The following is a 52,517-nucleotide window of genomic DNA, read 5'->3' as shown; positions in this document are numbered from 1 at the left end:
TATCAGAAACTATTGAAATTGATAAGAGAAAATCCGCTTAAGTTTAATTGAGCCTAATTAAATTTCACCGCTTTCGTTAAATTTAAAATCTAATTCATATTTTAAAGTCAAATTTGACAGCATAAACATTTTAACAAATCCTTAATTTCGGCGTCTTAGAGTGCAGTCGCATAAAATTTAGTCCAAAGCCAAAAAGTATAAATTTAAAAATCAAAAATTTACAAAAAGCTATCTTAAGGCAAATTTTAAAATACAAAAAGTAAAATCAAAGTTTATTAAAACGTTAATTCGGCTTGAAAATGCCGCCAAATTTGCAACATCAAAATAAAAAACGAAAGAAGTAAAATGAAAAAAACCATACTTTTTGACCTAGACGGTACGCTTATCGACTCGACGCCTGCTATCCTTGACGGATTTGGCGCGGCATTTCTCGCTCACGGAGAACCCGCGCCAAACCCTGAGGCCGTCAAAGCTCTAGTCGGCCATCCGCTTGATTTTATGTTTGCGGGGCTCGGTGCGCCGACGCAGCTAGTGTCTGATTATATCGCAGCATACAAGGCTCGTTACGAGCAGATTTTTTTGGAGCAAACATCTCTGCTTGAGGGTGCGGCGGGTGCGTTGGCACTTGCTAGCGAGGTTGCGGACGTTGGCGTCGTGACGACGAAAACGTCGAAATTTTCAGTCATTTTACTTGAGCACTTGGGCGTCATGAGATTTATCAAAACCGTGATCGGCAGAGACGACGTAGTAAATCCAAAACCAGACCCCGAGCCCATAAACACGGCTCTTGAGCGCCTAGGCAAAACAAGCGCGCAAGATAAGGCGAGCGCCTTTATGATCGGTGATACGACGATGGATCTAGAGGCGGCGAAGTATGCTGGTATCACGGGTGTCGGGCTAGTTTGCGGCTACGGCAAGGAGGCTGACTTGCGCGAGCATTCAAATTTGATCTTTCAAAATGCATTTGAAGCGGTTAAATTTATAGCCGGCAGATGAGCTTGCCTGCTACCGTGCCAGTTAAATTTAGCAACCAAAGCACATATTTAGCTTGCTAAACGACCATTTTTAATGTTTTGCTGCGGTTATAAATTTATCCACTCGCGGGGCAGAAATTAAGTCAAATTTGCAGCAAGCTCGTAAGAAAAAGGCAAATTTGATTTAACTAGCGCGCCCTTTTTTAAAGTGCTCAAACGCATCAATTATGTCAAGATAAACTCCGTCAGAGCCCGCGTACAAGATTTTTTTTGATATGAGCCGTCGTTTTTCCGTAATTATTTTTTGCCAATCCGCATTCCAATATTTGATGACATAATTTCCTTTCCAGCACAGATTTTCCTCCATGAGTCAGGCGGGCTTTCTGGTTTTCCAGGCGTCACTTTAATAACACCGATAATCCTCTGCCTCGCCAGCAGATTACGAGCCGCTTTCCGCCGTTGCGTTTTGTTTTGAGTTCTCTTGCTTCGGACGCTGTGTAGGCTTTTTTGAAGTGAAACAGATCCATTATTATGATATCGTAATCCGTATTTTTGAGCGCATCGATAAACTGCCGTTTTGTAGAAAATTTTTCGCTATTGATCAGATACAAAAAGTTTTCGGCGTCTGCAACCGTGTTTATATCTTTACTGTTTACGTTGTGCGGAATGTTTGGACGCCTTGGAACGGTAGTCAGGTTGCGTTTATCCGCCGCAAAACAAATAAAACCGTTTTCTTTGCTGCGCCGATATGAGGTGTCTACATTGCTCGCAGCCTAGCAGTAGTCTGTAGCTAGCGCCCGCACGCTGTTTTGCGCGTAGAGGCGGCATAGCTTAAGCATGTATTCCTTGTGTCGGCGAGAGCGGGCTCGTCGTCGCCCGGGTAGCCGTAAAACAGCGACTCGGCGCCCACGGCCGAGACTGCGCATAGGTGGCTCTGCCGCAGCTCGCCGCTAGCTGAGCCGTCTTTGGTGATTAGCCCAAGTCTGTTTTGCGGGATGACGATGAAATTTTTATCAATTTTTTGCCGTATTGCGAGATGGTGATGACGAAGCGGCGCATATCCTCGCGGTAGTCTGTCGCGGGTTTTGCTTCGCCTGCGCGATTTTCATCCGCCGCGGTGCAAAAACATAAGACGAAAAACGCGGCTAGCGGATAAAATTTTACCCATACGTCTCTTTGCTGTAAATTTAGCGGCTAAATTTTAGCAAATTTATAAAAATCGGCCGTCAAATATTCTTTGATTGTAGCTCAAATTTGAGGCTTTAGATTATTAAATTTAATCCTTTTTGAAAATGTAAAGCGGCGGATTAATGATAGATTTTGGAATTTAGCTCTATAATAAAAGATTTTTAAAAAACATAAGAAAATTTAAGGCGGAAAATGGCTAAAATAATGAAAACTATGGACGGAAACGAGGCTGCGGCGCACGCATCGTACGCATTTACCGAGGTTGCGGGCATCTACCCGATCACTCCTAGCTCGCCTATGGCTGATTACACCGATATGTGGGCGGCTCAGGGCAAGAAAAATTTATTCGGTATGCCCGTTAAGGTCGTCGAAATGCAAAGCGAGGGCGGAGCTGCGGGCACTGTGCACGGCTCACTGCAAGTAGGCGCGCTAACTACGACATACACGGCTTCGCAAGGTCTACTTCTAAAAATCCCAAATATGTACAAAATCGCAGGTCAACTACTACCCGGCGTCATCCACGTGAGCGCGCGATCTATCGCGGCTCAGGCGCTTTCTATATTTGGCGATCATCAGGACATCTATGCCTGTCGGCAAACGGGATTTGCTATGCTGGCAAGCGGCTCCGTGCAAGAGGTCATGGATATCGCCGGCGTCGCGCACCTAGCGGCGATCAAGGGTCGCGTGCCGTTTTTGCACTTTTTCGACGGATTTCGCACGAGCCACGAGATACAAAAGGTCGAGGTGCTTGACTACGCGCACTTTGATAGGCTTCTTGACCGCGAGGCGCTGCAAAAATTTAGAGACGAAGCGCTAAGTCCCGAGAGTCCTAAAACTCGCGGTACAGCGCAAAACGACGATATTTATTTCCAAACTCGCGAGCTAGCTAACCGCTACTACGACGCGGTGCCTGATATCGTGGCCGAGTATCTAAAAGAAATTTCAAAAATCACTGGACGCGATTATCGTCCTTTTAATTATTACGGCGATCCGCATGCTACGCGCGTCGTGATCGCGATGGGCTCGGTCACGCAAACTCTAGAAGAGGTCGTCGATCACCTGCGCGCAAAAGGCGAAAAAGTAGGCGTGCTAAAGGTGCATCTATATCGTCCGTTTAGTCTAAAATACCTCTTTGACGTGATGCCTGAGACGGTAGAAAAGATCGCCGTACTAGACCGCACGAAAGAGCCTGGAAGCCTGGGTGAGCCGCTATATCTGGACGTCAAGGCGGCGTTTTACGGACGCAAAAATCAGCCCGTGATCGTGGGCGGCCGCTACGGCCTAAGCTCAAAAGACGTCGATCCTGCGCAAATGCTAGCCGTCTTTGAAAATTTAAATTTGAGTGAGCCTAAAAACGGCTTTACCGTCGGTATCGAAGACGACGTGACATTTACCTCACTAAAAGTCGGCGAGAAAATTTCGCTAAGCGACGCAAGCGTAAAAGAGTGCCTATTTTACGGACTTGGCGCGGACGGTACCGTAGGAGCGAATAAAAACTCAATCAAAATCATCGGCGATAAAACAGAGCTTTACGCGCAGGCATATTTTGCCTACGATAGTAAAAAATCAGGCGGCTATACGCGATCGCACCTGCGTTTTGGTAAAAACCCGATCCGCTCGACCTATCTCGTCTCAAATCCGCACTTCGTCGCCTGCTCGGTCGCGGCATATCTTGAAATTTACGACGTCATAGACGGCATCCGCGAGGGCGGGACGTTCCTACTAAACTCGATCTGGGACGCCGAGCAGACGGTTGCTAAACTGCCGAATAAAGTAAAGAAAATTTTAGCCACTAAAAAGGTAAATTTCTACATCATCAACGCCACCAAGCTAGCTCGCGAGATCGGGCTCAAAAACCGCACGAACACAATCATGCAGTCGGCGTTTTTTAAACTCGCTGACATCATCCCGTTTGCCGACGCGCAAAAATACATGAAAGAGTACGCACACAAAGCCTACGCCAAAAAGGGCGAGGCGATCGTGGAGATGAACTACAAGGCCATCGACATGGGCGCGGACGGGCTAGTTAAAGTCGCGGTCGATCCTAACTGGGCAAATTTGACCGATGACGCCGCAAATGAGGAAAAATACGTAGGCGATGAATTTATAGAAAAAATCGTTAAACCTATCAACGCCGCTAGGGGCGATAGCCTTCCTGTTTCGGCGTTTGTCGGGTACGAGGACGGACACTTTAAATCAGGTACGACGGCCTACGAAAAACGCGGCATCGGCGTGATGGTGCCTAAGTGGATCGAGGAAAATTGTATTCAGTGTAACCAGTGCGCCTTCGTCTGCCCACATGCTGTCATCAGGCCGTTTCTAATCGACGAAAACGAGCTTGCCGCCGCTCCGCAAACCGTGCAAGATCACGTCCTAGACGCCAAAGGCAAAGAGGTAAAAGGACTAAAATATAAAATCCAGGTTAGTCCGCTAGACTGCACCGGCTGCGAACTGTGCGCCCAGAACTGCCCGAGCAAGGAAAAATCGCTCGTCATGGTACCACTAGCCGAGGAGATGGACAAAAACGAGCAGGAAAACGCGGATTATTTATTTAAAAAGGTAACCTACAAAGACGACCTGATGAGTAAAGAAAGCGTCAAGGGCGTGGGTTTTGCGCAGCCGCTATTTGAGTTTCACGGCGCGTGCCCGGGTTGCGGCGAGACGCCTTATATTGGGCTTGTTACGAGACTGTTCGGCGACCGTATGATAGTAGCAAACGCGACTGGTTGTAGCTCGATCTACGGTGGTAGCGCGCCTTCGACGCCTTATACGACGAACAAAGACGGCAAGGGCGTAGCGTGGGCAAATTCGCTGTTTGAGGATAACGCGGAGTTTGGCATGGGTATGAACGTCGCGGTCGAGACGCTGCGCCACCGCATAGAAGACGTGATGCTACGCACTAAAGACACCGCACCAAACGCTCTAGCCGCACTATACTCCGACTGGATCGCACACAAAAACGACGGCGAGAAAACGACGCAAATCGCTAAAATTTTGACCCCTCTTTTGGAGCAAAATTTAAGCGTAGAGGGCGTAAAAGAAATTTTAGAGCTAAAAAGATATCTCGTCAAAAAATCTCAGTGGATCATCGGCGGCGACGGTTGGGCCTACGATATCGGCTTTGGCGGGCTTGATCACGTACTAGCTAGCGGCGAGAACGTAAACGTGCTCGTGCTAGATACCGAAGTCTACTCAAACACCGGCGGCCAGAGCTCAAAATCAAGCCGTGCAGGCTCCATAGCGCAGTTTACCGCTAGCGGCAAACCGATGCAGAAAAAAGATCTTGGCTACATCGCGATGACCTACGGAAATATCTTCGTCGCGCAGATCAACTCAAACGCAAGCCAAGCAAACACGATAAAAGCCATCGCCGCAGCCGAGGCCTACGATGGACCTAGCCTCGTGATCGCGTATTCGCCGTGTATCGCGCACGGTATCAAGGGCGGTATGGCGCTCTCTGGCGATCAGGGCGAGCTCGCGACCAAATGCGGCTACTGGCCGACCTACGTCTACGACCCGCGCCTAATCAAAGAGGGCAAGAATCCGCTCAAAATGACCTCAAAAGAGCCTGACTGGTCGCTTTACGAGGAGTTTTTGCTAAACGAGGTTCGCTACAACTCGCTTAAGAAAACCAACCCTGAGCACGCAGACGAGCTGCTGGCTAAAAATAAGGCCGACGCGCAAAGACGCTACCGCCAGCTAAAACGCTTATCTTTAGCCGATTTTAGCGATGAGGTCGAGTCTAGCTTGGAAGCCCAGGTTAACGAAAGTGCCGAGTAAGGAGCAAATTTTTCTCGCCCAAATTTGACGGGCGAGGGGAAATATCTGTAAATTTAGCCGCTCGTTTGGGTGGTTAAATTTGCTTTCAAATTTGAAATTTTAAATTTAACGCGGCAAATTTAAAAAGGCGCAAAATGAGCCAAACCCATCCTTTTCAACCGATTTTTGATAAAAACTCTAAAATTTTAATCCTCGGCTCCTTCCCCTCTGTCGTTTCTCGTAAATTTGGCTTTTACTACGCAAATCCGCAAAATCGCTTTTGGCTGGTGCTGGCCGGAATTTTAAACGCACCGCTACCTGAAAGTATAGACGAAAAGATAAAATTCCTACTCGCACACCGCATCGCTATCTACGACGCTGCGATCTCGTGCGAGATAAAGGGCTCGAGCGATGCTAAAATGACTGCCGTCGTGCCTGCAAATTTAGAGCCGATCTTTAGCGTAGCGCGCGTCGTGCAGGTGTTCGCCAACGGTGGCAAGGCGCATGAAATTTGCGAAAAATATCTAAAAACTCAAATTTTAAACGCAACCGGCAAACCGCCCGTCAAACTACCCTCGACCAGCCCGGCAAACGCAAATTTTAGCCTTGAAAGGCTTGTACGAGAGTGGACGGTCGTCGCTGAGGCGCTAAAAGACGGTTAAATTTGGCGCGACTTGTCAAATTTAACTCATCAAAAATAAAATAACCGCGTCTTCACCTTAAATTTAGTTTCAAATTTTAAAATTACCCAAATCAAACAAAGCAGGAAAAACCATGAAAATCCTAAAATTTCTATTTTTACTTCCGCTTCTAGCCATCGGTGCGCAAGCCTTGGAGCCAAAAATCGTAATGAAGCCCGAAGCGAGCCTAAAAAACGGGCTTTACTACGTAAAAGGTAAGCTCTACGACGGCACGCTTAAGATGCTTCGATACAGCGCCGAGGACCTATATGACGTAAATGCGATGGGCATGGTCTATCCGAGGCTAAAACCGCTGCCGCCCACGCTTATACGCGAGATAGACGTGCAGGGCGGCACGGCGGTGCGATATAGGGACTATTTTGACGGCAGGGACAAACCCTCAAACGAATACCCCCTAAAAAACGGTGTCCGCGAGGGTACGGCGAAGCACTACCATGCAGATAGCGGCGCTCTGATGGGCGAGAGCGAATACAAAAATGACGTCCGCGACGGGCGCTATCGCCGCTACTACTTTGACGGGGGCGGCGCGTTAAAGCAGGAGGGCACCTACAAGGCGGACAAGCGAGAGGGCGTATTTACCGATTATTACATTAGCGGCGAGGTTAGCGCACGCAGTCCCTACGCGGGCGGGCTACGAAACGGCGAGGACGTAGACTACTACAAAAGCGGCAAAATCCGCGGCAAGCGAACGTATAAAGAGGGCAAGCGAGAGGGCGCGGAGACGTGGTACTACGAAAGCGGCGCCGTGGAGGAGACGGGCGAATACAAAAACGACCGCAAAAACGGCGTTTGGAAGCGATTTTACGAAAATGGCAAAACGCGCGTGGTAGAAAACTATAAAAACGGCGAAAAGGACGGCGTCGCGCGCGAATACTACCCGGGCGGCAAGCTGCGAGGCGAATACGAGTACAAAGACGGCCGCCAAATAGGCGCGGGGCTGGACTACTACGAGAGCGGGGCGCCGGCGGCGAAAGTGATGTTTAAAAACGGGCGCTATCACGGACTATATGAGGAGTATCACGAAAACGGCGCGCTAAAGGCCAAAGTGACGTTTGAGGACGGGCTGGAGGTCGGCACGGCGAAACACTACTATGCAAACGGCAAACTCGAAGCCGAGGGCGAATTTGAGCGCGGCAGGCTCATCCGCGCCAAAAAATACGACGAATCGGGTAAGCTAATCAGCGATAAGTCTGATAAAAACGGACTGCCGAGGGAGTGAGCTTGGCTAAAATTTAAATTTGAGCGGAGCCAAATTTGATCTATGCGGCTTAAATTTGACGCTTTGGTCGAGTTTGGCATTTTTTAATTTTAAATGCATGCGAGGCGTTAATTTTGGTTCAAACCCTGCTTTATTAGTATAAAACTTTAATAAAAATCAAAGTTACATAAAATAATACCGTTCAAAAAAAATTAAAAAATAATTTTTATTTTAGCTTAATATATCAATATTTGTAGTAAAATTTGCTCTAGATTTAATACACAAAAACACTAAAAAGGAGCAAAATATGGCTGCTGCGGGTATTATTATCGGCACGGTAGTGCTGTTTATAGTGGGTTGGGCGATAGTGCGTGGCAAGTACGCACCGCTCGTGCTTTTTCTTTCGGGCGTTTTTATGTTGATCTGCTCGGTCGCGCTGGGGACGGGAAATTTTATGCCCAAACAGGCCGTAGCGACGGGCAACGCCTACCTAAACATCATCGAGTTTATTCGCTATATGTTCTCAAACAGGTTTGCAAATTTAGGTCTTATCATCATGTTTATGGTGGGTTTTGCGAGCTACATGACGCATATCGGCGCGAACCATGCTTTCGTCTCTATCGCTACGAAGCGCTTTGCTAGGATCAAAAACCCATACGTTATGGTATTCGTCGCATTTGCGGTGGCTAAGTTCATCAGCATGGTCATCACTAGCGCGGTGGGGCTTGGCGTGCTGTGTCTCGCGCTGCTAGGGCCCGTGCTCATCTCGCTTGGACTAAACAAGCTCACCGTGGGCTCGATCTGCGCGATGTCGGGAGCCGCCTCGATGGTTCTCATCGGCGCATCGACCGCCGCCGCGGCAAAGGCTACGCAGCTTAGTATCCTTGACTACGTTTTCATTTATAAAATTCCAGCCGCGCTTCCGACCTCGATCGTGATGGGTATCGCGCTCGTTTTTTGGAACAGATATCTCGATAAAAAAGAGGGCTGGGTGTGCAGCGAGCACGTGGGCGAAGTGATGGAATTTGACGGAGCGGTGCAAAATCCCGAGGCCGCCGCGCCTAAAATTTACGCGATACTACCGTTTTTACCGATGATTTTGGTGGTAGTATTTTCGCAGTACTGCATCGCCTCTATCAAGCTTGACATCTCGGCGATCATCATCCTTTCAGTCGTCATCGCGATGCTTTTTGAAGCGGTCAGGCATAGGTTTAAATTTGATCCGATCGCCGAAGGGGTCAAGGTATTTTTCCAAGCGATGGGCAAGAGCCTAAGCGGCGTCGTGATCCTTATCATCGCAGCGGGGATATTCGCCGAAGGCTTTAAGGCTCTAGGCATGCTCGATAGCATCGTAAAGCTCGCAAATTCACTAGGATTTGGCGGCTTTGGCATGTCGGTGCTTTTCGTCGTCATCACGACGCTAGTTACGATCATCTCGGGCTCAAACGGCGCGAGCTTCTATCCTCTCATCGAGATGGTGCCGCATATCGCCGCTAAGCTAAACGTGAGCTCGGTTATGCTCGTGCTACCGATGCACCAGGCCTCCACTATCGCTCGCCCTCTCTCGCCCGTAGCTGGCGTAGTCGTCGCGATAGCGGGTATGCTAAAGTGCAGTCCGCTCGATATCGTAAAGCGCTGCAGCGTGCCTGCGGTCTTGGGTCTGCTTAGCCACCATATTTTCGTATTTTTACTCTCGTTGTGAGGCGCGAAATGCAGCTTCCTAGATGGACGTTTGAGGACGCGTACGGCGACTTTGACGACGTGAGATTTACGGACGCGCTGTCAAATTTGGACGAAATTTTAGGCGAGATAGAGGGGCTGCTCGGCTCTGGCGGCGAGTTAAATTTGCTGATAAACGCATACGAGTACGGCTTTGAGGAGGCAAACTCCTTGCTCGCGTTTTGCCGCTGCAAATCAAGCGACGATACCAAAGACGAGCGAGCAGGTGTGGCCGAGGCGAAAATCAGAGAGAAGCTTTTGCGCCTTGAGCGGACGAAAGAGATTATTTTTAAAAAAATAGACGCGCTGGATCCTTCTGATACCGCGCGCCAAACACAGGAGTTTGCGCGGATAAAATTTCTTTACGACGAGCGCAAAAGTAGCTGGCGGGCAAAATTTGACGAAAAAGAACGTAAAATTTACGAAGACGCGGCGGCTAGTAGTTTCGCTCCGCTTTACGGCGTATTTAGGCATCTAAACAACCTCATCGCCGTGCAGGTTACGGATAAAAACGGTACAAAAAGCGTCTATAATCTCTCAAAATGCGCGGGCGTTTTAAAGGGCTCGCCCGACGCCGCGCTACGAAAGAGCGTATTTGAGGGGCTGGCGGAGCATTACGCTAGGCACGCGAGCCTGTACGCCGACGTTTTAAATTTGCTTCAGGGCTTTAGGCTAGGCGAATTTAAGGCGGCTGGAACGGATATTCTGACGCCTAGCCTGCAGCAAAATAAAATCAGCGAGCAAGCCGTAACGGCGATGTTTGCGGCGCTGGATCAAAGAGCGGATAAAATAAGAGAGTGCGTGAGCCTACGCGCGAAGTACTTTCCGCAGGGTAAAATTTACGCCTGCGATCTGCTAGCGCCGTCTCCGTTTGCTGGCACTGATGAGATCGCTTACGAGCGGGCGATAGAGACGATATGCGCTGCTCTGGGCGAGGTTAGCGATGAGATTCCAAAATTTATCAAAATGATGCTGCAGAAAAACTGGATCGAGGCGCAGGTGCGCGAAAACAAAGCAGGCGGCGCGTTTTATACGAGGTTTGATAAATTTCGGCAGCCGCGCGTGTTTTCTAGCTATATGGGCACGCAGGCGCATATGATCCAGCAGGCGCACGAGCTCGGACACGCGTGGCACTACTGGATCATGCGCGATCTGCCTGCGCTGCACACGCAGTTTCCTATGACGCTAGCGGAGGCTGCGAGCACCTTTAACGAAGCCGTGCTGCGAAACTATCTGCGAAAAAACAGCTCAGATAAAAATTTGCTCTTTGACATCTTGTGGCAGGAGCTAAAATCTGCGGCAAATTTCATGCTGCACATCGGCGTGCGATTTGATTTTGAGATCGCTTTTTTAAAGGCTAGGCAAAAGGGCGCGGTCGGCACGGCGCAAATAGAAGAGCTCATGCAAAAGGCGTGGCGAGGCCGTTACGGCGATACGACGCAGGACGCAGAGGGCTTTTTGCCGTATTTTAAACTGCACTTTTACAAAACCGATCAATATATCTACAACTACCCCTACGCGGTCGGCTACCTGCTCTCGCAGTTTTTGCTGGGCGAGTTTAGGCGCGTGGGCGATAAATTCATCGGCGCGTACAAGGCGTTTTTGCGGGAGTGCGGTGTGATGAGCGTCGAGGATTTGCTGCAAAAGCACTTCGGCAAAGACGCGCGAACGCAGGAGTTTTGGCTCGAATGCGTCGATAATGCGCTAATTTATGCGGATGAGTTTAAGCGGCTTGAGAAGCAGATGAAATTTGATAAGGCGGCAAATTTGGGCGGGCAAATTTGAACCCAAATTTGATTTATTTTTTGCCAAATTTAAAAGCAAAAACGTTGAGCTTTTTGCTCTTACCGCTTAAATGCCGTTTTTAGCCGTAAAAGGTAAATAGGCTAGCCAAATTTAAAACTACCTCGCAAAATTTACTATGCGTTACAAATTTGCACTTAACTGATAACAACTATCATAACTAAGCTATTTTTTAGCTAATCTATTTTATAATAATCACAATCAAATAAACAGGAGCCTAAAATGTCAGTTTTAGTTATCGGAGCCGACGAGATAACGCCCATAAAAGCAGTCCTAAAAGACCTCGGCGCAGAAGCGATCGAACACTGGGACGCGCGCAACGAAAACCGCGTAAATCGCAAACCGATCCCGCAAGATACCGAGTGCGTCGTGATGTTAACCAGTTTTTTAAACCACAACACGATGAAAACGATAAAAAACCAAGCCAAAAAGCGCAATATCCCAATCGTTTGCGCCAAAAGAAGCGTCAGCTGCGTGTTTAGCGAGTATTGCAAAGTCTTTGGGCTAGATAAGGAATTTGGATGCTGCAAGGTAAAAGACTAATAGATGAAATTCGGCTTTTTATCAGGTATTGGAGAAATAACTCCAAGTATTTTTTCAGGGCTTGACGCGGTAAATAAAGCCCGAATTTTTATAAATTTATACAACTGTTGCGCAGGTCGCGAGCTAAAAATTCCTCTTATTTATGCGTATTCGGGCTTAAATTTGGAGGGAATTTTTCTAAAACGCATCGATGATCTGTGCGCTTTCAAAAATCCTAGCCGAAGTAAAATTTCAAGCTTTTGTATCGCCTCAAACGCCGTCATCTGCGCCTACAAATCAGGTAAATTTGACGCCGTCCCGCCGCTAGCCGTCTCTCCCAAGCACCCGGCCGCAAAGCTAATCCTTATGCTAAAATCCCAAAACGGAATATGTTTTGACGCAGATATAATGTTTTCTCAGTTTGTTTATGATAAAATACGCGCCAAACATTTTGATAAAAACGTTTATTTTCAAGACGGGATTATCTTTGCAGAGCAGGGCGGGCGCAAGCTTTTTGGCGTTATGCCGTGCTTTAAGGAGATAACCAAAGAGCGGTTTCATCTGGCTAACTGCGAGATTGCTAGGGGCTTTGAGGCGCTTAGCGGCGGGGAGTTTGACAGGATGTTTATCGTAGCTCCGAGAAATGCGAATTTCTCGCGCTACATTGAGGTCAGACGGGAGTGCGGACGCGGCGGATCGTTGCGACTGGTGCCCTACACGATAAGTCATCATATTTTTTAAAGGAAATTTAAATGATAGGTATCATTTTTGGAAGCAGTATGGGAAATACTGAGGAGGCGGCGAGCTTTTTAGCCGAGAATTTGGGGCTAGAAAACGAGCTTTTAAACGTAGCAAACTGCGACGCAGCTAAGCTAAACGGCTTTGACAAGCTGATTTTGGGCGTTTCTACCTGGGGTACGGGCGACTTGCAAGACGACTGGGACGCGTTTGATTTTGGCGGACTAAAGCTTAGCGGCAAGACTGTTGCGATATTTGGCATGGGCGATGCCGAGAGCTATGCGGATAGCTTTTGCGGCGCGATGGGCAAGCTTTACGATGAGGTCGTAAAAGCCGGCGCAAACGTCGTGGGCGCAGTGTCCGTGGACGGATATAAATTTGACGAATCAGAAGCCGTAAGAGGCGGTAAATTTGTTGGTCTGCCGCTTGATGCCGATAACGAAAGCGAAAAAACCGAGCCTAGAATCAGCGCTTGGATAGAGCAGATCAAACCTCATTTTGCTTAAAATTTAATACTTCTAGTCGGGCTTTTTGCCCGATTTTTCAATCCTAACAAAAACCATTCCAGCTACTAAAATCCAATCTTTTAAATTTCAGTTTTCTTTAAAATCTTAAAGGTAGAATTAAATTTATTTTTTAAATTTAGGAGAAAGTATGGCGTATCAAGAGGAGTATTGGCAAAACTTTTATGAAAAAGCATGGGCGACAAGGGCTAAATTTATGGATGAGTGCCTAAAAAACGGACTCAATAGCTATCAAGCCGTAAAAATGCTAGAGAAAAAGGAGCGGCTACACGAGTTAAGTTTGGATAACGTTACAAACGAGATGGTTTGGGAGAAGCGAAAGCTTTTTAGTACGAATGTTTTAAGATTCGTCGAAATCCCGGTTGCTAGACTCACCACTAGACAAGGAGCTGAGCTAATCGTACCTTTTCACTCGTCGTTTAACTTCTATGATATGCTGATAGATATCATCGACGAGACGGGGCCATATGATAGTATCGTGGAGCTTGGCTGCGGATACGGTCGAAATTTGATTGAAATTTTTTATAGGGGCGGACCGACGGATGTGCGGTATTTTGGCGGAGAATTTACCCAAAGCGGCGTAGAAATCGCTAGCAAACTAGCCGCCGCAACGCCTAAAATGAATGCTAAGTTTTTCCATTTTAATCACCTAGAGCCTAGTCTTGAAGGGTTAGATTTGGGTAAAAAGGCCTTTGTTTTTACATGCCACTCTATCGAGCAGGTTAAGGAGATCCCGCCGCAATGGTTTGACGTAGTGGCAAATGCCGCCGACTTCGTGCGCTGCGCTCATTTAGAACCGTTTGGGTTTCAAATAGAAGGAGCAAACGACGCCGTTAGCGAAAGACAAAGAGGGTTTTTTAAAACTCAAGGTTGGAATATAAATTTTGCCGAGACCTTCTTTAACGCCGCCAGACGAAACGTTATCGCCATAGACGATGCGATCGCTGATATCGGACTCTCTCAAGATCCTATGAATCCGGGCTCAATAGCTTTTTGGCATACGAATAAATAGTCGGTCGTATAAATTTAGCTAAAGTAGCCACTTTTGCGGTTGCGTTTTTTGGCTATCGGCTTAGTAAATTTGCGTAAATGCAAATTTAAATCAAGCCGTGGCTAATAAAAATTTAGCTAAAATCACGCCGAATTTATGTTAAAAATAAGGAGAAAATATGCCTCTACTAGATAGTTTTTGCGTCGATCACGTGAGGATGAACGCGCCCGGCGTGCGTCTAGCAAAGACGATGAAAACGCCAAAAGGCGACGATATAAGCGTGTTTGATTTGCGTTTTTGCAAGCCAAACGAAGAAATCTTGCCCGAAAAAGGCATCCACACGCTAGAGCATCTGTTTGCAGGATTTATGCGATATCATTTAAACGGCAAGGGCGTTGAAATCATCGATATCTCGCCGATGGGCTGCAGGACGGGCTTTTACATGAGCGTGATCGGCGTGCCGAGCGAGGAGGCGGTCAAGGCCGCGTGGACGGCGTCGATGAAGGATATCCTGGGCGTAAAAAATCAAGAAGACATCCCCGAGCTTAACAAGTATCAGTGCGGCACGTACAAGATGCACTCGCTAGACGAAGCGCATGCGATCGCAAGTAAAATTTTAGAGCGCGGACTAGTCACGATAAACAACGAGCAAATCGCGCTAGACGTCGCTGCTATGGGGCTTAAAAAGCACTGATTGATCTTTAAATTTAGCCGCCGCTTGTGCGGCTTTTACTCTCGCGGCAAATTTGAGCAAATTTCAAATTTGGCTAGGTTTGCCGCTCTCATTCTTCAAATTTTACTATTTTAATATATAAAATCCGCTTCGTAATAAAATATAACGATGTAATTTTAAGCAGCAAATTTATAAAATTACATTAATAATTTTTCTTAAGGAAGTGCGATGAAAAGTTTTAAATTCGTTTTGGTCGCGGCCTGTGCGGCGGCGGTAAGCTTAAACGCCGAGGTTTTAACAAAGACGACCGATATATCGCTAGACGGTAAAAAAGTCGGCAAGATCGAGGTTTTAACGCCGGTTGAGGTCGTCTCTAAAGACGGTGCAAAGGCCAAAATCAAGCTAAAAGGCGCAGTTTCGGCAAACTATCTGGCTCAGATACAGCGAAGCGTCAAAAATGCCGAGATTTTCACGGTTTTTGATGCCCAAAGCGAGGCGAATTTTAAGAAAATAAAAGAGGTCGAGGATGACTACGGCGAGCTTTGGTATGAGGTCGAGGGCACGTACGAGGTCGCCGCGGACGCGCTAGGTAACGACGCAAACGCGCTATATAAACAAGCCCAGCAAAAGTACGAGGAGACCTGCTCTGCGTGTCACCGATTGCACGAGCCAAACAGCTTTACGGCGGCTCAGTGGCCGGCAAATTTACAGTCGATGATCGATACGAACTACGTCGCGCTGGAGGAGACGGAGCTAAATTTGATAGTAAAATACCTGCAGCATAACGCAAAAGATGCAGAATAGGGCTCTGCGCGGTTAGCGCCGAAATCAAATTCGCTCGTCGCTTAAAATGTGAAATTTAGCGACGCTCGTTCTTTAAATTTAGATTTTTGGGATTTTATACTTTCACGGCGGCAAATTTGACGCTACCGGCTTAAATTTGCCTGCATTTTGCTCGCTGCATAGCCACGTTATTAAGAAATGAGCGAGCATAATATACGGTTTTAAAAAGCAAATAAGGGAAAAAGTTGCCCGACCATGCAGATGTCACAAACATAGGCGTGCTTTGGGCGAGTATAGGGAGTGTATACTCTCACTCACGGCAGGGGCTTTGCTCCTGCAAAAAAGTAAAAAAGGGAGAATCCGATGAAAAGACGAGATTTCATCAAATTTTCGGCCTTGGCGGCTACGGCTGCGCAGGCTAGCAGGATAGAGGGCGTCAAACAGACGATTTTTGATAACAAAAAAGTGTTCGGCGCAAACAGATTCGGTCCGTTTTGGGCAAATTTGAATTCATCGCAGATCGTTTCTGTTAGCGATTTTGAGGGCGATAAATTTCCAAATACAATGAACTACAGCCTGCCTGATTCCGTGCAGAACGAAAACCGCGTGCTCTATCCGATGGTGCGCAAAAGCTACCTAAAAGCAAAAGGCGCGGCAAAGAGCGAACTGCGCGGCAAAGACGAATTTGTGCGCGTTAGCTGGGATACGGCGCTTGATCTAGCGGCTAAAGCCTTAAAAGAAAACTTCGATAAATACGGCGCCGAGGCGATATATGGCGAGTGCTACTGGTGGGGTGGCAGCGGTAAGGTCAGCTGGGGTCGTACGGTCGCGCACAGGATGCTAAAAGTGCTTGGCGGCTACGTGGAGGAAAGCGGCGACTACTCGACCGGAGCGGGTCTAGTCATTATGCCTCACGTGCTAGGCGGTAGCGCGGTTTACGACGCTCCGACGAAGTGGAAAGCCGTCGTCAAAAACGCTAAAAACGTGGTATTTTGGGGTACCGATCCTATCGTAACCAACCAAATCTCATCAGTCCCTCCGACTCACGACGGCTACGTAGGCATGCAGGAGCTCAAAAAAGCCGGCATCAAAACCTATAGCGTGAACGTCATGGTAAACGACACCGCACGCTACTACGGCAGCGAAAATATCATCGTGCGCCCAAATACCGATACCGCGCTCATCATCGGCATGTGCCATTATCTGTTTACGAACAACCTCTACGACGAGGAATTTATCAAAAAATATACGGTCGGATTTAATAAATTTAAAGACTACTTCCTCGGCACGCAGGATAAAGTCGTAAAAGATATCGAGTGGGCGAGCAAAATTTGCGGCGTACCTGCGGGCACGATAGCACAGTTTGCTACGCGCCTGGCTAAAGAGCCTACGACCGTGCTGATCGGCCGCGCGTTACAAAGAGCCGACCACGGCGAGCAGCCTTTCTGGGCGCTAGTGGTGCTAAACGCGATGCTAGGACACGTGGGTAAAGAGGGGCTTGGATTTGAGTTTAGCCTAGGATACGGCTCTGCGGGCGCTACGGACAAGATCGCTCCGGTGCTAAAAGGCCTAAGTACTCGCATCGACGAGAAATACGAAAACGTAGACGGTGCGCCGTGGAAAACGACTAAAAACATCACTATCCCGTCTTCTCGCAGCATCGAGGCGCTAGAGCATCCCGGCAAAGAGATCGACTACGACGGTACTAAGATCAAGCTACCGCACATGAGGGTCGCATACATGGCTTCAGGCTCGATGTTTACGCGCCATCAAGACGTAAATAACATCGTAAAACAGTGGCGTAAATTTGACACCGTTATCACCGCCGAGCCATACTGGACTAGCACCGCAAAATTTAGCGACATTGTGCTACCGGTAGCTATAGAGGTCGAGAGAAACGACATAAACCAAACGGGCTCTACGGGCGAATACATCGTGGCATATAAACCTGCGATAGAGCCGATGGGCGAGAGCAAGAGTGACTTTTGGATCTGCGAGCAAATCTGCAAACGCTGGGGCAGAGGCGAAGTATTTAGCGAGGGCAAGGACGAGCTAGGCTGGATGAAGGAATTTTACGCCGACGCGGCAGAGCAGGCTAAGGGGCTAAGTTTAACCATGCCTAGCTTTGAGGAATTTTACGAAAAAGGCTACGTGAGATTTGAAAAAGACAACACAGAAACCGAGCTATACACGCGCTTAGCGGCATTCCGCGAAAATCCGGCCAAAAACCGCCTAGGTACGCCGTCTGGCAAGATAGAGATCTACTCGCCAACGATAGCAAAGATGAACTACGCAGACTGCCCGCCGATGCCTACGTGGATCGAGCCAAAAGAGTGGCTAGGCAACGCGACGAAAAAATACCCGCTGCACGTCGTTAGCCCGCACTCTCGCTACCGCTTGCACAGCCAGCTAAACAACTCTATCATTAGAAATTTCGCCGAAGTTAGCGGTAGAGAGCCTGTGCTAATGAATCCAAAAGACGCCAAAGAGCGCGGCCTAGCTACGGGCGACGTCGCACGCGTATTTAACGACCGCGGCGAGATACTAGCTGGCGTACTAGTCACCGACATCGTGCCTGAGCACGTCGTAGCTATCTGCGAGGGCGCGTGGTACGACCCTGAAAAATGGGGCGAAAAGAGCCTCTGCCAACACGGCTGCGTAAACGTGCTAACCTTTGACAAAGGCACGTCCAAACTCGCGCAAAGCAACTCGGCTCACACTGTGCTAGCGCAGATTGAGAAATTTAAGGGGGAGATTAAACCTATAACGGCGTTTTCTAAACCTAAAATCTTACAAAGCATTTAATGCGTCGTCTCGCGGGCATCTTTGCTTGATCTCGTAAAATTTTCGCTCCGCAGGCTATATGCCTAGCGCACGCTCAAATTTTACTTCAAAACAAGCAAATCTGCTCCGCGATACTTCCGCTTGTCTTTTCGCTCTCAAATTTGCAATTTGTTGAATTTGGGCGTAAATTTTACGCGAACTAAAAACTCTGCTAAAATTCGCTCAAATTTAACCCAAAGGCCGCGCCGTGCAAATCCCCAATTTGATCCGAAATTTTATCCGCAAACGTATCGTTTCAGAGTGCATTTTACTGCCGTTTTTATATCCTGACGAGGGCGAGTTTGAGAGTTTTCAAGAGGGATATAGGCTCGCTAGCCGCAAAACGGGCGAGAAGCTAGCAGACGACGCACCAGGACAGTGGCGCAAGAGCTGGCGGGTCATCGCGCGTAACGGCATGGATGATCCGTTTTTTGTAGATTTTGCCCTGGGGGACGCTTTGTCCGTGTATTTTGCCTATCACGGCGCCGGCTTGTGGGAGCCGATAAAAGTCGCGGACGACATCGTTAAATTTGAGAAAATTTTAATCGCCCTCGCCGCGCTTGAGGCACCTTGCTCGCTTGAAGCGATCGCGCCGCTTACTGATTTAAACAACGAATTTTACCGCGAGCTGGCGGACGATTACGCGCGGAAAGATGAAGCGCGCAAGGAGCCGGGATATAAATATTTCAGCATTTTCATCGAGGACTTGCGTGCTGATAAGGTAAAAAAGCTTGTGTTTTTAAAGAAATTTTTTGAAGATGGGAGCTTTGCGGCGACTCAAGATAGGACGCAAAATTTGCCGCTTTGCGTATTTAACGGCATAGAGGAGCTGGCGCTGCCGTTGCAAGACAAGCTTGCCTCGCTCGGGGTTAAATTTAACGCGCAGGAGATATCTTTTAGCGAAAATTTATCGCGCGTCAAGGCTAATTTATCCAAATTTCGCTATCATACGCCGCATTTTTTAAAAAGGATAAACATGAAAAAATCACTGCTTTTCGTCGCGCTTTGCGCTTTTGCCGGACAGCTTGCGGCTGCTGAGATGCCTGCTGCTTGCGAGGAGTACAAAAAGGTTTCTTACGATTTCATCGATTCGATGGCAAAACAAGCCCAGGCTCAGGGTAAAAAGGACTTTGACGTCGCCGCGACGAAAAAAGAGTTTGAGGCCGACTACGCGAGCATAAAAAAGATGAGCAAAGAGGAACAAGAATCTACGTGCAACCAAGGCATAGCCGAGGTAAAAGAGCTTGAAAATATGCTAAAAATGATGGGATCGATAAAGTAAATTTAAGCGGCTTCAGCTTATTTATGCTCCCAAAATCCGCGTTTAAATATCAAATTTGAGCGCGGATTTTTAAATTTACTCAAATTTACAAAACCGTCACTCAGGCACGCAAATTTCGCTGCGCCGCATCGCTTTTACCGTGTAAAAGCCCACGATACCTATAAAAACGCATAGGATGGCAAAACCCGCCGCTCCCGCAAACAAGAAAAATTTGATCCCGTTAAACTCAAACGCTCGAAAAAACGCGATGCTAGCCGCAGCCGTAGGGAAGGTAAACGCCCACCACGAGAGGAAAAATTTAAGCCGCAAAAAGCTTTTAAACATAAAAAGGATGAGAAGCGCGAAAAATAGCGTGATGTAGAGCATGATCTTCGCCGTGACGTCAAAGCTGCCAGTGAGCTTGACGTAGTCCAAAAACGCCATCGCAGGCGGCGCGATCACGATAAAAAGCGTCGGGATAAATTTCTGCGGCATCTGATCGTGAAAGATGATGCGGTAAAACAAAACCGCAAAAAGCACCGGCCAAAAAAATATCCCGATCGCAAAGTAATACCACGCAAGCTCGCTCGCGGCGGGCGCTGCTAGCGGGACAAAGAGATTGCCCACGATCGGGATGAACCACGCGGGGTTTGAGTGCGCGATCTGGACGTTATTTTTGATCCAAAAAGACACGACGTGCAGCGTGATAAAGGTCTGAAACGCTACGCCCACGCAAAAAAGCGCGTCGTAAACTGGCGCGAAGTCCCGCCAGAGCGAGGCGACTAGCAGCGTGCCGATCGAAAAGGCGGCGAAAAAATTTACGCGCACCGGGTGGAAAAACTCCGCCTTGCAAGCTTGCGGGTATCTGATCAGCTTTGCCGCGTAACAAGCGCAGATGAGCGCGTACGCTAGGCTAGCCGCACCGCGTAAAATCTCAAAAACCGCGCCTGAGATATCAAAGATCAAATTTAGCCGCTCGTATGCGAGAGCCAGTCCGCCAAGCCCCATAACTACGGTGTAAAACATGATCGGAAAGTGCTGCAGCCAGCTTGGTTTTTCGTCCTGCGTTTTCATATTTTTCCTCGTTTTTTCTAAATTTTACCCCAATTTTAGCGCAATTTCGGTGAGTTAGTCACAAAATAAATCAATGCTTAAAATATTTTGTAGCTAAATTTTATCACCGGGCTTTTACGTAAAAGAAAATATAATTAAACAAAGCCGAAATTAATCAAGGAGCGCGTATGTCGGGAGACGAGCTAAAAGATACGATAAAGCAACGGTTTATGTCTAAATTTACGCTTAGTGCGCAGGATGAAGAGGCGGTGTTAAAAAGTGCGATGCTAAAAAGCTTTAAAAAAGGCGAGCGAATATACCCAAAAGATGGCTGCCTTGGCTACGCGATCATCATAAGCGGGCGTGCGCGCGGGCTGGTTAGCACGAGTAATTTTAAAGAGATCACCGTCTTTAACCTGCAAGACGGCGACAGCTGCATGCTGTGCGGCTTTTGTTCGCTAGGAGCGCTACAAGCGGAGATAAATTTGCAAATCGAAGATGATGTGCGGATGATTTTGATCCCAAGGGAGATATTTAAGAGGCTACGCGAAAACTATCCGCAGGTGGCAAATCACGCGCTAGAGCTCATGGCGACGCGCTTTAGCTCGGCGATAACGGCGATGGATCAGACGCTATTTTTACCGCTAGCTCGGAGAATAATAAATTTCCTCGAGCAAAACGGCGCGAAAAACGGGCTAAAGATCACGCACGAACAGATCGCAAACGACATCGCTAGCGCGCGAGAGGCGGTATCAAGAGCACTAAAAGAGATGCAGAAAAAGGGGCTCGTCGAGCTAAAACGCGGAGTCGTGACGTTAAGGTGACTTTGTTACATATTTAAATTTTAAAATGCGCTATGATTTGACAATAACTTCTAAAAGGAGCTTTTATGCAAAGCATCGACAGAAGAGGCGTCTTGAAAATTTTAGGCGCGGCGGGGCTAGCAGCGGCGGGAGTCGCAGGTGCTAGCAAGCTAAATGCGGGAGAAAATGCGGACATCCGCGCAAATATCCTAATAATCGGCGGCGGTCTAGGCGGCATCAGCCTAGCGGCGAAACTACGACGAGATATGCCAAACGCCGAACTAACTGTCCTTGATAAGGACGAGTACTTCTACTATCAGCCCGGCTTTACGCTCATCGCAGCCGGTCACTATCTGCCCGAAGACATAACCTACGAAAAATCAAATTTGATCCCAGACGGCGTAAAATGGATAAAGCAAAATGCTGCTTCCATCGATCCGGGGGCAAATTCCGTCAAGCTAGAGGACGGGTCAAATTTGAACTACGACTACCTCGTGATAGCTAGCGGAGTGGAGTATGAGTTTGAGAGCGTAAAAGGGCTTAGCGCCGACGATATCGGTAGCGACAACGTGACCTCTATCTACACGATCCCTGGCGCCGTTGCTATGTCTGGCATAATGAAAAAAGTCGGCAAAGAAGGCGGCAAGATAGTCTTTAGCGACAACAAAACACCGATGAAGTGTTCGGGCGCAAATAAAAAAGTAACGCTGCTAACCGAAGATATGGCGCGAAATTTAGGCAACAGAGACAAGCTTGATATCTCGATATACTCGGGCGCGCGGACGATATTTTCCGCTCCGGTTTATGCTAAAATGATAGAAGGAATGCTGGAGGAGCGAGACGTGAAGTATTTTACCTCGCATCAGCTGGTTGAGGTGGATAAAAGTGCCAATATAGCGGTATTTGAGCACGCTATGCCGTACCGCGAAAACGGCGAAAATAAACTCGCTAAAGAGCTAGTCGAAGTAAAATTTGACTACCTACACCTAGTGCCTCGCATGAAGGCTTCTAAAATATACGCCGATGCCGGGCTAAGCGTAGAAAAGGGCGATGTGGCGGGCAACTGGATTAGCCTCACGCGCGAGACGCTACAACACTCGAAATTTAAAAATATATTCGCTATCGGCGATGTTTGTGGATTTCCCGCCGGTAAAACAGGAGCTAGTATACGCAAGATGTATCCCGTGTTGGCGCAAAATTTAGCCGACGTCATAAAAGGACGCGAACCGAGTGCTAGATACGGCGGCTACACCGCCTGCCCGCTACTAACGAAATTTGGTAAGGCGGTGATGGTGGAGTTTAACTGGACGGGCAAGCCCGAGCCTACGATAGCGTGCATGGGCGCGACTCGCGAGAGCTACCTAAACTGGGCGATGAAGCTATATATGATGAAGCCGATGGTCATGCAAGGCATGATAAGAGGTCTAGCATAAAGGAGAGAAAATGCAAAACGTCGGAATTTTAGATAAAACTATCCGCCTAGTAATCGCTGCGGTTTGGATATACGCATTTGGGTTCGTCTGCGAGTGCTGGCTGTGGCTGGTCGGTCTCGTGCCGCTACTGACGGCTGTTTACGGTTATTGTCCTCTTTATAAATTTTTTGGTATAAATACGTGTAAAAAATGTAAAAACAAAGAGAGGAAAACGCAATGCTAAGTAATAAAACTAGGATAATAAGAGCTCTGATCGGTCTAGCGATAATGATCGCTGGAGTCGTATTTGGCAGCTGGTGGGGACTGGTCGGACTCGTGCCCTTTATCGTGGGCGTTACGGGATTTTGTCCAGCTTGTTACTTTTTAAACCGCTGTTCGCTAAAGCGCTAAATTTAGCCAAATTTACTCGCGCGGGTAAAATTTGACCTCCAAATTTTACCCCGTGCCCCATTTTTATATAAATGCAAATTTGAGCTTTATAAACCAATCTCTTTACGGCGCAAATTTAGCCGTCCGAACTTTCAAATTTAACTCCCGCTTACTCATTTTTAACGCGATATGCATCAAATTTAAGCTAAAATACGCCAAATTTTAAAAAGGATAAACGTGAACGATTTTAAAAGATTAAACGAGCTAGTAGCGGCCGGTAAAGATGAGCTAAACGCGATGTATAGGCAGCTGGATAACCCAAGCGAGATCGTGCAAAATATGCTAAAAATCGCGGGTTTTAAGGGGCAAAAGAGCGAAAAAGTCGCAGTTTTGCGCCGCATCGTCGATCTAAAGGTTGAGCCGCTAGAAAACGAGCTAAAAAAACAAAGGCGCGAGGAAGCCGAGATAGGGCGCATAAAAGACGAAGCTTTTGAGCTCGTGCGCGAGTTTTACGAGGCGCGCTTCGAAAAGCTGTTGGCGCGGGTAAAAGAGGAGAAAATTTTAGACGATTTCTACTCGGCGCTACTTAGCGGCATGCATGGCGCGGGACTAGCGATGAACGCGTGGCAAAGCGCGTGGGATAGGCAAATCCTGCAAACGACGAATAAAGAATTCGAAGCTAAATTTGCAAGCATGGCAGAGGCGATCAAATTTATAGGCGAAAACCGTCTGTATCAAAAAGACGGCGGCGAAAAGGGCGAGCGAAGCTATGGTGCGGTCATGAAAAACGGTGAAAAATACTCCTTTGCGCCGTATGCAGCGGCTTTTGAAAAAGAAGTAAAACGCGTGGCAGACGCGCTAGAGGAGCTAATCAAAAATCTAAAATCGCTAGCCGCAAACGACGAGCAAATAGCCTACGTAACGTACTTTGAAAAGCTAAAGGCGGCGTTTTGCGAGCGCGAAAACGACCGAACGATCCCCGCGTGGCAGGACGCCGAGCGCGCATGGATGGAGGTAAAAGGCCCGCTACAGCCAGGCCATCCGCTCGAGTATTACGAGGATGCCTACACGCATGCCGTCGCACTCGAGTGGGACGTGAGGCTAGCGGGAGCGAGCGACTTTGACGAGGAGAAATTTAAAGCTAACGTTATCCGCGCCTACGAGCAAATTTGCCGCGAGTGCGGGATAGAGGACGCTGCGCTAGCGCGCCAAGTCACGCAAAACGTCGCTAGAACGCAAACATATATCAGCGTGCCGATGATCTACTACGGTGCCGAGCTAAATGGGCTTTTCTCCGCGCAGGTCGTGCCAAACGACGAGACCGTGAGCAAGGAGCGTGGTAAAAAGATATTCGCCTTCGTCGAGCACGTTTACGAGAGCGCCAAGGCGCGGCCGTTTATGAAGCTTAGCGGGGAGATTTTCTCGCGCGAGTTTTTGGACTACGGGCGCGAAATTTTGTTTAAAAATCCGCAAATTTGGAAGAAAACCTACGAAATCTCCACGATCGGGCACGAGTTTGGGCATATACTTTTCGTCGGCACCGACACCGAAAAAGCGATGAACGCGGACGGCGAGTTTAAATTTATCGAGGAGTACAAGGCGACCACGGGCGGGCTGGTAAATTTCTTTATCGGCGGCGACGAGGACTACGAGATGAGCGTATTTCACGAGCTGATCGCACGCGCGGTCGGGCTCATCGCGTGGCGCGAGGTCGATGAGGTGCGCGCGTACTACTGCGAGGGGCTCATACATCTTAGCTTGCTTTTTGACTCGGGCGCGCTTAGCTTTGCGGGCGGCGCTTTAGTCGTCAAATTTGACCGCGAGCACTACGCTAAATTTAAAGAAATTTGCCTCGCAAACTACAAAAATTTGGCGCTTCACTACGCAAGGCGCGCTCCTGCAGGCGAGTTTTTGGCGAAATTTTGCGAGAAAGATGGCAAAAGCTACCTGCCTAAACACGCGCAGGCAAGGGCCTTTGTAGAGCACTACTACGCCCGCTACAAGGCTATCGGAAACGAGCTTGACGAGAGCGGCGAATGGGAAAAGTGGCAAGCGGGAGAGAAATAGAGCGCGCCTTTGCCGTCAAATTTGACATTGGCTTGCGGCTGATTGGGCTGTAAATTTACCTTTTGCGCAGCGAGACTCGCACCTTTTTGACGCTAAATTTGCGCTATAAAGTTGCGGATTTTACGTGCCAAATTTAACTCTGGCTTGACGCAAGATAGGCTAAATGCGGCTAATTGTCGCTAAATTTGCAAATTTTAAATAAAAATAGAAAGGATAAAAAATGGAAAAAACATTAGAAGGCATGGGCGAGCCGCGCATAAAACAAGTCGCCTTGCCAAAAGACACAAACTCGGCGGGCAATATATTTGGCGGCTGGATACTAAGCCAGATCGATCTTGCCGGCGCACAGGCCGCGCGGGAGCTGTCGCCCGAGCGCGTCGTGACGATCTCGATGCAAGAGATTATATTTAAGCAGCCCGTTTTCGTCGGCGACGTCGTGAGCTGCTACGCCAAAATCATCGCTGCGGGCAATACGTCTATAAAAACCAAGATCGAAGTCACGGCGCTGCGGCTAAATGCGGCGGGTTTTCGCGAGCGCATACACGTGACATCCGCGATCGCGACTTATGTGAGCGTGACAAAAGACGGCGCGAAAAAACCGATCGATCCGCAGCTGAAAAAGGCGCACGGATTTTGATCTGCTCATTTTGAGGGCTTAGAGCGAACCATCTCGCTAGGCTCTTTAACGCGTCAAATTTGACTCGGTTTTGCTGGCAACGGCTGGCCAAACGGGTCAAATTTGGCAGAATTTGCGCGGCTCGCTCGCGAAGCTAAATTTAGTTTCGTGGGGTCGGCGGTCAAATTTAGCTCGCCAAAACCCACGATAAATTTATCGCACTCCAAAAATAATTCAAAATAAATTTAACGCCAAAACGCTCGCGCTATCAAATTTAAGCTTACAAATTTTAACTGTCTTTTGCTCGCTTTACGCCTCACAAACGGATCAAATTTGATTAAGCGTTGAAGTAGAATTTTAAGTTACATTAATACAATTTCTAATCCTTATCTTAATAAGATCTCTCAACACGTCTTTATAAGTAACTAAAATGATACGCTAGAAAATGCGATTTTACAGCTATTACAGCTTTGTTTACAGATATAAAATATAAACTAAATCTTAAATTTGAAAACTGATTTATAAGATTAAGAGAATTTATTATCTTTTAAGGACAAATATGCGAATATTTCATATTTAATAAATATGCAAATTTTGCACATCGGGAAAGGAGAAAAAATGACAAAGACCGGCAAAGTCATATGTCCATACTGTGGCACGGGCTGTCAGGTCGAGCTTCACGTCGAAAACAACGTGATAAGAAGCGCGCTTGGAGTGCAGGATAACCCCGTAAATCAGGGAAATCTGTGCTTAAAGGGCTTTTACGGCTGGGACTACGTGGGGGCGCCCGACAGACTAACAAAACCGCTAATCCGCAAAAAAGACGGCGTATTTAGCAAAGACGGAGATCTCGAGGAGGCTAGCTGGGACGAAGCGCTCGATCTAGTCGTCGCAAAGATGAAAGAGGTCAAGGAAAAATACGGCCCTGACGCGCTAGTAGGCAACTACTCGGCTCGCTGTACGCTAGAGGACAACTACGTCGCGCAAAAGATAATGCGCGCCGTAATCGGGACGAACAACGTCGATCACTGCGCTAGAATTTGACACGCTCCGACTGTGGCAGGTCTTGCCAAAACAATCGGTAACGGAGCGGCGACAAACAGCTTTACGGAGATCGGACCTTATAGTAATTGTATATTGATGATCGGCTCAAACCCCGAAAACGGCCACCCGATCGCGGCGATGCACATACAGCGTGCGCTAAACCGCGGTGCTAAGCTCATCGTGATAGACCCGATAAAAACGGAATTTGCCAGCCGAGCGGACGTGCATTTGCAGCTAGCGCCCGAGCACAATATCGCGGTTATAAACTCTCTCATTTACGTTATTTTCGAGGAAAATTTGGTTAACTGGGACTTCGTAAACGAATGCACCAAAGGCGTAGAATACGTGCGCGAAGCGGTCAAGGACTACTCGCCTGAAGCCATCGCTAGCTACACCAACCTAAATCCTGAGGACGTGAGAAAAGCGGCTCGTATGTACGCGACTATCAGACCTGCGGTCATCACGCACGGTATGGGCGTTACGCACTTTAACCACGGCGTAGGCGCGGTTTGCGATATCTCAAATTTATTCCTTTTAACGGGAAATATCTGCGAGCTAGGTAGCGGAGACCTGCCGATACGCGGACAAGAAAACGTCCAAGGCTGCTGCGATATGGGCGTGTTGCCGAATATTTTCCCAAATTTAGGTTCGGTAACCGATCCTAAACAGCGCGAGTGGTTCGAGCAGGTTTGGCATTTAGAGCCGGGATCTTTAAACGGTAAAATCGGCATCCATAAAACCGAAGTACCAAACGCCATCCTTGACGGTAGAGTGCATTTTTTCTGGACGATGGGCGAAAACCCGGTTATGACCGATCCAAACACCAACCACTTCCTAAAAGCGATCTCTAAAGTAGATATGTACGTGGTTCAGGATATATTTTTAACCGAAACGTCGCGTAAAGCCGACGTCGTTTTGCCCGGCGTGGCAAGTAGCGAAAAAGAGGGCCTCTATGCCAACGCCGAGCGCCGCGTACAGCACAACGAACACGTCATCACGCCTCCAGGAGACGCCAGACAAGACTGGTGGATCATCTGCGAGATAGCGCGAAGGCTCGGAGCGACAGAGGGATTTAACTTTAACTCGCCTGAAGAAATTTGGGAAGAGGTACGCAAGTGCGATCCTAGAAGATACGGCGGCATGAGCTACTACCGCATCAAAAAGCACCACGGCTTGCACTGGCCGTGCCCTGATGAAAACGACATGGGCGGACAGAGCCTATATCTAGATAAAAAATTCTTTACGCCCGACGGCAAAGGTAAATTTATCCCTTGCTTGCACGTAAAGAGCGTCGCGGATATCGAGCCGGCAAAAGCCGAGTTTGCTAAACGCGTAAATTTACCGCCTGAGTACGAAGTGATGGCCGGTAGCGTGGACGAGCCGACCGACGCCGAGTATCCGATACAGCTGCTAACTACGCGTAAAGTCTATCAGTACGCCGGCGGCGTCATGACTAGACGATCAAAAGCTATCGAAGAGGGCGGCGACAGTATCGGACCAATCGCAGAGATGAATCCTGCGCTGGCCGAACGCTACGGCATCAAGCAAGGAGACTTTATTAAAGCGTGGAGTAGATACGGCTACATCGTCATCAAAGCAGACGTCACGGGCATCGTCCCGGACGGCGTCATACAGATGACCTACCACTACTGGGAGAGCTGCTGCAACGAGCTGACGAGCAACGGCTGGGACTTCATCAGTAAGACCCCGACCTTTAAGGCCGCCATCCAGATCCAAAGGATCGAGGAGGAGGAGTTTTTGCGTATTCGCGAGCTAAAACGTATCAAATTCCAAACCAACAAGGTCATCTACGACGACTATCACCACGAGTGATTTTTAGCCCCGTTCGCAAAACCGCGGGCGGGGCTTTTAAATTTGCCTTTCAAATTTGGCCTCAAATTTCGCTTCTTTCTTAAAATTTGAAAAATATATCTTATTTTAATATGCAATTTTGTAATATTATAAATTTATATCTCACAAGGAGCAAAAGATGAAAAAATTTCTCACGACGCTGCTTTTAAGCGCTATCGTCGCGCTAGGAGCCGAGGTTAAAACCGTCACCGACATGACCGGCAATGAGGTCAAAATCCCGGCCCAAACGCAAAAGATAGCCGCGCTTTGGCATGCAAATAACCAAGTGATCTTGGTACTAGGCGGCGCGGATAAGATCGTAACCACGACAGATCTTATCAAGAAAAATAAGTGGTTCGCCGCTATTTACCCGCGCATCGCAGATGTACCGGCCGCGCTAAACGGCAACGACATCCAGATCGAGGAGCTCGTTAAACTAGCGCCGGACGTAGTCGTCGTATCAAATAAAAATTTCCAAGAAAATCTTACTAAAAACGGATTTAACGCGGTAAACGCGATATTTCGCGACTACGACGATATGAAAAAAAGCGTGCTGCTAACGGCTGAGCTAATCGGCGGCGACGCAGCTAGCAAGGCAAAAGAGCTAAACGAAAACCTAGATGCTAATATCGCGCTAGTCACCGAGCGCACGAACAAACTAGACGACGCTGCGCGCCCTAAAGTACTACACATCGTAGGCGGCGCAAACCTGCTAAAAATCGACGGCACCAAAACGATCATCGACACGTGGGTAAAATACGCGGGCGGTAAAAACGCGGTGCAAAAAGAGGGCAGCATGATAGAAATCACGGCCGAAGAGATCGTGGCGGCAGACCCTGATATCATCATCGTTGGCGGCGCGGATAACCAAAAAGCGGTTGAGAAAATCTACGCTGATCCCGTATTTGCAGGGCTAAAAGCGGTCAAAAACAAAAAAGTCTACGGCAACCCAAAAGGCGTGTTTAGCTGGGATAGATACGGCGCGGAGTCGGCTCTGCAAATTTTGTGGGCGGCTACTATCGTGCAGCCGGAGCTCTTTAAAGACGTCGACGTAAAAGCCAAAACTAAGGTGTTTTATAAGAAATTTATGAACTACGACCTTAGCGATGCGGAGTTTGACTACATCCTAAAAGGGCTAAACCCAGACGGCAGCAAATAATCAAATTTGAGCTCGTTTGCGGGTAAATCTCGTAAAATCAAAAGGAAACAAAGATGAAAAAAAGGGCACTTGTTTTGAGCGCGGCGGCTTGCCTGTGCGTAGCACTTAGCGCGCAGGCGGCGGATCTGAAATTTGACCCGGATAAATTTGAAACGCGCTCTATAAAATCTGGCGAAAAAGAGGTCAAATTTAGAGCCTACGAGGGGATAGTTTACGTAGCAAACCCCGTTGATAGCCGGTTTCAGATGCTAAATTTTTACGTTCCGTCGCAGTATTTTGAGGATGGCAAAAGCGATACGGGCAAATTTGACGCATCAAGCGCGCCGATATTTTTGCCAAACTCCATCGGCGGATATATGCCTGGCAAGCCTTTTACGCCCGCGCTTGATAAAAACGGCAAGCCAAACGCGGTGCTAGCGGCGCTTGAGCGCGGTTACGTCGTCGCAGCGCCGGGAGCTAGAGGCAGGACGCTCAAGGACGCAAACGGCAAATTTAGTGGCAAAGCGCCCGCCGCCATCGTCGATCTAAAGGCCGCCGTGCGGTATCTTAAATTTAACGACGCGGCGATGGCCGGCGACGCGAACAAAATCGTATCAAACGGCACGAGCGCGGGCGGAGCGATGTCGGCGCTGCTTGGCGTCTCGGCAAACGCGAGCGAGTTTGAGCCCTATCTAGCCGCACTCGGAGCCGCAAAGGCTAGCGACGAGATCTACGCCGTCTCCGCCTACTGCCCGGTTACGAACCTAGAAAACGCCGACGCGGCCTACGAGTGGATGTTCGGCGCTCAGACGAAATACGAGAAAATGGATTTTAGCGCGTTTGATGCGGCTGGATTTAACGACCGAAGCGGTAAACCAAAAACCGTCTCAGGTGAGCTAACCGCAGAGCAAAAAGAGCTCTCCGCCGCACTAAAATCGGCCTTCCCCGCCTACGTAAATTCGCTAAATTTAAAAGACGCTAAAGGCCGCGCGCTCACGCTTGAGCCTAGCGGCGAGGGAAGCTTTAAAGAGTATGTCAAAAAGACGCTCGCAGACTCTTTCGCGGCTGCAAAAAGTCGGGAGAAAAGCCTGCTAAAGCCCGAGTTTTTCACGCTTGAGACGCAGGGCTGCACGCTCGGCTATGATTTTAAATTTGACGACTATGTCCTATCCATGTCGCGCGCGAAAGCCGTGCCGGCTTTTGACGGGCTAAGGCTCGAAAATCCCGAAAACGACTTTTTCGGCGATGCAGACACTGTGGCAAAGCACTTTACAGAATTTAGCGCCAAACGCGGCGGAGGCGAGATCGCAGACGCTAAAATCATAAAAATGGCAAATGTGATGAACTATCTAGGTAACGCAAACGCGGCCAAATTTTACCGCATCAGGCACGGTGCGGCGGACTCCGACACGGCTCTAGCCGTCCCGCTTATCTTGGCGCTGGGGTTACAAAATGCGGGCAAGACGGTTGATTTCGCTGCTCCTTGGGGGCAAGGTCACGGCGGCGACTACGATCCGGACGAGCTTTTTAGGTGGATAGATCGCGTCGTAAAATAGCTGAAATTTAACGCTGTGGAAGCTTGCGGTCAAATTTGGTGCAGCAGCGCGCCGAGTCAAATTTGGCAAAGCGGCGGTAATTTGCGGAAGCGTCAAATTTAAATTTGATAGCGCATCGCTAGGCTCAAATTTAACCGAAAGCGACAAGCCATTTGGCGGTTAGGGCGGATTCTCGGTCGCAGGTTGCGAGCCGAGCTTTCGACGGCTAAAGCGGTGACGCAAACGCAAGATAAAGGCTTAGGCGGCTCGAGATCCGCAATAAGTAAAGATAAAAAGAATTAGCAAAGCTCCGCCGCAACGGACGAATATACCGCAAAGGCCGTCAAAGCGAGCTAAAACGGCAAATTTGACTCTTGAGGCGAGCAATTTTTCACGCGGCGCTGCCGCGGACGCAGATTTTATTTTAGGAGAAAGATGAAAAATATTAGTTTTAAATTTACGCTGATTTTGCTAGCCGTGCTGACCGTAGTTTGCGGCGTAGTCGCGCTTGGCGTCGGCAGGTTTTACGTGGCGCCGGGCGACGTACTTAGCGTGATCGGTAGCTTTTTTGGAGTGCCGACGGACGCTGCGGCAAATATCCAAAACGTCGTCGAAAACATCCGCATACCGCGCATCATCGCAGCCGTCCTCGTCGGTGCCGCGCTTAGTATCAGCGGAGCGGCGTATCAGGGCGTCTTTCGCAACCAGCTAGTTAGCCCCGATCTACTGGGCGTTTCGGCCGGAGCTTGCGTCGGTGCCGCGCTTGCGATTATGTTTGATTTATCGCTTTTTTGGGTGCAGGCGTTAGCCTTCGTCTGCGGGCTAGCGGCCGTGGGCATGACGCTATCCATACCGCGTCTGATGGGGCGCTCTAGCACGCTGATGCTGGTGCTCTCAGGCATCATCGTTAGCGGCCTCATGGCTTCCGTTATCGGCTTTTTAAAATACGTCGCCGACCCCGAAACTAAGCTACCCGACATCGTCTACTGGCAGCTAGGTAGCCTAGCCAAGATCGACGCGGATAATCTTAAATTTATCGCACCCGTGATGGTAGCCTGCGCAGTGCTTTTGGTGGCGATGAGCTGGAGGATAAACCTGCTATCTCTGGGTGACGAGAGCGCGGCAAGACTAGGCGTAAACGTAACGCTAGAGCGCGGCGTCATCATCGTCTGCGCTACGCTACTAACGGCGTGTAGCGTGTGCGTGAGCGGTATCGTGGCGTGGGTGGGGCTGCTGATGCCGCACCTGGCGCGTATGCTGGTTGGCGCAAATAACGTCCGCAGCCTGCCTGCTAGCATATTTATGGGCGCGATATTTTTGCTATTTGTCGATACACTAGCGCGCACGATCAGCGTGAGCGAGGTGCCTCTGGGCGTACTTACGGGCTTTATCGGCACGATATTTTTCGTCTGGGTACTCTGGCGAAACAAAAAGGTCGCGTGATGTTAGAAGTAAAAAATCTAAATTTCGCCTATCCAAACGGCGCTGGTAGGCTAGAAAACGTAAATTTACGCGTCGGCAAAGGCGAAATCCTAACGATACTAGGGCGAAACGGTGCGGGCAAATCTACCATGCTAAGCCTAATCAGCGGCACGCAGACGCCGCACTCGGGCGAAGTTTGGCTGGGCGGTAAAAATAGCGCGGAGCTTAGCAACAAAGAGCGCGCCAAAATCATGGCCTACGTCGCTCAGAGCGAGATCTGCGAGTACGACTACACGGGGCTTGAGTTTATCACGATGGGGCGAGCGGCGCATCTGGGCATCTTTGCGCGGCCTAGCGAGGAGGACACGGCGATCGCGAAGGAATTTACCGCAAAGCTTGAAATCACACACCTTGAGGATAAATTTATCACTCAGATGAGCGGCGGACAAAAGCAGATGTGTTCGATCGCGCGCGCGATGGCGGCAAAGCCCGAGATTATCGTGTTTGACGAGCCGACCTCGGCGCTAGACTTTGGCAATCAGTACAAATTCCTGCGCACCGTTAAGCAGTTAAAAGAGCAAGGCTACACCATCGTGCTAACGACTCACAATCCCGATTTTGCCGTGCTTCTAGGCGGCTACGTGGCGTTAGTTAAAGGCGGGGGCGAGGTGGCTTTCGGCACGGTGGATGAAATCATAGAAAGCGAGCATTTAAGCAAGCTTTACGGGCTAAATTTGAGCGTAGAGTACATCGAGCAAGTAACTAGAAAGTGCTGCCTGACGCATCCGCTGTGAGCGCTAGATACTAGCAAGCAGCGGCGTAAATTTGTGCTATGCGAAATCAAAAAGGCGCAAGCGAGAACGCACGGCAGCGGGGCGGGTAAATTTATGCGCCTTGGGTATGAGGCTTGCGTGTCCGCCTTGTAAATTTGACGGCTTTGGCTCGCCTCGTCGTTTGGTAAAATTTGCTCTCAAATTTAGCTTAAATTTGAGGCTTATAAAATTTGGCCGCGCCTTGGCTCGTTTCGATCGGCGCGGCTCTATAAATTTGACGGCTTCGGGTTTGCACCGCCGGTAAATTCGGCGTTAAATTTAAAGCTAGCAAATTTAGGCGGTTTTTGGCTTTATTGCCCGCATTTTGCACGCTGGGGCGGTTAAAATTTGCTTCGTTAAAGCGGTCTTGCTAAAGCGAAGCAAAATCCCTCCAAAAAGGCTCGTTTGCAAAAGCGTAGCAAAAACGAGCCCCAAAGCCAAATTTACACATACCCCTGATCTATCATCGCGTCGGCTACCTTGCGAAAGCCCGCGATATTTGAGCCAAGTACCAGATTTCCCTCGTCGCCAAACTCCTTGCTCGTCTCGTAGCTAAGCTCAAAGATGTGATTCATGATGCCGTGCAGCCTGCGGTCAACTTCCTCAAAGCTCCATGAGCTCATGCCGGCGTTTTGCATCATCTCTAGGCCCGACGTGCCCACGCCGCCTGCGTTTGCCGCTTTTGCAGGAGCGAAGTAAAAATCCTTTTGCGCGAGCATGAAATTTATCGCATCAAGCGTGCTTGGCATGTTCGCTCCCTCAGCCACGAAGCGACAGCCGTTAGCGTAGAGCGTCTTTATGTCGGCTAGGTGAAGCTCGTTTTGCGTCGCGCACGGAAACGCTCCGTCGCACGGCACGTCCCACACGCCGTTTCTACCCTCTTTGTATTCGCTCACGCTTACGTATTTTGCGTTCGGTCTAAATTTGACGTATTCGCTAAGGCGCGCGCGTCTTGCTTCTTTTAGCTCTTTAAGCACGGCTAGATCGATACCCTCTGCGTCGTAAACGTATCCGTTTGAATCAGAAACCGTGATAGGCAGCGCGCCTACTTGATAGAGCTTTTCTACTGTGTAGATGGCGACGTTTCCGCTACCGCTTATGCTGCACTTTTTGCCCTCTAGCCCAAGGCCCGCTCTTTTGAGCATATTTTGCGTAAAATAAACCAGTCCGTATCCGGTCGCCTCCGTGCGCGCTAGGCTGCCGCCCCAGTTTAGGCCTTTGCCCGTTAGTATGCCGTCAAACCTGCCCGTGAGCTTTTTATACTGCCCAAACATATAGCCGATCTCGCGCGCGCCCACGCCGATGTCGCCTGCGGGCACGTCTACGGTGTTGCCGATGTGGCGGTAAAGCTCGGTCATAAACGCTTGGCAAAAGCGCATTATCTCGCCCTCGCTCTTGCCTTTTGGATCAAAGGTGCTACCGCCTTTTGCGCCGCCAATATTTACGCCTGTTAGTGAGTTTTTAAAAATTTGCTCAAACCCTAAAAATTTTAGCACGCCAAGATCCACGCTAGGATGGAGTCTGATGCCGCCTTTATAGGGGCCCACGGCTGAGTTAAACTGCACGCGGTAGCCATTATTTACCTGCGGTCTGCCGTCGTCATCCGTGTAGGTGACGCGAAATATCACCGTGCGCTCGGGTATCACGATACGCTCTAGGATCGCGTGTTTTTGGTACTTACTCTCTTTTTTTATAAGCGGCTCAAGGCTGTTTAGCACCTCGGTCGCAGCCTGTACGAACACGCCTTGGCCCGGATTGGTTCTTTTTATCCACTCCATCGTTTTTTCGATGTACTCGCTCATCTTCACTCCTATTCGTTAAATTTTAGTAGTTGAATATTAACTCTCCTAGAAAAAATTTTTATTTAAATTTATTTTTATATTTTTATTTTAGGCGATAAGTGTTACGTATCGAAACTAAATTTATTAAACATAACTTTTTAGTAAATTTATCGTGACATTATTTTGCGCTTTAGCGTTAATTTTGATCGTCTCGGATACGGTTATGTTAAATTTAGGAGCTTGAAATTTACGGCTGCGCGATTTTGCGTATTTGGATGAGTTTTAGTTAAATTTGAAATTTATCGGTAAATTTGCGGTCGGTTTCGTTAAATTTGTCAGCTTAAATTTTATTCGGTCAAATTTTTAGCAAATTTGAGTGGGTTAAATTCGCTAAAAACGAGTCAGAACGTAAATTTTAGCCCAAAGCGGGCTAAAATTTGATTACATATCCTCTTTGATTTCGTCGTTGCTACGAACGACTAAGCCCGAGCCGTGGATGACGCTAGGGATGCATGCCGTGCAGATATCGACCTCTTCGCCGTTTTTGTGGGCGCGGATAAATACGGCGTTTTCGTTTTCCGTGCTTTTTTGTCCGCAGACGTTGCAAACTACGATATTTTCAGTTCTCATTTGTTTTCCTTTTTAAAAATTTCGGCTTATTTTATTTAGTTTTTCGCTGATTTGAAATGATTTACGTCAAGCGCGAAGTCTCGCGTAAAAAGAAAAAATGCGAAAAGTAAATAACGAAAAAAACCTGCAAGAAAAGCCCGAAAATAGGCACCAAACAAAGCAGATAAAAGCACAGTGCGGCGGCTCTAAATTTATATCCGCCGTAGTCCAGCAAGTAAAGCTCGAATTTGTGCCGCGAGAGAGCATTTGGCGCGACGTCGATGAAAAGCAGCGAATAATAAAGATAAAAAAACGCCGGGTGTAGGGCGAGGAAATTTAGCGCGGGCACTGCTAAAATCGGCACGCAAATAAGCGCGATCAGGAAAAATTTGAGCAAAATTTGACCCATGAGAGCCGTTTGGCGAGTTAGGCTGACGTTTGCTAGTTGCGCCTCGTCCACGCGGTAGTGCCTGCGGTTTATCTCGCGCGCGATCGTCGGAGTGAGAAAGCCCGCAACCGCGAGCGCGCAAAAAACCGAAAGCATCACGACTAGATATGCGCCGACGGCGTAAAATATCGCGCCGATGAGCCATTTTGCGATGCCTAGGCTAAGGATTTTAGCCACCATCGGATATTCGGCCAGCGCACCTGCCTCGCTGGATACGGCCGCGTTTAGCGCCTCGTATAGCTCGCGGCCGCCAAACATCGCGATCGCTGCGATAATAAGCGCGGAAAAAACGAGCGGCAGGATAGAAAGTGCGATAAATTTGGGCGTGAAAAGGTCCTTTATCGAAAGGCGTAAAATATCAGCGAACAATGAATCTCCATATTATTTAAATTTATGCCGTTTGCCGCAAAAGGGGCGTTTGGGCGCGGCGGCTTTTAAAATTTGACGCGCATTTTTTGCCGGCAAAAGCGGCGCGACAAATGATTTTAATGGCGCGCAAATTTAACGCAAGCATAGACTTCGCGGCCAAATTTGACCGATTTAAAATAGGCTGCAAATTTAGCTAAATTTATCAAATTTGAGCCGCTTTTTACTCGTTTGGACTATCGGCGCGAGAGCTTGCAAACAGCACAAATTTTACCGATTAAAGGGCGGTGTTTTAACTAGCAGAAAAAACCGCGCTCAAATTAAACGCCCGCCCGCAATTGTCGCTTAAAGTGCTAAATTTAGCCTCGCCGGGCGTCAAGCTAAACCGCAAAAACTTCGCGGCTAGGCTTTGGCTAAATTTATCAAAATTTAGCAAGTCGCGCCGCAAATTTTATTTTACCGCCTTATACTCGGCCTCTAGCGCGGCGTAGATCTCGTCCACGCTTTTTAGTCCGCGAGCCAAAATCTCGTTCATCACGGCGTTATCCTCCTTGCCGTTCCAGACTTTTTTATACGCGCCCTCTTTGTAGCCGTGGTCTTGGCGGAAGCGATTTAGGACGTTTTTACCGACGTAGCACTCGTAAAGCGAGCTTAAATTTACTCCGCATTTTAGGCTCATCGTGAAGTAAATTTTAAGCAGATCAAAGAGCGAATACTCAAAGCCCGAGCACTTATTTATGAGCATTTCGACGTCGTTTATGATCTCGTAGATGTTTTCATCAGCGACGTTAAACGGCTCGCGGCAAAACGCCTCAAAGCCGCTGCTAGCGCAGATATCGCTTGAGAGCTTTGCGATATTGCCGAGGTTATTTAGCTTATACTGCTCGAGCATCAAACTCATCAAAAAGTGCCAGATATCCACGACCTCGACGCGCAGATTGTCTTCATTTGTCGGCGCGTTTATGCTTTTCCAGTGTTTCCAGGCAAAGCTATCTATGAGCTCGGCGCACTCCATATATATGCAGCGTTTCCAGCTGATGAGTTTGCCATTTTTGTTTACGCCGTTTTCCCAGCCGATGCCGTTGGTATCGTCGTTTAGGCTCTGCTGGAGATTTAGCATTTGGGTGATTTTTTCATTCGCGTTCATAAATTTTCCTATTTTTAAAATTTATGAATTATAGCGAAAATTTTAAACCGCGAACTAAACGTAAAATTTAAAGCTATCCAGCTGAGAAATGAGCTCGTCAAAGAGCTTTTTGGAGTTTTGCAGTAGCTTATCGCCCGCTTTATTTTGCTCCATCAGCCTATCAAAAAGCTTTAGCGTGCCGTCTGCGATAAAATTTTTGTGATTTGTGTCTTTAATCTCGGGAAGCTCCTTGCGAAGGGAGTTTGCGAGATTTGTCACGCGTGAAAATATCGGATCCTCGCCATCTTTGACGTTTTTCATAAATTTATCTATGCTGGGCACTATTTTTTCTAGAGCGATTGCTAGTTCCTCTTTATCGCGCGCGTCCAGACCGTCGCCTTTATACGAAAAGCTATAGCCGTACTCGTGCGTGAGAGTGAGCGCAGATGCCGATGCGCCCGCTGTTTTAGCGCTAGCGTAGTCTACTGTTTTGTTATCGTACATTTTTAGATTTATTTCGTCGCCGCTACTGGTTTTAAAGCTAAAATCAAAGCTGTTTAGGCTCGCGCTTTGGTAGTTTTGTAGTTTCATAATTTGCCGTCCTTTTGGCTTTATATCGGCTAAATTTCTTTTTTCTTAATACCCCTTGCGCTAAAATCACTCAAAAAAAGGATGAAAATGTGCTGTTTTGCAACGCGCGTATTTTTGCTCATTAGCGCGACCGTTTTGAGCTTTGTTTTGCACGGATTTTTCCCGCAAATTCCCGTCGTCGCGTTTTATTTTTTACTGGCAAATTTGATCTCGCTTACGATATTTTCGCTATTTTTCGCGGGCAAACTCCCAAGCTTCGTTAAGCCCGCGGCAGTGCACTATTTTAGCTTTATCGGCGGCTTTGCGGCTGGGCTTGGGGTGGCTTTATTTAAACGCGAAAAAGCGGGAGCTAAATTTGTCAAAATCGAGCTTTTTATCTTTGTTTTTTGGCTAGTTTTAGCTTGCTTTTTGGCGCTAAATTTTAGCTGGGTTTCGGCAAATTTGACTCAAATTTTTAGCGCTTAAGGCGGACGAAATGGATGAGAAAATTTTAAAATTTATCCGCAAAATGCACCTGCTTAGCCTTGCTGTTTTAGATGATGGCAGACCATACTGCGCGAGCTGCTTTTACGCTTTTGACGAGGAAAATTTGGCTTTTATCGTAGCTGGCGGAGAGCAGAGCGCTCACGTGAGGGCGTTTTTAGCAGAGCCTGGCGTAGCCGGCACGGTAGCGCTTGATACGAAGGTGGCGGGCAAGATAGAGGGCGTGCAGTTTCGCGCCCTAGCCGCCCCCGCAACCGCACAGCAGATGAAAATCTACTTCGCGCGCTTTCCTTATGCTTTGGCGATGAACCCGAGCCTTTATAGTTTGAGCCTAGGCTGGGTTAAATTTACGCATAATGCGCTGGGGTTTGGAAAAAAACTGATCTGGCAGAGAGCAAATTGAATAAAAAGGCTTGTCTCGCGAGTGCTTTTGAGAGAGATTTGAAATTTTAAGTCTGTGGCAGACTACTTGTCTAGCCTTGACTTAAAATTTCTGCACAACTCTCAAAATCATCTCACGATACTTCGCCTTTATTTCTAGCAATTAAATTTAAGGTCAAATTTACAAAACGATGTGTCAAATTTGAAAACAAAATTTAACACCGTCAAGATACGGGTCTCGGCTACTCAAATTTGAACGTAAAAAGTTAAGGTGAAGTATCGTGAGATGGATTTAAGGGTTGCGACGTAAAAATTTAGCGAAGATAAGACATATAGTCTATCGAGCTAAATTTTTACTAGCTCCGTTAAAGACGCTCGCGAGACAAGCCGCAAATTACTCGACGTTGCCAAACATGTCGAGTTTTTTATCGTATTCTCTTGTCTCTACCCCAAAAAATCCCAACAACGAACTAAAAACATTATCGTGCGAGACGGCTTCGTCTTTTTGCGCGCGCAGGTGAGCTAACGTCGCTTCGTCGCTTGTGTACGCCATCATCGGGATATGTTTTTGCGTATCGGGTGCGATGGCGTAGGGCATGCCGTGCAGATAGATGCCGTTTTCGCCCAGGCTTTCGCCGTGATCGGAGAAATACCAAACCGCGCTTTTATCGCCGCCCGCGGCCTTAACTGCCTTTATCACTTCATTAATGAAAAAATCGGTAAAAAGCAGCGTGTTGTCGTAGGCGTTTACGATACTATCGCTATCGCAGGAGCTAAGCTCGCTCGTGTCGCAAGTCGGGGTAAATTTGCGAAATTCGCTCGGGTAGCGCGCGTAGTAGGCCGGTCCGTGCGAGCCTTGCAGGTGCAGGACGATGATCTCGTTTTGCGCGAGATTTTCGAGGCGTTTTTTGAGGGAGGGCAGCATATTCGTATCGTATCCGGCGTCAAAATACTCGACGTCGCCCGCGTCCAAGCGGTCGCAAACGCCCTTACATTTGCCCGAGTTGTTGCCCAGCCACACGACCTTGACGCCCACGCGTTTTAGGATATCAAGCGCGTTTTCGCTAAATTCTTTACTGCTGTATTCGCTCCTTGTCGATTTTGAAAACAAGCACGGCAGCGAGACGGCTGTCGCAGTTCCGCACGAGCGAGCGTCGCCGAAATAGACCAAATTAGGCTCCTTTTTCGTGTAAAAATTCGTGTCGTTTTTGGCGTATCCGCCGAGCGAATAGTTTTTCGCGCGCGCCGTTTCGCCGACAATCAGCACCATTAGCCGTCGCTCGCGGCTCGGCTTCATCGTAGCGTCCATGCCGATTTGTTTAAATTCGGGCTTGAAAAACTCCATTTTTATATACTTTTGCGTCGCGTAAATCGGATAAAACGGCAGGTTATAGGCTCTGATGAAGCTATTTTCGCGAAAAAACGGGATAATGGACTTAGTCTGCGAAAAAAATAACCCCGCCGCTAGCGCAAAAAAGCCTATAAACGTTAAAAATTTGATCTTTATATGCCGCTTGGCGCCGCCGTACTCTATCCTCGCAAAAGCAACCAGAAGGCAGGGCAAAACGCCCAAAAATAGCATATAGCAAACGAGTTTTGGATTTAAAAAGCTTAATACCTCTCCCGCGTCCGTTTGCGCGACGTTTCTTATCATTTCGCTATCGATTATGATACCGTAGCTTTGCATGAAGTAGCTACTAGCGCACGTAACTCCGATCGCAGCGATACTAACTGGCTTAACTAGATAAGGTAAAAAAACGAGCGAAAATAGCGCGCAAAGCAGCGAAAAATATATAACCGGCAGGCTTGCGGCCATTAGCGGATGAGCTTCAAAGCTAAGCCTTGAATAAATAAAATTAAACAGCCCGAAATTTAGCGCGGCGATAAAAACGGCGTTTAAAAGCGTAAATTTAAACCAAGAAATATGTATCTTCATAGCTTTCCTAATATTGATAATAAGAGCGAAACTTTATCTAAAAAAAGCTTAAAGCTTTAGTCTTTAGCGGTAAAATTTGAGCTCAAATTTGACGTTAGATATAAATTTGAACTTTTAAATTTAGCTTTTGGTGTAAATTTAGTAGCCACTTTGTCAAATTTACTCGCTAAGCGCCAGTGCAAAAAGCGTCCACGCCCAAGTTATCGCAGCCGTGCCGATAGAGACGCAAACGGCGGCGGAGGCGCAGTCTTTGGCGATTTTAGCTAGCGGATGGAAGTCTGGCGAAACGAGATCCACTACCGCTTCTATCGCGGTATTTAGGCACTCGCAGATCAAAACGAGGCCAAAAACGGCGATCAGTAGCGCGTGCTGTGCGGCAGAAACGGGTAAAAACAGCGAAACTAGCGCGAGCGGGACGATGACACAAAGCTCAGTGCGAAACGCCGCCTCGTTTTTTAGCATCGCGGCAAGCCCCTCGAATGCAAATTTGGAGTTTTTGAAAAAGTTGTATTTTGGTTTCATATTTTGCCTTTAAATTTGCGAAATAGTAGCGTAAATTTGTTTTATAAGGCGCTTTTGCGGACGGCGCGATAAACAAAAACGTAGTCAAATTTGCCGCTCAAATTTGATAAAACTCGGCTAGTTTTTTACTCATCAGAAATCTTTGAAGTCTTGTAAAGTAGCGCAAACGCCGCCGCACCGATAACCGCAAAGCTCGTAACCATCGGCAGTAGCGTGCCCTCAAATAGCTGCCCGATCGCGACGCCGATAGGAAGCGAGATCAATGTAGAAACCGAGCCGATCAGCGCGGCCGCCATGCCAGCGATCTTGCCCATAGGCTCCATCGCCATCGCGTTTAGGTTGCCAAAAAGTATGCTCACGCAAAAAAAGCTACTCATGCAAAACGCCATAAAAGTCCACAGCGGCGGCACTCCGTCATACGCAAGAACGACGGGCAAAAACGCGATCGCGATAACGCAAAACGCTTCCATAGCGCGCATGCTAAGGTAGCGCATGCCGTAGATCATCACGAGCTTTGCGTTTGTCATCGACGCGACACCCAGAGCTAGGGCGTTTATCGCAAAATAGATAGGAAACTCGTCGCCTAGCTTGTAACTCACCTCGAAAATCTGCTGAGCGGTGCTGATATAGCTCAAAAACATCCCAAAAATCAGCCCCAAAACGATGGTGTAGCCTGCGGTACGCCTGTTTTTCACGACCTGCGCGGCGTCGCGTTTTATCAAATTTAGGCTAAATTTATTGCGATTTTGCGCAGGCAGAGTCTCGCTCTGGCGCAGTCCAAACCACGCTAGGCACGCAAGCCCCATAAAAGTAAGCATCAAAAATATGCTGCGCCAATTATAAATTTTAAAGATAAAACCGCCAATGATGGGAGCGAGTGCCGGCACGATGATAAAGACGGCCGCGATAAAACTCATCACACGAGCCATCGCGCGTCCCTCGTAAAGATCGCGTATGAGCGCCATCGCGATGATCCTAGGGCCCGCAGCGCCTAGTCCCTGGAAAAATCTGCTTGCTAAAAGCGCGGTAAAATCGCTCGTGACGACCGAAATAAAGGAGCTTGCCGTAAATATCGCAAGCGCGAGCAGTACGGCGTTTCGTCGCCCGATAAAGTCGCTAAGCGGTCCGTAAAATATCTGCCCTACGGCAAAACCCGCAAACATCGAGGATATGACGAGCTGGGTTTGGTTTATCTGCGTCACGCCAAGATCTAGGCCGATCTGCATGAGTGCGGGCAACATCGCGTCGGTGCTCATAGCTCCAAGCGAGGTTAGAAGCGCCATAAGCGCGATAAATTCTACGAAAGGTAAGGTTTTGGGGATAAATTTCATCTTAAATTCCGCTTTTTGGATTTAGGGGCGATTGTATAAAAAATAAGCTTAAATTTTGAGATTGGTTTGGGTGGAAATTGGCGCCAAATTAAATTTGATCTATCTAAAAAACTCGGGGTCAAATTTGGAGATCAAATTTAAGTCCGCGCGAGTAAATTTCGCTAAATTTAACGCTTTAGTGAGTAGCAATTTAAGAAATTCGAGATTTTACTGTGAAGTAGTTAAAAGTAAAACAATGATGAGCTGGTTGCTTTTGGATTTTATTGAAATGCTTTAGATTGTAAAAATAGAGGATGGTGGTTAGAGGCAGAATCGAACTGCCGACACGCAGATTTTCAGTCTGCTGCTCTACCGACTGAGCTATCCAACCACGCTATTAAAAAGAAATGTGATTTTAGCCACTTGATACTTAAATTTTGGTTAAAGGTGCAAAATTCGGCGCATTTTTAAAATATGAAATTTATTTTTAAAGGCAGTCGCTCAAATTTAGCGGCTTTACGGCGCATATATCGCGTCAAATTTGCAAATTTAAAATCGCTTTTTTAAACTCATCCCCACGCTCTACGTAGCTGCTAAACTGATCTAGGCTTGCCGCTGCAGGGCTTAAAAGCGCTATTTCGTCCAAATTTTCACTGTTTGCGCCGACCTTCGCAACTCCGTCAAATTTGAAATTTTTATCTATCTCGCCGACTGCGACGTTTAAAAACTCGCATTTTACGGCCGGGATTTTAAACTCGCCGGCAAGCTTCATTAGCTTATCTGTATTTGAGCCGATAGCGTAAATTTGCGCCTTGGCACAGCGCAAGGCTTCAAAAAGCGGCCGCATATCTACGCCTTTATCGTCGCCGCCTAAAATCAAATGCAAAAATTTACCCTCATATCGCTTGACGGCTTGGATGCTTGCGTCGATATTGGTCGCTTTCGTGTCGTTTACCCACATTCTTCCGCGTGCATCGTGAAACTCCTCGAGCTTATTGCCTTCGATGACAAAGCCGTTTAATAGCTGTACGTCGCATCTATCGAGCAAAATTTTTTGGATAGCAAGCGCCAAAAGAGCGTCCGTTAAAAACGGCGTTTTAAAGGCGATATCGTTTAAATTTACTCCGCAAAACCGGGCCAAATCAGCCTCGTTTTCGTAGCTTATCACCTTTGCTTTAGTAGGCGTATCGGCGTAAATTTTAGGCAGGATCGCGACTGCGTTTTCGCCCATCATTGCTAGCGGTTTTAGCTTGGCGCGCTCATACTCGGCAAAGTCGCCGTGCCAGCTGAGGTGATCGGGCGTGATCGGTAAAAGCGCGTAAATGCCGGGCGTCGCGGTATTTGTGTAGTGCATAGTAAAAGAGCTGGTCTCTAACACCCAAATTTTAGCGTTTACGTCAAGGTCCGCGAGCGGAACGCCGACGTTGCCGCCCATGACGGAGCCGTAGCGCGCCAGCAGGTGCTGCGTCATCTTTGTCGTCGTGGTTTTGCCGTTCGTACCGCTGATCCAGACGCTAAAGGGCATTTTGTCGCCGTAAATTTTGTAAAAGTAGTCGTATTCGCTGATGAGATTTTGCGCGTTTTTAACTAGCTCGTGGCTCGGCGGGAAACCGGGGCTTGGGATCTCGAGGCCGCTTTTTTCTGGCACGAAAAGGTTTGGCGGTAGTAGCGTGTTACCCCATTCGTCGCTTGAGATCTCGCTAAATTTATCGTCGTAGATGTCCCAGTCGCCCTCTTTGCCGAAGTTTTTCGCGATCGCACGCGTCGTGCCGCCGTAGCCAAATAGCGATTTTCTCATTTTCTCCCCTTTGCCCCTAAAATTTGCGTTTCTCGTCCGTGCTAAGATCGGCTTTAGCCGTTTTGCTCGCGCTAAATTTACCTGATTTTTAGCGCGGTCATAGCGATCAAATTTGCCAAAACAGCGATGAGCCAAAATCTCACGATGATCTTGTTTTCCACCCAGCCTTTTATCTCAAAATGATGGTGTATCGGCGCCATGAGAAAAATTCTCTTTTTAAAAATTTTAAAGCTTCCGACCTGCAAAATCACGCTCAGGGTCTCCATAACAAAGACGAAACCGATGATGATGAGCAGGATCTCGTTTTTCGTCATCACGCCCATGAGACCGATATATGCGCCTACGCTCAGGCTTCCGCTATCGCCCATGAAAACCTCGGCCGGATGACAGTTAAACCATAAAAATCCCATCAGAGAGCCGATCAGGGCGGCGGCCACTACGACCGTCTCGCCCACGCCCGCGATCTTTGGTAAAAGTAAATACGAACTAAAGACCGCGTGTCCACAGATGTAGGCAAATACGCCCAAAGTCAGCAGCGAAAACACCGCAGGCACCGTAGCTAGACCGTCTAGGCCGTCGGTTAAATTTACCGCATTTGAGGCTGCGACGATGACGAGCGTCCAAAAGGCCACCGCAAAAACGCCTAGATCAAGCACCGGAAATTTGTAAAACGGTAGGTAAAATTTGCTCCCCAGCTCGCCGTGTAAGTACAGCATCGAAGAAACTGCGAAGGCGATCAAAATTTGCGCCGCGAGCTTGGCTCTAGGGCTTAGTCCGTCGTGGTTTTTGCCGCCTGAGATTTTGCGATAGTCGTCTTTAAACCCAAGCGCCGTAAAGCCTGCTAGGCAGATCAGCGAGGCAAGGACGAAGACGTTGTCAAGGCGCGCGCAAATCACGCTCGCCCCAAGCGCTGCTCCGATAAAGACAAGCCCGCCCATCGTCGGCGTTTTTGCCTTTTTTTGGTGCGTTTGCGGAGCTAGCTCGTAGATGGGCTGGGCGGCGTTTTTGGCCTTTGCCCACGCGATAAATTTAGGCAGCGCCCAAACGGTCAAGCAAAATGCGATAAAAAACGAAAAACCCGCGCGAACGGTGATGTACTGAAAGATATTAAAATTTGAGAATTCATAAATATAGTAAAACATAAAAGCCTTTATTTAAAAAAAAACTAATTTTAGTATAATGCCGTTAAAAAATATCTAAATTTAAGGCGAAAATTTAAAAATGGCGCAAAAAACTATTTTGGTGATCACAGACGGCATCGGATATAATGAAAGTAGCGAATTTAACGCATTTGCGGCGGCAAAAAAGCCCACATACGACTGGTTGTTTAAAAACGTGCCAAACGCGCTCATAAAAACCTCGGGCCTGGCAGTGGGCCTACCTGACGGACAGATGGGAAACAGCGAGGTTGGGCACATGTGTATCGGCAGCGGGCGGGTTTTGTATCAAAATTTGGTAAAAATTTCGCTCGGTTTTGAAAACGGCTCGCTGGCTAAAAGCGAAAAGCTTTTAAATTTGTTTAAAACTTGCAAGCGCGTCCATGTCGTCGGGCTTTACAGCGACGGCGGCGTGCATTCGCACATGAGCCACTTTGACGCGATGTGTTCCCTTGCGGTCGCAAACGGCTGCGAGGTATGCGCTCACGCTATAACCGACGGTCGCGACGTAGGCCCAAAAAGCGGACTGGCTTTCATAAAATCGCTGCAAGAAAGGGCGCAAAATAAAGGCTTTAAGCTAGCTAGCGTTAGCGGTAGGTTTTACGCGATGGACCGCGACAAGCGCTGGGAGCGCGTGAAAACGGCCTACGATGCGATGACGCGCGGAGAAAACGGGCAAACTATCTCACCGCTAGAGTACATCATGCAAAGCTACGAGGCGGGCGTGACGGACGAGTTTATCGTGCCGGCTAGCTTTGGGGATTTCGGCGGTATCGGCGAAGACGACGGCGTGATATTTATAAACTTTAGAAACGACCGCGTGCGCGAGATCGCGGCGGCTTTGGGCGATGAAAATTTTAGCGAATTTGCGCGCCCTTTTGTCGTAAAAAATCTACTCACCATGACCGAATACGACGCAAATTTCGCCTTTCCCGTATTATTTGAAAACGAAAAGCTAAAAAATACTCTCGCCGAGGTCGTCGCAAACGCAGGCCTAACGCAGCTGCACACTGCCGAGACCGAGAAATACGCGCACGTGACCTTTTTCTTTAACGGCGGCGTCGAGGAGCTAGCCCAAAACGAAACGAGGGTGCTGGTGCCAAGTCCTAAAGTAAAAACCTACGACGAAAAGCCCGAAATGAGCGCGCAAGCCGTGTGCGAAGCAGTGCTAAAAGGGATGGAGGACGGACAGGATCTGATCGTGGTAAATTTTGCAAACGGCGATATGGTCGGGCATACGGGCGAATTTGACGCGGCAGTGAAGGCGGTCGAGGCCGTGGATGCGGTGCTGGGGCGCATCGTAGCAAAAGCAAAAGAGAAAAACTACGCGCTAATCATCACGAGCGACCACGGCAACTGCGAGCAGATGAAGGACGCGCAGGGCAATTTGCTAACCAACCACACGACTTTTGACGTGTTTTGCTTCGTGATGGGTGAGGGCATACGAGCGGTAAAACCAGGCGGTCTAAACAATATCGCCGCGAGCGTTTTGGCGCTAATGGGTGTCGAAAAACCGGCCGAGATGGACGAGGCACTGTTTTAATACTATATAAATTTTAGGTAAAAGGCTTTTTAGCTTTCGTCTGATAAAATGCGAGTAAAATTTGAAATCAAGGAGAAAAAATGAAATTTAGCGGAAAAAACGTGCTAATCACCGGCGCAAGTCGCGGTATCGGCGCGCAGATAGCCAAAACCCTAGCACAAATGGGGCTAAAAGTGTGGATAAACTACCGCTCAAAGCCCGAAATCGCCGATGCCCTGCAAGCTGAGATCGTAGCAAGCGGCGGACAGGCTGCGGTGGTTAAATTTGACGTGACGGACGAGGATGAGTTTGTAAAGGCGATAAATTTGATCGTGGACGCCGACGGCGAGCTGGGCTACCTCGTAAATAACGCCGGCATCACGAACGACAAGCTCGCGCTTCGCATGAAAACGGAGGATTTTACTAGCGTGATAGGTGCAAATTTGACCTCGGCCTTTATCGGATGCCGCGAGGCACTAAGAGTAATGAGCAAAAAACGCTTCGGCGCGGTCGTAAACGTAGCCTCGATCGTGGGCGAGATGGGTAATGCGGGGCAAGCTAACTACGCTGCTAGCAAGGGTGGAATGATTGCGATGAACAAAAGCTTCGCCAAAGAGGGCGCGGCGAGAAATATCCGCTTTAACTGCGTAACTCCGGGCTTCATCGAGACGGATATGACGAGCGAGCTGAGCGACGAGATCAAAAAAACCTACAGCGACAACATCCCGTTAAAGCGATTTGGAAGCGCTAGCGAAGTGGCCGAAGCTGTGGCGTTTTTGCTAAGCAATCACGCTAGCTACGTTACGGGCGAGACGCTAAAAATCAACGGCGGACTATATATGTAACCGCGTAAATTTTGCGTTTTTGCGAAATTTTAAGCTAAAATATACTAAAATCACGAAATTTTTAATTTTTAGGAGAAGAAAATGGCAGTATTTGATGACGTAAGAGACGTAGTGGTTGAGCAACTAAGCGTGGCTCCAGATGCGGTAAAGCTTGAGTCTAAGATTATCGAGGATCTAGGTGCAGACTCGCTTGACGTAGTCGAGCTAGTTATGGCTCTTGAGGAGAAATTTGAAGTAGAGATACCTGATAGCGACGCCGAGAAACTAATCACTATAAACGACGTCGTAACCTACATCGAGAACCTAAATAAATAAGTTTTTGTAAGGAGAGATCTTGAAAAGAGTCGTAGTAACCGGGATTGGGATGATCAACGCTTTAGGGCTCGACAAGGATAGTTCATTTAAGGCTATCTGCGAAGGTAAAACCGGCGTAAAAAAGATAACCTCTTTTGACGTGAGCGATTTTCCAGTTCAGATTGCTGCCGAGATAACGGACTTTGACCCGCTTAGCGTTATGGATGCTAAGGAGGTTAAAAAGGTCGATAGATTTATCCAGCTTGGATTAAAAGCTGCTAAAGAGGCTATGGCTGACGCAAATTTCGACAAATTTGACGCTGAAAATTTCGGCGTTAGCTCTGCTGCTGGCATAGGCGGTTTGCCTAATATCGAAAAAAACTCCAATATCTTGCTTGAAAAAGGCTCAAGACGTATTTCTCCGTTTTTTATACCTTCTGCACTAGTAAATATGCTGGGCGGCATAGTTTCGATAGAGCACGGCCTAAAAGGGCCCAATATCTCTAGCGTAACTGCATGTGCGGCGTCTACTCACGCCATCATCGAAGCGGCTAAAACTATCATGATCGGCGAAGCGCAAAAAATGCTAGTCGTAGGCTCCGAGTCTACGGTTTGCGGCGTAGGTATCGGGGGATTTGCGGCTATGAAAGCGCTTTCTACTAGAAACGACGATCCACAAACGGCATCAAGACCTTTTGATAAAGACAGAGATGGCTTTGTTATGGGCGAAGGTAGCGGTGCACTCGTGCTCGAAGAGTATGAAAGCGCTAAGGCTAGAGGGGCTAAAATTTATGCCGAGGTGGTCGGTTTTGGCGAGAGTGGTGACGCGTATCATATAACTTCGCCTTCACTCGAAGGGCCGCTTTCTGCGATGAAAAAGGCCTTAAAAATGGCTGGAAATTTACAGATCGACTACATTAATGCACACGGCACCTCGACACCGACCAATGATAAAAACGAAACTGCAGCATTAAAGGCTCTTTTTGGCGGCAATGTACCGCCGGTTAGCTCTACCAAGGGGCAAACTGGACACTGCCTTGGCGCGGCTGGCGCGATAGAGGCTGTCGTATCTATAATGGCTATGCAAGAAGGTCTTATACCGCCTACGATAAACTATACAACAAAAGACGAGGAATGCGACCTGGACTACGTGCCAAACGTGGCTAGAAAAGCTGAGCTAAACGCCGTTATGAGCAACTCTTTTGGATTTGGCGGCACGAACGGCTCTATTATATTTAAGAAGATATAATGGCAAGTTATCTAGACTTTGAGCAGGGTATCAAACAAATAGATGATGATATCGCAAACGCGAGGATTCGCGGCGATGAACACGCAGTAGAAATTCTAAATAAAAATTTAGAAAAAGAGACCGCTAAAATTTACAAAAACCTTAACGAGTTTCAGCGTCTTGCTTTAGCTCGTCATCCGGATCGCCCTTATGCTATCGACTACATTAAGGGTATGATGAGGGATTACTATGAGCTTCACGGCGATAGAGCGTATCGCGACGACGGGGCGATAGTTTGCTTTATCGGCTATATAGGCTCTAAAAAAGTCGTCGTGATAGGCGAGCAAAAGGGTCGAGGAACCAAAAATAAACTAAAAAGAAATTTTGGTATGCCTCATCCCGAGGGTTACCGTAAAGCCTTACGAATAGCTAAGATGGCTGAGAAATTTGGACTTCCTGTACTGTTTTTGATTGATACTCCAGGCGCGTATCCAGGCGTTGCGGCTGAGGAGCGCGGTCAAAGCGAGGCGATCGCTAGAAATTTATTTGAATTTGCAAATTTAAAAACTCCGATGATAGCCGTCGTTATAGGCGAGGGGGGAAGCGGCGGAGCTCTAGCTATAGGCGTAGCCGATAAGCTAGCTATGATGCGAAATTCAGTTTTCTCGGTTATCTCGCCGGAGGGTTGCGCAGCTATACTTTGGAACGACCCATCAAAACAAGAGCAAGCTACTAAAGCACTAAAAATAACTGCTGACGATCTAAAAAGCTTAAATTTGATAGACGACGTCATAGAAGAGCCGATAAATGGCGCTCACAGAGATAAAGAGACTGCCGTAAAAGCGCTTGCGAGTTATTTTATAACCGAGCTAGATAAACTTGAAAAGCTAAAAGTAGATGAGCTTTTAAACGCCAGAATAGCTAAAATCTTATCTGCAGGCGCATTTGAAGAGGGCAAATAGCGCTAAAAAATAGTACTCTTACAAAAAGTTGCTTGAACTTTTTGTAAGTTGCTTATTTATTTCCGAATTATTCAAATTTGCACGAGTCTTACAGAAAATATTCGTAAAACCAAAATAATCTTACTAAAATTAGTTTAATGGCTTCTTGGCACAAAATACCTGTTTTATAATTTTATGTTATGTAGAAAAGTTATAAAATAGTATTTAGAAAATGCATTTGGGTCAAAAGATGGTTTGAAAAATAAATTTGGCCACATAAGTTTTAAATTTGCAAATTTGAAATTTACCCGCCAGCCGCCTTTAAATTTATTCTGAAATATCCTTATCAAAATATTTCATTGATATTTCTTTTAGCTTGCCCTCGGCTCGTAGCTCGTTTAGGGCTTTGTTTATCGCTTCCAGTAGCTCGGCGTTGCCTTGATGTACGATCGCAGCAGTGTACATCGGATCCTCACCTGCTTCTACAAGCTTTATAGGCGCTTTTGGGTGTTGCTTTTTGTTAGTCGTAGAACATCACGGCGTCGTCTATCGTGTCGTCGGCGCGTTTGGTGATTATGAGATTTATCTGGTCGCTTAGGCTATTGGCTACGACGAGCTTTGCGCCGTATTTCTAGACAGTTGGGATCCACATGCTATTTACTGAGTGCGTCGAGCGTTTGCCCTTTAGATCGGCGAAGCTCTTGATATCGTCGTCATCCTCGTGCACGATAATCGCCGAGTACGAGGTCATGTATGGCACGGAGTAGTCGTACTTTTTCTTGCGCTCTTCGGTAATGCTTACTTGGTTAAACACGGTGTCCGCCTTGCCCGCGTCAAACGCCGCTAGCATCGCGTTCCACGAGGCTTCGATAAATTTAGGCTTTAGGCCTAGTTTGCCTGCGACCGCTCTTGCGATCTCGACGTCGTAGCCCATCAGCTCGTCTTTTTCATTGTGAAACGAAAACGGCGAATACACTCCTTCGGTGGCGATAGTGATCACACCATCCTTTTTGATCTGCTCGAGCGATTTTGCGCTGGCTAAATTGAACAAATGGCAAGCGCCGCACCTAGTTTTAAAATTTACCTTAGCTTCATGCTAACTCCTTTTGTGAAATTTGAAAATATAACCTTAAAAATCGCGATCGCGATATAAATTTAAATTTGACGGACCGATAAAAAGCCGACAAAACCAGCCGCAGCCCAAAGCCCTTATCCCTCGCAAAGCTTGCCGCACGCGTCGGCGCGGCATCTGCTGCAGTGAGTCATTTGATGAATGGAGCCGCCGATGAGCTTTCGCATGCTGCGAATTTCTTCATTCGAGGGCGATTTGATATTTGCAAAAGGGGTGTCATGCACGGGGATCATCGCCATGCAGTTCA

43 protein-coding genes, 1 tRNA gene and 1 pseudogene are annotated in these 52,517 nt (G+C 47.9%); 32 read left to right on the top strand and 13 right to left on the bottom strand.

Going from position 1 to position 52,517, the window contains the following annotated elements; genetic code table 11:
• Positions 1-345 precede the first annotated feature (345 nt).
• The 14 genes from Q0394_RS02455 to Q0394_RS02390 all read left to right on the top strand — a co-directional run bounded on the left by Q0394_RS02455 (position 346) and on the right by Q0394_RS02390 (position 19,678).
• Positions 346-996 carry an HAD family hydrolase gene (locus tag Q0394_RS02455; protein WP_298945412.1) on the top strand — a complete coding sequence of 217 codons (651 nt, stop codon included), beginning with the start codon at positions 346-348 and terminating at the stop codon, positions 994-996.
• Positions 997-2,354: 1,358 nt separating this feature from the next.
• The gene (gene nifJ, locus Q0394_RS02450) at positions 2,355-5,942 is read left to right on the top strand and encodes a pyruvate:ferredoxin (flavodoxin) oxidoreductase (protein WP_298945411.1); all 3,588 of its coding nucleotides are present in this window, start codon (positions 2,355-2,357) and stop codon (positions 5,940-5,942) included.
• A 134-nt stretch (positions 5,943-6,076) separates the two neighbouring features.
• Positions 6,077-6,583, top strand: a complete 507-nt coding sequence (locus tag Q0394_RS02445) for a DNA-deoxyinosine glycosylase (RefSeq protein ID WP_298945410.1) — start codon at positions 6,077-6,079, stop codon at positions 6,581-6,583.
• Between the two features lie 112 nt (positions 6,584-6,695).
• A complete protein-coding gene (locus Q0394_RS02440) occupies positions 6,696-7,841 on the top strand; it encodes a toxin-antitoxin system YwqK family antitoxin (RefSeq protein WP_298945409.1) in 1,146 nt (381 codons plus the stop codon).
• Positions 7,842-8,127: 286 nt separating this feature from the next.
• Positions 8,128-9,522 carry a C4-dicarboxylate transporter DcuC gene (dcuC, locus tag Q0394_RS02435; RefSeq protein ID WP_298945408.1) on the top strand — a complete coding sequence of 465 codons (1,395 nt, stop codon included), beginning with the start codon at positions 8,128-8,130 and terminating at the stop codon, positions 9,520-9,522.
• Positions 9,523-9,530: 8 nt separating this feature from the next.
• Positions 9,531-11,324, top strand: coding sequence for a M3 family metallopeptidase (locus tag Q0394_RS02430; protein WP_298945407.1), 1,794 nt, complete (start codon positions 9,531-9,533; stop codon positions 11,322-11,324).
• A gap of 240 nt (positions 11,325-11,564) precedes the next feature.
• Entirely contained in the window at positions 11,565-11,885 is a 321-nt protein-coding gene (locus tag Q0394_RS02425) for a DUF2325 domain-containing protein (protein WP_002949171.1), read from the top strand.
• Positions 11,886-11,888: 3 nt separating this feature from the next.
• A complete protein-coding gene (locus Q0394_RS02420) occupies positions 11,889-12,605 on the top strand; it encodes a hypothetical protein (RefSeq protein WP_298945406.1) in 717 nt (238 codons plus the stop codon).
• A gap of 11 nt (positions 12,606-12,616) precedes the next feature.
• Positions 12,617-13,108, top strand: a complete 492-nt coding sequence (fldA, locus tag Q0394_RS02415; protein ID WP_002949173.1) for a flavodoxin FldA — start codon at positions 12,617-12,619, stop codon at positions 13,106-13,108.
• Between the two features lie 148 nt (positions 13,109-13,256).
• A complete protein-coding gene (locus tag Q0394_RS02410) occupies positions 13,257-14,138 on the top strand; it encodes a class I SAM-dependent methyltransferase (protein WP_298945405.1) in 882 nt (293 codons plus the stop codon).
• Between the two features lie 157 nt (positions 14,139-14,295).
• On the top strand, positions 14,296-14,811 hold the full coding sequence (luxS, locus tag Q0394_RS02405) for an S-ribosylhomocysteine lyase (protein ID WP_298945404.1): 516 nt from the start codon (positions 14,296-14,298) through the stop codon (positions 14,809-14,811).
• Between the two features lie 207 nt (positions 14,812-15,018).
• Positions 15,019-15,594 carry a hypothetical protein gene (locus Q0394_RS02400; RefSeq protein WP_298945403.1) on the top strand — a complete coding sequence of 192 codons (576 nt, stop codon included), beginning with the start codon at positions 15,019-15,021 and terminating at the stop codon, positions 15,592-15,594.
• Between the two features lie 342 nt (positions 15,595-15,936).
• A complete protein-coding gene (locus Q0394_RS02395; RefSeq protein ID WP_298945402.1) occupies positions 15,937-18,378 on the top strand; it encodes a molybdopterin-dependent oxidoreductase in 2,442 nt (813 codons plus the stop codon).
• Between the two features lie 226 nt (positions 18,379-18,604).
• Positions 18,605-19,678 (top strand): hypothetical protein, encoded by a 1,074-nt coding sequence (locus Q0394_RS02390; protein WP_298945401.1) that lies wholly within the window; start codon positions 18,605-18,607, stop codon positions 19,676-19,678.
• Positions 19,679-19,774: 96 nt separating this feature from the next.
• Here Q0394_RS02390 and Q0394_RS02385 read toward each other — a convergent pair whose 3' ends face one another.
• Positions 19,775-20,731, bottom strand: a complete 957-nt coding sequence (locus tag Q0394_RS02385) for an SLAC1 anion channel family protein (protein ID WP_298945400.1) — start codon at positions 20,729-20,731, stop codon at positions 19,775-19,777.
• Between the two features lie 167 nt (positions 20,732-20,898).
• Between Q0394_RS02385 and Q0394_RS02380 the strand changes: the two genes are divergently transcribed.
• The 11 genes from Q0394_RS02380 to Q0394_RS02330 all read left to right on the top strand — a co-directional run bounded on the left by Q0394_RS02380 (position 20,899) and on the right by Q0394_RS02330 (position 33,782).
• Entirely contained in the window at positions 20,899-21,534 is a 636-nt protein-coding gene (locus Q0394_RS02380) for a Crp/Fnr family transcriptional regulator (protein ID WP_298792664.1), read from the top strand.
• A gap of 65 nt (positions 21,535-21,599) precedes the next feature.
• Complete coding sequence (locus Q0394_RS02375) at positions 21,600-22,946, top strand: FAD/NAD(P)-binding oxidoreductase (RefSeq protein WP_298945399.1); 1,347 nt, start codon at positions 21,600-21,602, stop codon at positions 22,944-22,946.
• 10 nt (positions 22,947-22,956) lie between these two features.
• Complete coding sequence (locus Q0394_RS02370; RefSeq protein ID WP_002949192.1) at positions 22,957-23,169, top strand: DUF2892 domain-containing protein; 213 nt, start codon at positions 22,957-22,959, stop codon at positions 23,167-23,169.
• Positions 23,163-23,336 (top strand): DUF2892 domain-containing protein, encoded by a 174-nt coding sequence (locus Q0394_RS02365; RefSeq protein ID WP_298945398.1) that lies wholly within the window; start codon positions 23,163-23,165, stop codon positions 23,334-23,336. Before Q0394_RS02370 ends, Q0394_RS02365 begins: the two co-directional genes overlap by 7 nt.
• Before the next feature lie 216 nt (positions 23,337-23,552).
• Complete coding sequence (gene ciaB / locus Q0394_RS02360; RefSeq protein ID WP_298945397.1) at positions 23,553-25,382, top strand: invasion protein CiaB; 1,830 nt, start codon at positions 23,553-23,555, stop codon at positions 25,380-25,382.
• Positions 25,383-25,602: 220 nt separating this feature from the next.
• Positions 25,603-26,019 (top strand): acyl-CoA thioesterase, encoded by a 417-nt coding sequence (locus Q0394_RS02355; RefSeq protein WP_298945396.1) that lies wholly within the window; start codon positions 25,603-25,605, stop codon positions 26,017-26,019.
• A 597-nt stretch (positions 26,020-26,616) separates the two neighbouring features.
• The gene (locus tag Q0394_RS02350; protein WP_298945395.1) at positions 26,617-28,875 is read left to right on the top strand and encodes a molybdopterin-dependent oxidoreductase; all 2,259 of its coding nucleotides are present in this window, start codon (positions 26,617-26,619) and stop codon (positions 28,873-28,875) included.
• Positions 28,876-29,032: 157 nt separating this feature from the next.
• Entirely contained in the window at positions 29,033-30,052 is a 1,020-nt protein-coding gene (locus tag Q0394_RS02345; protein WP_298945394.1) for an ABC transporter substrate-binding protein, read from the top strand.
• A gap of 53 nt (positions 30,053-30,105) precedes the next feature.
• Positions 30,106-31,587 (top strand): subtype B tannase, encoded by a 1,482-nt coding sequence (locus Q0394_RS02340; protein WP_298945393.1) that lies wholly within the window; start codon positions 30,106-30,108, stop codon positions 31,585-31,587.
• Positions 31,588-32,001: 414 nt separating this feature from the next.
• Complete coding sequence (locus tag Q0394_RS02335) at positions 32,002-33,009, top strand: iron ABC transporter permease (RefSeq protein WP_298945392.1); 1,008 nt, start codon at positions 32,002-32,004, stop codon at positions 33,007-33,009.
• Positions 33,009-33,782, top strand: coding sequence for an ABC transporter ATP-binding protein (locus Q0394_RS02330; protein ID WP_298945391.1), 774 nt, complete (start codon positions 33,009-33,011; stop codon positions 33,780-33,782). The genes Q0394_RS02335 and Q0394_RS02330 overlap by 1 nt, the downstream gene beginning before the upstream one ends.
• A 461-nt stretch (positions 33,783-34,243) precedes the next feature.
• Here Q0394_RS02330 and gdhA read toward each other — a convergent pair whose 3' ends face one another.
• The 5 genes from gdhA to Q0394_RS02305 all read right to left on the bottom strand — a co-directional run bounded on the left by gdhA (position 34,244) and on the right by Q0394_RS02305 (position 38,721).
• Complete coding sequence (gene gdhA / locus Q0394_RS02325) at positions 34,244-35,602, bottom strand: NADP-specific glutamate dehydrogenase (RefSeq protein WP_298945389.1); 1,359 nt, start codon at positions 35,600-35,602, stop codon at positions 34,244-34,246.
• Positions 35,603-36,022: 420 nt separating this feature from the next.
• Positions 36,023-36,211, bottom strand: coding sequence for a hypothetical protein (locus Q0394_RS02320; RefSeq protein WP_002949209.1), 189 nt, complete (start codon positions 36,209-36,211; stop codon positions 36,023-36,025).
• A 61-nt stretch (positions 36,212-36,272) separates the two neighbouring features.
• Positions 36,273-37,007, bottom strand: coding sequence for an EI24 domain-containing protein (locus tag Q0394_RS02315; protein ID WP_298945388.1), 735 nt, complete (start codon positions 37,005-37,007; stop codon positions 36,273-36,275).
• 448 nt (positions 37,008-37,455) lie between these two features.
• Positions 37,456-38,151 (bottom strand): dUTP diphosphatase, encoded by a 696-nt coding sequence (locus tag Q0394_RS02310; protein ID WP_298945387.1) that lies wholly within the window; start codon positions 38,149-38,151, stop codon positions 37,456-37,458.
• A gap of 54 nt (positions 38,152-38,205) precedes the next feature.
• Positions 38,206-38,721 carry an ATP/GTP-binding protein gene (locus Q0394_RS02305; protein WP_298945386.1) on the bottom strand — a complete coding sequence of 172 codons (516 nt, stop codon included), beginning with the start codon at positions 38,719-38,721 and terminating at the stop codon, positions 38,206-38,208.
• Between the two features lie 87 nt (positions 38,722-38,808).
• On the opposite strand from Q0394_RS02305, the gene Q0394_RS02300 reads away from it, so the two are divergent.
• Entirely contained in the window at positions 38,809-39,186 is a 378-nt protein-coding gene (locus Q0394_RS02300) for a hypothetical protein (RefSeq protein WP_298791156.1), read from the top strand.
• A gap of 10 nt (positions 39,187-39,196) precedes the next feature.
• Entirely contained in the window at positions 39,197-39,607 is a 411-nt protein-coding gene (locus tag Q0394_RS02295) for a pyridoxamine 5'-phosphate oxidase family protein (RefSeq protein WP_298945385.1), read from the top strand.
• Positions 39,608-39,979: 372 nt separating this feature from the next.
• Here Q0394_RS02295 and Q0394_RS02290 read toward each other — a convergent pair whose 3' ends face one another.
• The 6 genes from Q0394_RS02290 to mraY all read right to left on the bottom strand — a co-directional run bounded on the left by Q0394_RS02290 (position 39,980) and on the right by mraY (position 46,293).
• Positions 39,980-41,521 (bottom strand): phosphoethanolamine--lipid A transferase, encoded by a 1,542-nt coding sequence (locus Q0394_RS02290; RefSeq protein ID WP_298945384.1) that lies wholly within the window; start codon positions 41,519-41,521, stop codon positions 39,980-39,982.
• 159 nt (positions 41,522-41,680) lie between these two features.
• Positions 41,681-42,043, bottom strand: coding sequence for a diacylglycerol kinase (locus tag Q0394_RS02285; protein ID WP_298945383.1), 363 nt, complete (start codon positions 42,041-42,043; stop codon positions 41,681-41,683).
• A gap of 125 nt (positions 42,044-42,168) precedes the next feature.
• Complete coding sequence (locus Q0394_RS02280; RefSeq protein ID WP_298945382.1) at positions 42,169-43,374, bottom strand: multidrug effflux MFS transporter; 1,206 nt, start codon at positions 43,372-43,374, stop codon at positions 42,169-42,171.
• A 294-nt stretch (positions 43,375-43,668) separates the two neighbouring features.
• Positions 43,669-43,744: transfer RNA gene (locus Q0394_RS02275), tRNA-Phe, on the bottom strand.
• Positions 43,745-43,888: 144 nt separating this feature from the next.
• Positions 43,889-45,151: a UDP-N-acetylmuramoyl-L-alanine--D-glutamate ligase gene (gene murD, locus Q0394_RS02270; protein WP_298945381.1), complete on the bottom strand. Its 1,263-nt coding sequence runs from the start codon at positions 45,149-45,151 to the stop codon at positions 43,889-43,891.
• A 77-nt stretch (positions 45,152-45,228) separates the two neighbouring features.
• Positions 45,229-46,293 (bottom strand): phospho-N-acetylmuramoyl-pentapeptide-transferase, encoded by a 1,065-nt coding sequence (gene mraY / locus Q0394_RS02265; protein WP_298945380.1) that lies wholly within the window; start codon positions 46,291-46,293, stop codon positions 45,229-45,231.
• Between the two features lie 79 nt (positions 46,294-46,372).
• Between mraY and gpmI the strand changes: the two genes are divergently transcribed.
• From gpmI to accA, 5 genes are all read left to right on the top strand, one after another.
• Positions 46,373-47,851 (top strand): 2,3-bisphosphoglycerate-independent phosphoglycerate mutase, encoded by a 1,479-nt coding sequence (gpmI, locus tag Q0394_RS02260; RefSeq protein ID WP_298945379.1) that lies wholly within the window; start codon positions 46,373-46,375, stop codon positions 47,849-47,851.
• A gap of 80 nt (positions 47,852-47,931) precedes the next feature.
• Positions 47,932-48,675 (top strand): 3-oxoacyl-ACP reductase FabG, encoded by a 744-nt coding sequence (gene fabG, locus Q0394_RS02255; RefSeq protein WP_298945378.1) that lies wholly within the window; start codon positions 47,932-47,934, stop codon positions 48,673-48,675.
• A gap of 81 nt (positions 48,676-48,756) precedes the next feature.
• Positions 48,757-48,990 carry an acyl carrier protein gene (acpP, locus tag Q0394_RS02250; protein WP_297968972.1) on the top strand — a complete coding sequence of 78 codons (234 nt, stop codon included), beginning with the start codon at positions 48,757-48,759 and terminating at the stop codon, positions 48,988-48,990.
• A gap of 19 nt (positions 48,991-49,009) precedes the next feature.
• Positions 49,010-50,218, top strand: a complete 1,209-nt coding sequence (locus tag Q0394_RS02245) for a beta-ketoacyl-ACP synthase II (RefSeq protein WP_298945377.1) — start codon at positions 49,010-49,012, stop codon at positions 50,216-50,218.
• On the top strand, positions 50,218-51,159 hold the full coding sequence (accA, locus tag Q0394_RS02240; protein WP_298791737.1) for an acetyl-CoA carboxylase carboxyl transferase subunit alpha: 942 nt from the start codon (positions 50,218-50,220) through the stop codon (positions 51,157-51,159). Before Q0394_RS02245 ends, accA begins: the two co-directional genes overlap by 1 nt.
• 306 nt (positions 51,160-51,465) lie before the next feature.
• Here the strand turns inward: accA and Q0394_RS02235 are convergent.
• A pseudogene (locus Q0394_RS02235) lies at positions 51,466-52,189 on the bottom strand (transporter substrate-binding domain-containing protein).
• Between the last annotated feature and the right edge of the window lie 328 nt (positions 52,190-52,517).

Source organism: uncultured Campylobacter sp., from assembly GCF_938039205.1.
In the GTDB taxonomy this organism is placed as follows: Bacteria; Campylobacterota; Campylobacteria; order Campylobacterales; family Campylobacteraceae; genus Campylobacter_A.
The sequence above is the reverse complement of the archived record's forward strand: the minus strand, read 5'-3'. Positions and strand labels throughout refer to the sequence as shown.

Bases quoted from the DNA above. Each gene is read 5' to 3' on its own strand.
- Q0394_RS02455 (WP_298945412.1), top strand. From the start codon at position 346: ATGAAAAAAACCATACTTTTTGACCTAGACGGTACGCTTATCGACTCG.
- nifJ (WP_298945411.1), top strand. From the start codon at position 2,355: ATGGCTAAAATAATGAAAACTATGGACGGAAACGAGGCTGCGGCGCAC.
- Q0394_RS02445 (WP_298945410.1), top strand. From the start codon at position 6,077: ATGAGCCAAACCCATCCTTTTCAACCGATTTTTGATAAAAACTCTAAA.
- Q0394_RS02440 (WP_298945409.1), top strand. From the start codon at position 6,696: ATGAAAATCCTAAAATTTCTATTTTTACTTCCGCTTCTAGCCATCGGT.
- dcuC (WP_298945408.1), top strand. From the start codon at position 8,128: ATGGCTGCTGCGGGTATTATTATCGGCACGGTAGTGCTGTTTATAGTG.
- Q0394_RS02430 (WP_298945407.1), top strand. From the start codon at position 9,531: ATGCAGCTTCCTAGATGGACGTTTGAGGACGCGTACGGCGACTTTGAC.
- Q0394_RS02425 (WP_002949171.1), top strand. From the start codon at position 11,565: ATGTCAGTTTTAGTTATCGGAGCCGACGAGATAACGCCCATAAAAGCA.
- Q0394_RS02420 (WP_298945406.1), top strand. From the start codon at position 11,889: ATGAAATTCGGCTTTTTATCAGGTATTGGAGAAATAACTCCAAGTATT.
- fldA (WP_002949173.1), top strand. From the start codon at position 12,617: ATGATAGGTATCATTTTTGGAAGCAGTATGGGAAATACTGAGGAGGCG.
- Q0394_RS02410 (WP_298945405.1), top strand. From the start codon at position 13,257: ATGGCGTATCAAGAGGAGTATTGGCAAAACTTTTATGAAAAAGCATGG.
- luxS (WP_298945404.1), top strand. From the start codon at position 14,296: ATGCCTCTACTAGATAGTTTTTGCGTCGATCACGTGAGGATGAACGCG.
- Q0394_RS02400 (WP_298945403.1), top strand. From the start codon at position 15,019: ATGAAAAGTTTTAAATTCGTTTTGGTCGCGGCCTGTGCGGCGGCGGTA.
- Q0394_RS02395 (WP_298945402.1), top strand. From the start codon at position 15,937: ATGAAAAGACGAGATTTCATCAAATTTTCGGCCTTGGCGGCTACGGCT.
- Q0394_RS02385 (WP_298945400.1), bottom strand. From the start codon at position 20,731: ATGAAAACGCAGGACGAAAAACCAAGCTGGCTGCAGCACTTTCCGATC.
- Q0394_RS02380 (WP_298792664.1), top strand. From the start codon at position 20,899: ATGTCGGGAGACGAGCTAAAAGATACGATAAAGCAACGGTTTATGTCT.
- Q0394_RS02375 (WP_298945399.1), top strand. From the start codon at position 21,600: ATGCAAAGCATCGACAGAAGAGGCGTCTTGAAAATTTTAGGCGCGGCG.
- Q0394_RS02370 (WP_002949192.1), top strand. From the start codon at position 22,957: ATGCAAAACGTCGGAATTTTAGATAAAACTATCCGCCTAGTAATCGCT.
- Q0394_RS02365 (WP_298945398.1), top strand. From the start codon at position 23,163: ATGCTAAGTAATAAAACTAGGATAATAAGAGCTCTGATCGGTCTAGCG.
- Q0394_RS02355 (WP_298945396.1), top strand. From the start codon at position 25,603: ATGGAAAAAACATTAGAAGGCATGGGCGAGCCGCGCATAAAACAAGTC.
- Q0394_RS02345 (WP_298945394.1), top strand. From the start codon at position 29,033: ATGAAAAAATTTCTCACGACGCTGCTTTTAAGCGCTATCGTCGCGCTA.
- Q0394_RS02340 (WP_298945393.1), top strand. From the start codon at position 30,106: ATGAAAAAAAGGGCACTTGTTTTGAGCGCGGCGGCTTGCCTGTGCGTA.
- Q0394_RS02335 (WP_298945392.1), top strand. From the start codon at position 32,002: ATGAAAAATATTAGTTTTAAATTTACGCTGATTTTGCTAGCCGTGCTG.
- Q0394_RS02330 (WP_298945391.1), top strand. From the start codon at position 33,009: ATGTTAGAAGTAAAAAATCTAAATTTCGCCTATCCAAACGGCGCTGGT.
- gdhA (WP_298945389.1), bottom strand. From the start codon at position 35,602: ATGAGCGAGTACATCGAAAAAACGATGGAGTGGATAAAAAGAACCAAT.
- Q0394_RS02320 (WP_002949209.1), bottom strand. From the start codon at position 36,211: ATGAGAACTGAAAATATCGTAGTTTGCAACGTCTGCGGACAAAAAAGC.
- Q0394_RS02310 (WP_298945387.1), bottom strand. From the start codon at position 38,151: ATGAACGCGAATGAAAAAATCACCCAAATGCTAAATCTCCAGCAGAGC.
- Q0394_RS02305 (WP_298945386.1), bottom strand. From the start codon at position 38,721: ATGAAACTACAAAACTACCAAAGCGCGAGCCTAAACAGCTTTGATTTT.
- Q0394_RS02300 (WP_298791156.1), top strand. From the start codon at position 38,809: ATGTGCTGTTTTGCAACGCGCGTATTTTTGCTCATTAGCGCGACCGTT.
- Q0394_RS02295 (WP_298945385.1), top strand. From the start codon at position 39,197: ATGGATGAGAAAATTTTAAAATTTATCCGCAAAATGCACCTGCTTAGC.
- Q0394_RS02290 (WP_298945384.1), bottom strand. From the start codon at position 41,521: ATGAAGATACATATTTCTTGGTTTAAATTTACGCTTTTAAACGCCGTT.
- Q0394_RS02285 (WP_298945383.1), bottom strand. From the start codon at position 42,043: ATGAAACCAAAATACAACTTTTTCAAAAACTCCAAATTTGCATTCGAG.
- Q0394_RS02280 (WP_298945382.1), bottom strand. From the start codon at position 43,374: ATGAAATTTATCCCCAAAACCTTACCTTTCGTAGAATTTATCGCGCTT.
- murD (WP_298945381.1), bottom strand. From the start codon at position 45,151: ATGAGAAAATCGCTATTTGGCTACGGCGGCACGACGCGTGCGATCGCG.
- mraY (WP_298945380.1), bottom strand. From the start codon at position 46,293: ATGTTTTACTATATTTATGAATTCTCAAATTTTAATATCTTTCAGTAC.
- gpmI (WP_298945379.1), top strand. From the start codon at position 46,373: ATGGCGCAAAAAACTATTTTGGTGATCACAGACGGCATCGGATATAAT.
- fabG (WP_298945378.1), top strand. From the start codon at position 47,932: ATGAAATTTAGCGGAAAAAACGTGCTAATCACCGGCGCAAGTCGCGGT.
- acpP (WP_297968972.1), top strand. From the start codon at position 48,757: ATGGCAGTATTTGATGACGTAAGAGACGTAGTGGTTGAGCAACTAAGC.
- accA (WP_298791737.1), top strand. From the start codon at position 50,218: ATGGCAAGTTATCTAGACTTTGAGCAGGGTATCAAACAAATAGATGAT.